Consider the following 57,671-nt stretch of genomic DNA (forward strand, 5'->3'; position numbering starts at 1 on the left):
CGGCAGTTTAATGGCGAGAGGAAGCAACGGGGTGAACTCGCAGATCTACACCGGCACGGTCTGGCACGCCCGGCACCAGCCGGTGAAGCACGAATTCACGTTCCCGGGCTACTGGTATGCGCTGGACCTGGACGACCTGCCGGAGCTCGACCGGCAGATCCCGTTCTTCGGCTACAACCGGCGGCGGCTGGTCTCCCTCCGCGACACGGACTATCTCGACGCGGGCCCCGGCACGATTCGCGAGAAGCTGATGCGCCGGCTCGAGGCCAAGGGGTGCGCCGACGGGATCGAGCGGGTCATCCTCGTCACGTCCGCCCGGCTGCTGGGCTACGTGTTCAATCCCGTGAGTTTTTACTACGCCCTTCGTGCCGACGGGAGTCTCCGCTGCGCCGTGGCGGAGGTGAACAACACGTTTGGCGACCGGCATTTGTACATCCTGGCGCATCCGGACGCGGCTCGCGAGACGCTCGCCCTCCAGCAGGACGAAATCTGGCCGGTGGGCTACACGCATCCCAAGGAATTCCACGTCTCGCCGTTCAACGACATCAGCGGCCGGTATCGCTTCTCCTTCGCGGACATCCGGACGGCGCTGAATATTCAGGTGGACCTGGAGAACGAGGCCGGGCAGCCCGTGCTCCAGGCGCGGATGCAGGGCGAGGGGATGCCGCTGGACCGCGCCAGCCTGAAACGGGTTCTTTTAAAGTATCCGCTCAACGTATTTCTCGTCATGCCCCGGATCGTGTGGGAGGCGGCGAAACTGTATTACCGGAAGAATCTCAAGGTGCATCACCGGCCCGAGCCGTCGCACCCGATGACCATCCTGCGCGCGGCGCCGACGCGGATGGAACGCTGGTACGAGCGGTTGGCCATCCGTTTCTTCTCGCAGGTGCGCAAGGGCCGCCTGGAGCTGGCGCTGCCGGACGGCAGGACCGTGACCGCGGGCGACCCGTCGGCGCCTCCCGCGGTGCTGCACATTCATTCCCGCGAGTTCTTCCGGCGGCTGATCCTGGACGGCGACATCGGGTTCGGCGAGTCGTTCATGGAGGGGGAGTGGACCACGCCCGACCTGCCGGGCCTGCTGCGCGTGCTCGCGGACAACCTCGCGTCCGTGGACGACCGGAAGATCGCGCTTTCCTGGATTGGACGCAGCGTCAACCGGGTCCGCCACGCCCTGCGGCGCAACACGGAGCGGTTAAGCCGGCGGAACATCCGCGACCACTACGACTTGAGCAACGACTTCTTCCGGCTGTGGCTGGACGAGACCATGATGTACTCGTGCGCGGTCTTCGAGTCACCGGATCAATCGCTGTACGACGCGCAGATGAACCGGCTACGTATTCTCATCCGCAAGGCCCGCATCCGCCCCGAGCACCATGTCCTGGAGATCGGCTCCGGTTGGGGCGCGTTCGCCATCGAGGCGGCGCGCGCGACGGGGTGCCGCGTGACCACGATCACGCTGTCGACGCAGCAACTGGAACTCGCCCGGCAGCGGGTCCGCGAGGCGGGGCTGGAGGACCGGGTCACGGTGGAATTGTGCGATTACCGGCACGTGAAGGGGCAATTCGACCGCATCGTCTCCATCGAGATGCTCGAGGCCGTGGGCCACGAGTATTTCGGCGCGTTCTTCGGCGCGTGCGACCGGCTCCTGAAACCGGACGGCCTGGTCGTACTGCAGGTGATCACGATCCCCGACCAGCGCTACGACATGTACCGCCGCGCGACGGACTGGACCCAGAAGCACATCTTCCCGGGCGGCGTCCTCCCGTCGCTGACCGCGCTGTCCCGCGCGATGACCCGGCATTCGCGGCTCGTCGTCGAGCACCTGGAGAACATCGGCCCGCAGTACGCGCGCACGCTGCGCGAGTGGCGTGTGCGATTTCTCGCCGCCCGGGAGCAGGTCCGGGCGCTGGGCTTCGACGAGGTCTTCCTCCGCAAGTGGGAATACTACCTGGCCTACTGCGAGGCCGGCTTCGCCGCGCGGGTGATCAACGACCTGCACCTCGTCCTGACCCGGCCGAACAACGCGGAGTTGGACGAACCGCGAGCCGTGGGCGGCGATCAGGCTTGACTGCCGGGCCGTTCCCTTTAGCGTGGCCGGGTATGGGCATGGCGCTTCTACTGCTCTGCGGCGGGGCGATCGTCTACACGTTGGCGGTGTTCCCGCTGGCGATCTGGGCCCTGGCCCGCTGGCGGGGCCGGCCGCCGAAGGCTTCCGCGGCGGGGGAGCCGCCGTTCGTCAGTGTCATCGTTCCCGTGTACAATGAGGCCGGGATCCTGCGGGAGAAGATCGCGAATTGCCTTGCCCTCGACTATCCCGCCGACCGCGTCGAGTTCCTCTTCGCGCTCGACGGGTGCACGGACGGCAGCGAATCCGTCTTCGCCGGGGTCCGGGACCCGCGCGTCCGGTGGCGCGTCTTCCCCGCCAACCGCGGCAAGGCGGCCGTGCTCAACGACGTCATCCCGGAGGCCCGCGGCGGGATCGTGGCCCTCACGGACGCCAGCGGGATGATCAATCCCGCCGGTTTGCGCGAGGTGGCCGCGCTGTTCGCCGACCCCGAGGTCGGCGGCGTCAGCGGCATCTACCAGGTCCGCCGCGAGGCCGGCACCGAGTTGGACTCGGCCGAGCATTCCTACCTGGGCCTCGAGATGAAACTGCGCTACTGGGAGGGCCTATACCGGACAAGCTTGAGCGGCACCGGCTCGCTGTTCGCGTTCCGCCAGGCCGATTTCCAGCCGTTCCCGGCGGGGCTGATCAACGACGATTTCGTGCTGCCGGCGAGCCTGGCCCTGCGCGGCCGCCGCATCGTGTACGCGCCGGGCGCGCGGGTCTCCGACCGGCTGTCCACCTCCCTGGGCCGCCTGTTCCGGCGGCGCGTGCGGATCGCCTACGGGAACTGGCAGCAACTCGGTCCGCTGCGAGGACTGCTCAACCCCGCGCGCGGCTACCTCTTCTGGGTGTTCCTTTCCCACAAGCTGATGCGGACGTGGCTGCCGTTCATTGTCGTCCTTTTCCTGGCGTCGAGCGTGGCCTTCGGCGCGGCGGTATTCGCCGGCGTCATGGGCGCCTTCCTGCTGCTCCTGCTGGCGGGCGCCCTGGGGCTCTGGCTGGACCGCCATTTCTCGCGCTGGAATCCCCTGGGGCTGCTGGCGCTGATCTTCATCAATTTTGCGGCCGTGTTCGTCGGGACGGCGAAATTCGTCGCCGGGCGGCGGGCGGCCTGGTAGGAGCGGCGATGCGCATCCGGGTCAACGAGAAGCAGGTCCGGCGGTTCGCGGAGTACTTCGCGGGAATCGGTCAGGTGTCCCCGTTTGATTTCTGCTCGGCGGCGGAGGGGACGCTCTTCCCGGCGCGCGGCGGGGCGGGCGTGATCGAGTACTTCTTCTTCGTCACCGCGCACCAGTTCGGGTTCTGGCATCTCGACGGCGGCCGGTACGGCGGGCCCATGATCGCGCCGGTGGACGGCGTTCCGCGCAAGGGCTCGGATTTCATCGTGGCCTGCGCCACCCGCGCCTGGAATCGCGATCCCCTGTTTTTCACCCGCGCGGGCCTGGGCCGCGTCGGGGAGGAGGGCTGGGCCGGCATCTTCCGGGACGACGCCGGCGGCAACCCGCTGCCCATGGGGCCGGAACACCGCGACATCATTGAGCGTTACGCCGGGTGGCTGCGGTCGGCCTCGCGCCCGCCCGTGGAACTCGTGGCGGCGGCCAACGCCGCCCCCGAATCGCTGAAGGCCTTTCTTGACGAAGCCGGGAAAATCCCCGGCTACGCCGAGGACCCGATGCGGAAAAAGCTGCAATTACTGGCGATCATCCTCGAGAACCGGCCGGAGCATTTTCTCCGCGTGAACGACCCGCAGCATCATCGCCCGATCATTGACTATCACCTCATGCGCAGCGCGTTGCGCACGGGGCTGGTGAACGTGGACGATCCCGGCGTTCTCGCGGACCTGGAGGCGCGCCGGCTGGTCTCCGCGGAGGTCGAAAAAGAAATCCGAACGGCCGTCTACGATGCCGTGGCGCGGCTGGTGGAGCAGTCGGGCGTGTCCGTGGCGGCCATTGATTACTTCTTCTTCATGAACCGGACGCGGTGCCCCGAGATGCGCGAGCCCGATTGCCCGGTCTGCCCGGTGCGGCATCTCTGTGCCCGCCGGACGAAGCTGTTCCAGCCGGTGTTTCGGACCACCGCCTATTGAATGGAGGGCGACGGGCCTCCGTCGCCGTTCCTGCGGCGGCCGGGGCCGGCCGCCCTCCAAAAAGGCATTTCGGAGATACTGGAGGGCGGTCGGCCTCGACCGCCGGGATTACGAGACAGGTTCTAGAGCGGTTTAAATGAAACTGTAGCCGCCGGCGTAAGCCGGTGGCACGGGAAATCCGAGGATAACGCGGCCACGCCGTTACCGGCGCGGCTACATACAAACTTAACGCGCTCTAATCGTTCCAGTCGGCTCTCCGCACGCAGCGAAAGCCCACCGAGCCGCCCTGCAGGGAAGGGGCAATGTGGCCGCGCGCCGCGCAGCGCAACGCCAGGGGATCGGACAGGCTGTACCCGCCTCGCAGCACCCGTTCCGAGCCGGACGCCGGGCCGGCCGGGTTCTCGCCCGGGGAAGCGGAATAGTAGGCGACGTCGTACCAGTCGCCGCACCATTCGTCCACGTTACCGGCCACGTCGCACAGCCCGAACCCGTTGGCCATGTCCTGCGCGGGGAGCCGGAAGAAGCCCTCCACGATCACCTGGCTTCCATTGTACCAGCCCGCGGGGGTGGTCCCCGCCTCGTACGCGTCGTCGCTGTCGAGGTAATTGGCATAGGTCCGCCGGATGCAATTCGTCGGCTGCGGGTCGCGCCCGGGCCAGGGATAGTGATGCTGCGCCAGGCCGCCGCGGGCCGCCTTTTCCCATTCCGCCTCCGTGGGCAGCCGGTAGCCGGACCGGCCGAAGTCCGTCCACACGGCGTCCACGCTGCCCGTCCGGTAGGGCTGGGTGAAACCGGCGTCGAGGAAGTAGACGGGGGCGAGGAACTCGGCTTCCGAGCGCGCGTTGCACCACTTGACGGCGTCGTACCAGGTCACGCCCGTCACGGGGTGATTGGACTCCGAGCGTTCGGTCCACAGGGTGAAGTCGTAGCCGGCGCCGCCGCCGGACAAGTCGGTGTATCCGCGCGCCACGGCCCAGTTCCGCACGCGGTCCCAATTCGCCTTCGTGACCTCGAACTTGTCCGCGTAGAACGGGTCGATCGAGACCGGGTGGACCGGGGTTTCGTCGCTGCCCGGCGCGTAGTCGCTGCCCATCAGGAAGGACCCGTCCTCCACGAAGGCCAGGCCGGGCGACGGGGGATTGGACACGAGGGCCACGGCGAACAGGCAGGGCGCTTCCACGCGGTTCGTGGTGGACGGCCCGAACTCCTCCAGCGAGCGCATCGGCTGCCCGCTTCTCGGCCACCGGTTGGAGGGGGCCGCCCAGAGCACGTGGTAGGACGCGTTGGTCAGCGCGTTGGTCCAGGTGATCGAGCCGGCGGAAACCTGCGAGGGATGGACGACTCCGGCCGGGGCCGGGAGGGCCAGGGCGGGCAGCGCGAGCAGGGAGAGGAAGAGCTTGTTCATGGCGTTTCTCCTCACGGATGGCGGACGCAGCGGAGGCCGATGAAGTCGTTGTGCGTATCCGGCGCGACGGCGAATCGTTGCGCGCAGCGCAGGTTGTAGGGCTTGTCGTACCAGGAGCCGCCCCGCGCGGTGCGTTCCAGGCCGGCGGCGGGCCCCCGGGGCTCGTCCCGGATCAGCGACGCGTAGTAATCCGCGGCGTACCAGTCCCAGCACCACTCGCGCACGTTGCCGGCCATGTCGTAGAGCCCGAGGGGATTCGACATGTCCGTCAGCTGCGGCAGGTCGAAGCCGGCCGCCGCGCCGCCCTGCTGGCTGCCGTTGAAGAAGCCGACCGGCGTCGCGGCCTGGTCGTACAGGTCCAGCGAGGTGTCGAAGTTGGCCCACGCGCCGAGGATATGGTTCGACCAGGCGCCGCCGAAACTGCGCCACGGGTAGTGGTGCCCCTTCAGCCCGCCGCGCGCGGCCTTCTCCCATTCCGCCTCCGTGGGCAGGCGGTACCCGTTCGCCAGCCAGTTGACGTGCCACTCGACGACATCCATCTGGCCGGTCCGGTACACCGTGGAGGGCGTCATGGACCGGCTCGTGTAGTAGCAGGGTTTCAGGCCTTCCAGTTCCGACCGCGCGTTGCACCATTTCACCGCGTCGTACCAGGTGATGTCCGTGACGGGCCAGTTGTACCCGCTCCCGAACGAGGAGCCGGCCGGGATGTCGACGTACCCGATGAACCCGCCCTGCTGCCAGACATCCTGCCAGCGAGCCAGCGAGACCTCGTAGCGGTCCATGTAAAAGGGGCCGGTCTGAACCTCGTGGGCGGGCCCTTCGTCGGGAAAGCCCTCCGCCCAGCCGTCGCCCATGACGAAGGCGCCTTCGTCGACCCACTCCATCCCGGCCGGCCGGGGATCCCGCGCCAGCCGGTAGAACCGCGGCACTTCCATGGAAATCACGCCCGCCGTCGGCGCGTCCACGAGATCCAGGCCCTGCCACGAGGCGTGCCAGGGGTGCCGGAGTTCATTCGCCCATTCGAGCCGGGCGAATCCGTTGGTCTCCAGCGGCTGCCAGTCGGCGCGCCCCCCGCGGTAGCTCCGGAGCACGGACCCGGTGGCGGCGGCGATGCTGGCCAGCGATACGTGCGCGACGTCCATCAGGCTGATATCGCTCCACGCCTGCACGTCTATCGTGCAGGCATCGGAGCTTCCGGCCGGCGGGGTGATGGAGACGGTGATGTTCGTGGACTCCGAGGCGCCGATCCAGACGACGGCCGGGTCCACGACGGCGGCATAGCCGGGGCATATGTTGTCCACGACGAAACTGACACTGGTCCCGCCGCCGGTCTGGTTGTAGACGCGGAGCGGGAAGATGGCCGTTTCACCGGGCGGTCCGCCCCGGAAGCTGATCTCGGGCCAGATGAAGATGCCGCCGGCGAGGCTGGAAGCGGCGGGCAGATACAGCAGCGCCTGCACCATGAGGCGGCAGAAGCGTTTCATTTTCCGTCCTCCTTGACGTGGTTGAAAGGAATGAAGGTACGTGAACGTGGGCCGACGCGGATGTCTTGAATCTTGCAGACCGTTATCCGCTCATGCCTCACGGCGGTGGCCATGGCACAACGTCGCATGGGAAAACCTCCGGGCCCGCCATCCGTATGTCCAATAAATAGCTTGGCCGTTTAAGGCCTTCTTGTACAGGATTAAGTAGGAAGCCGTCTTTTGCCTGTGCCAGTCAGGGCAGCCGTTCCGTCCCCGCCCGGCGGAGGCGCAGGATGTAGTAGCGTTGCCCCTGCGGATCCTCGCCGCGGAAATCCAGTTCCACGAGCAGCCCCGTGATGGCGCCGCGCCAGCCGGGCGCGGCCGGGGCGGACTCGGCATCCGTGTAGCAGACAAAAGTGTGCCGGCCGGCGACGTGCCGGAACTGCTGGCGCGGACGGCCGACCTCGTCGGTCTCTGATTTCTCGAAGACGGCCTCCAGGTTGGCGGGCCGGTCAATGAGGGGGCGCACCACTTCGCGGAATACGGCCTCCGGGCTCCGGGCCAGGTCGAGGTGCTGGAGGATTTCCTCCCAGGTCACGGTCTGCGATGGCGCCTGGGCCTGCGCGGCAGGGGCAAGCCACGCCGACGCGGCCGCGGCCAACACGATGAACGCTCGTTTCACAGTTCGATTTCCTTCATGGCGCGGGCTCGCGGGAACTCGCCCCTCCAGGGTGCCTTTGGAGGGCGGAGCTCCGCGACGCCGCCGGGAGGCCCTGCCGGTGCTTATCACTGGACGTTGGCTTCCAGGATCGGGTCGGTGAACATGACATGCCCGTAGGTCGGCCCCCAGCCGCCGCCGGCCTGGAGATCCTGGCTGACGTCCACGGTGTAAAGCAGCGTGTCCGCGTTGCGCTTGCCGGCGACCTGGGCCGCCAGGCTGCGCGTGGTGCGGTGGCGCAGGGCCGTCTGCGTCGTGTCGGTCCACTCGAGCACGCTCTCCTGCTTCCAGTCCGGGCTGATGATCGCCGTTTTCAGCACGCGCGCGCCGGGCTGGGCGCGCAGGACGAACTGCTCGGCGGATTTCTTCAGGGCCGCCGCGTCGCCGCCGGCGTAGGCGTCCGGCGCCATGCGCGTCTCGGCGACGCGGGCCGCGCGCAGCCGGGCGTCGGCCCGCTTGAGGCCCTCGATCCGCCGGTTCAGCGCGTTGATCCGCTGGTCGCCGGTCTTCATCAGGCCGGCGGCGCGGTCCACGATCGACTGCGCGTTGCCGATCAGGTCGCGCTCGGGGAACAGGAATGCTTCCTTCGCGGCCATCCGGGTGTCCTGCTCGCGGATGAACTGCTCCAGGTGGCCGATCGCCGCGTCGGCGTCCCGCAGGTCCTGGTCGGCGTACTGGCGGCAGGAGGATTGGAACTGGACCAGGGCGTTATCCAGCATGGCGGCCGCCTGCTTCAGTTCGTCGGTGGCGAGCGCGCCGAGGTTGGCCTTCTTGTATTCCTCCAGCGCCGCCGCGGCCTCACCGTAGATCCCCAGCCGCTTGCGCATGTCCGCCTGGTCCTGCGTGGCGCTGGGCACGAGGTACTTGTCGGGATCATAGCCCGCCTGGCCGAGGCCGATGACGTACGGCCGCAACCGGGCCAGCCAGGGCACGGAGGCGGCGCCGGCCTCGGCGGCCTGCTGTTCCTCGGCCGCCTGCGCCTGCTGCATCGCGTCCGCCCGCCCGCCGGCCGCGGCCTCCAGCTTCGCGATCCGGTCCTGCATGGCGACGATGTCGGGATGCGCGGGGGAGTACTGGCCGGCGTACCGCTGCTCGATCTCGGCCATCTTTCCGCGCGCCTCCTCCGCGGCGGCCTTCGCGGTCTCGACCTTCCATTCCTCCGACGCCACCGAGTTGGACTCCAGCGCGCGCTCGGCCCGGGCGAGGATGCGGTCCGCTTCCTTCAGCCGGAACGCGACGTTGCTCGGCAACTTGTCCTGCGCCGCCGCGATCATGACCCCGAGGCCCAGGAAACATATCGTTGCGATTCTTCGGATGTGCATGGCCGGTTCCTTGTTTTCTCCACTCTATCCGAAGGGGACCGGCGGGCAAGTTCTATCGGCTCCGCTTAACCGTTTTGGAGGCGGCGGGTACTGTGAAAAGCCGGGGCGCGGTATGCGAAAAGCCATGTTTCTTGCGGCGGTCGGAGTCTGGGCCTGCACCGGGAGCCCGGTCCGGGCGGCCACGCGCTACGTCGCGGCGTCCGGCAGCCACGAGTCCCCGTACACCAACTGGGCCACGGCCGCGCACGACATCCAGTCGGCTGTGGACGCCGCCTCCGCCGGCGAGTCGATTCTTGTCACGAATGGGACGTACGACACGGGTGGCCGCGCCGTGGACAGCGGCATGACCAACCGTGTGGTGATCAACAAGGCCGTGACGGTCGTCGGGGTCAACGGTCCGGACTTCACGTTCATCGTCGGCCGGCCGTGCCCGACCAACGACGCGAACGGGAGCGGGGCGGTCCGCGGAGTCTACTTGAGCGGCGGCGCCGCGCTGGCGGGATTCACGGTGACCAACGGACATACGCTGGCCCTGGAGGACAGCGGCAGCGCGAAGACCAGCGGGGGCGGGGTGTACGTTTCCGGGGACGGGCTGGTCTCCAACTGCGTGCTGACGGGCAACGCGGCCTACTACTACGGGGGCGGCGCGGCCGAGGCGCTGGTCCATCGTTCCGTTCTCGACGGCAATCGCGCCCGCATGGGCGGCGGCGGGGCCGACGAGAGCGACCTCTATAATTGCATCCTCCGCGGCAACACGGCCTACGGCGGCGGCGGAGCGAACTACAGCAGGCTCTACAACTGCACCCTGATCGGGAACACGGCCTCCAACCGCGGGGGCGGGGTGGCCTACAGCTATTGTTGCAGCAGCATCCTGGCGGACAACAGCGCGCCGGCGGGCACGCACACGTATTTCTGGTCCTACACCAACTGCTGCCTCTATCCGGCCGCCACGGCCAGCCGGGACAGTATCACCAATGAGCCCGGGTTCGTGGACTACGCGGGCGGCGACTACCGCCTGTCGCCCACGTCCGCCTGCATCAACGCCGGGGCGGTCATGCCCTGGATGAGCGGCGCCCGGGATTTCGACCTGAACACGCGCGTCGTGGGCGTCAGCGTGGACATCGGCGCCTTCGAGTACCAGGTCCTCATCGATCCGCTCGCGGTGGAAATCGCCGCCGAGGATTTCCAGGCGGTGGCCGGGCACGCCGTTCCGCTGGCCGGCCGGATCGTCGGCAACGCGCAGGGCTTCGTCTGGCGGTTCGGCGACGGCCGCGGCGCGACGAACCGGCTCTTTGTCACCAACACCTACGCCGCGGCGGGGCTCTACGAGGTCACGCTGACGGCCTCGAACCTCGCCGGCACCGTCGCGGCCACGGCGACCGTGGAGATCGTCAGCGCGGACTACGCATACTACGTGGCGACGAACGGCGACGATGCGGCCGCCGGCACGAACTGGGCCACAGCCAAGGCGACGATCCAGGCCGCGGCCGACGCGGCCGGCATTGGCTGTACGATCTGGGTCACCAACGGCGTCTACGACCGGGGCGGGCGCGTCGTCTACGGCAGCCTGACCAACCGCGTGGCGCTCGACAAGCCGCTCTTCCTCCGGAGCGTCAACGGGCCGGCCGTCACGATCATCGCGGGCGCCTCGAACTCGGCGGAGAGCCCGGACGGCGACGCCGCCGTGCGCGGCGTGTACATGGCCAGCAACACGGTCCTCGACGGCTTCACGGTGACCAACGGCCACACGCGGACGGACGGGGACACGACGCGGGAGCAGTTTGCCGGCGGAGTTTATGCCGGTACCACGAACGTGGTCATCACCAACTGCGTGATCTCGGGCTGCACGGCCCACTTGAGCGCGGGCGGCTGCTACCGGGGCATGCTGTTCAACTGCCGGTTGGTGGGCAACGCGGCCACGAACATGGGCGGAGGCGCGTATTCCGCCGTCCTGTTCGGATGCCTCGTCGCGGACAACGCCGCGCTGAACGGGGGCGGCCTCGCCTATGCCCCGGTCCGGAACTGCGTCGCGCGCGGCAACCGCGCCGCGCAATATGGCGGGGGGTTCTACGTGGCCTCCGGCGTGGCGGAGAACTGCACGGTGGCCGGCAACAGCGCGGGGACCAGCGGCGGCGGGGCGTACCGCGGCTCGTTCCTGAATTCCATCGTCTACTACAACAACGCGCCCACCGGCCCCGATTTCTTCGAGGGCGACTTCACGAACTGCTGCGCCGCCTCCATGCCCGCGGGCGCCAACAACATCACCAATCCGCCCGGGATCGTCAGCACGCTCGACCCGCGCCTGATGCCGGGCGCCGCCGTCATCGGGCGGGGCACGAACCAGGCGTGGATGGCGGGCGCCGTGGACTGGGAGGGCGCGCCGCGGATCGCGGGCGCCTCGGTGGACATCGGGGCCTTTGAGTTTGCCTCGGAACTGGAATGCACCGGCGCGCTGGTCGCGGCGATTTCCTGCGCCTACACGCAGGCCCCCGCCGGCTTCACGGTGCCGTTCGAGGTGCTGGTTACCGGCCGCGCGCAGGGCTACGAGTGGGATTTCGGGGACGGCGTCCGCGCGACGGGCGGCTGCGTGGTCGGCCACGCCTTCGCGGCGGCGGGAATCTTCCCCGTCGTGCTGACAGTCTCAAACCTGTCCGGCTCGGTCGCGGCCACCGCGTCGGTCACCATCGTCGAGGCGGATTGCGAGCTGTTTGTCCGGCCGGGCGGCAGCGATGCCGCGGCGGGGACGAACTGGGCGACCGCGTTCGCGACGATCCAGGCGGCCGTGGACGCCGCGGGCCTCGGCTGCACGATCTGGGTGAGCAACGGCGTCTATGCTTCCGGCGGCCGCGCGGTCGAGGCCGGGTTGACCAACCGCGTCGCCGTAGACAAGGTCGTCACCGTCCGCAGCATGAACGGGCCGGCCTTCACGGCCATCGTGGGCGCGGGCGGTACGGGCGGCGGCGTCGGTACCGGCGCCGTACGCTGCGTGTGGCTCGCGGGCGGGGCGCGGCTGGACGGGTTCACGCTGACCAACGGCTTCACGCTCGCGTCGGGCTCCTCCGAGAAGCAGGGCGGCGGCGTCTGGGCCGAGGGCGAACTGGCGGTGATCACCAATTGCCTGGTCGCCGGCTGCGCCGCGGCCGGGAGCGGCGGGGGCGTGTACGGCGGAACCCTTTACAGCGTCCTGCTGGACGGCAACGCGGCCGCGCGCGGCGGCGGGGTCAGCGCGGCCGAACTCGCGGGTTGCACGGTCACCAACAACCGCGCGGGCCATGGCGGCGGGGCCGAGAACTGCACGCTGACGGACTGCCGGATCAGCCGCAATAGCGCGACCAATGGCGATGGAGGTGGCGTGTATGGCGGGACGCTGACGGCCTGCCTGCTCTCCGGCAACACGGCTTGGAATGCCGGCGGCGGCGCGTACGAGGCCGGGTTGAGCGATTGCGTTTTGTGGAGCAACCGGGTCCTCACCGGTTCCTCCGGCGAGGGCGGCGGCGCGTACGGGGGCGTGCTCGTGGATTGCTCGTTGGTCATGAATTCCGTGACCAGTTCCTTGTCCTTCGGCGGCGGCGCGTCGTCCGCCGCGCTGTCGGGCTGCACGCTGACGAGCAACCGGGCTGACTACGGCGGCGGGGTCTTCGGCGGAAGCCTCTCGAACTGCGCGGCGGGCTGGAACAGCGCGGACTACGGGGGTGGCGCGTACGACAGCCTGGTCTACGACTCGTCGCTGCACCACAACACGGCCTCCAATGGCGCCGGGGCCTTCTCGGGCACGGCGTACGATACCGTATGCTCCAACAACACCGCCGTCTCCGGCGGGGGCGGGGCCGCGGCGGCGACGTTGCACCGGTGCCGGCTGCTGGACAACATCGCGGACGAGGGCGGTGGGGCGGCCGCCGGCGTGCTCTACAACTGCGTGGTCAGGGGCAATACGGCCGACATGGGCGGCGGCGTGTCGTCGGCCGAGAGCTACAACTGCACCATCGTCGGCAACGACGCGACCTCGTTCGGCGGCGGCACGTTCTGGGGCACGCCGCGCAACTGCATCGTCTACTACAACACCGCCTTCGCCTCCGTGAACGCCTACTTCGGCTGGCTCACCAACTGCTGCAGCTCGCCGATGCCGGACGGGACGGACAACTTCACCGCCGCGCCGAAGATGATGGACTACGCCGCCGGCGACGCGCGGCTCTTGAGCAACTCGCCGTGCATCAATGCCGGGACCAACCAGGACTGGATGGCCGGCGCCCGCGACGCGGGCGGGAGCCACCGGATCATTCTCAACGTCGTGGACGTCGGCGCGTACGAGTACGATTACCCGGGCGTGGACCACGACGGCGACGGCATCGAGACCGCCTACGAAACCGGGACCGGCGTCTACGCCGGGCCGGACGACACGGGCACCGACCCGCTATCGGCCGACAGCGACGCAGACCGGGTCCGGGACGGTGACGAGCTGACGGCCGGGACCGACCCGACGGACGGCGAATCCTTCCTGGGGATGGTTCTTCCCGCCATGCAGGATGCGTCCGGATTCGTGATCTCCTGGTGGAGCGCGACGGGCAAGAGCTACCGCCTCGAGCGGTCCAGCAACCTGGTTTCAGGCTTCGATTACCTGGTGCAGACCAACATCTTGGCCACGCCCATTCTGAACACGGTCACCGACACCACCGCGATTGGCACAGGCCCCTTCTACTACCGCGCCGGCGTCGAGCCATGAACGGAGCAGAAGCGGTTTTTATAATTGCAGCGAAACCGCGAAAAGAGCAGCTTCTTTAGCAGGAGGTCAGTGAGCGCAGTCTTCACGGGAGGTGGCCATGAGGAAATGCATCTGGCTGGTGCTGCTCGGAGTCATGGTGCTGGCGGAGCCGGCGACCGCCGCGCAGAAGGTTCCCATTATTATTCCGCCGCCGCATCTCAATCCTTTGCTGTACCAGATCATTCAACGCCTCTGGCTCCGCCGGCTGCTGCACCTGGAGCAAACCCTTTATGAAGGCCCCGTCTGGTATTTCCCGGTCCTGAAACGGTATCCGGCGGAGAGGGCCAGGACCCTGCGGGTCTTCTGGTGGGGACGGTTGGGCGGCATCGTGGAGTCCGACGATAACTACTACTTTCCGAACCTCTGGACCAACAACGCCGATATTGCCTCCCTGATGGCGGACATTGGCGTGCCGACCACGCGCACCTATTCCAGCGCCGAAATGTGGAACCGGATGACCTGGGTCTGGTGGTGGATGTCCAGCCATACGAGCGACGAGGGTGAAAGCTACTCAACCGGCCCCGGCTTTCCCTCCATCGCCGACATGGCCTGGGCCTATGCGCAACAGGGCTTCATCCACCACGGCACTTGCATGAGCACGGCGCAACTGATGGCGACGCTCTTGGCCCGCGTCGGCATCCCCGTGAACCGGATCGCCCTGGGGCACGCGCATTATGGCGATACGGCTCAGCACGTGTTCGTGCTCCTGTTGATGGACGAGGGGTGGTACTACCTGGATCCCACCGATTGCCATAGTCACAATCAAGTGCCCGAGTATGAAGACCGGGCTTCCCGCGGGTGGCATCCGACCTGCGACTATACCCATCCGTTTGAGGTTAATATCCTGCCGAACTCGAATCTGAACTCCGTACCCTTATGCCTGGATGCGGAATAACCGGCTGGCGCAAGGAATCTCGAATCGAAGCTGGAACTTAAGCGACTCGGATTCGGCCTTCCGATGCTTCCGTGACCAGGCCGATGCGCGCGGCCTGCGCGAGCCCGGCCTTTCGCATGTCGGCCATCGCGGCATCCGCCCGGTCCGCCGGCAGGCCGATGAGCAGGCCGCCGGAGGTCTGGGCGTCGTAGAGCAGGGCGCGCAGAGGGGCAGGCACGTCGGCGGCGACCTCCGTGATCGAGGCGCTGTATTCCGCGTTGCGCTCGTTGGCTCCGGAGAAGACGCCGGCCGCGGCGAGGTCGAGCACATCCGGGAGCAGGGGCAGCGCGCCGGCATGAAGCTCCGCCGTGACGCCGCTTTCCTTGACCATGCGCGCGAGGTGGCCGAGAAGCCCGAACCCGGTGACATCCGTGCAGGCATGGGCGCCGTGGCGGACCATGATCTCGGCCGCGGACTTATTGAGCGTGGTCATGCTCGCCGACGCCGCGGCGCGCGCGGCGTCGGAGGCCCGACCGAGCTGGGTGGCCAGGGTGATGATCCCCGTGCCCAGCGGCTTGGTCAGGATCAGCGCGTCGCCCGGCCGCGCCCCGCTGTTGGCGGCGAGTTGCTCGCGCGCGACAAGCCCGGTCACAGCGAAACCCGCCTTGATCTCCTCGTCGTCCAGGCTGTGCCCGCCCAGCAGCGCCGCGCCGGCTTCCTGCAAAACGCTCATGCCGCCGCGCAGGATTTCCGAGAGCGCCTCGCCGGGCAGCACGTGGATGGGAAAGCCGACAATCGACAACGCCGTCAGCGGCCGCCCGCCCATGGCATAGACATCGCTCAAGGAATTGCAGGCCGCGATCCGGCCGAAGGTGAACGGATCGTCCACGACGGGCGTGAAGACGTCCACGGTCTGCACGAGCAGCAGGTCGGGCGTCAGCTCGTAAACCCCCGCATCGTCGCCCGTGGAAAGCCCCACGAGCACGCGCGGGTCCTCGATCTTCGGCAGGCGGGAGAGGACCGCGTGCAGATCCTTCTGGCTGATCTTCCCCGAGCAGCCGGCGCTCCGGACGTAATCGGTCAGGCGCACCGCCGGGGCCGCCGGGCCGGCGGGCACGTGCTCGCCCGCGCACAGGCAGGTGTCCTTCTCTTTGAAGGTCGGGCAGGGGCAGGGGAGCTTGGGATTGCATACGCAATGCCCCAGCTTGATCGAGCGGCCCATCACCTGCCGGCGCTTCTCCAGGTTGATGTCGGTGCGCGTCATGTCGCTTTTTTACCACAGAGGGCACAGAGGACACGGAGAAAAGCGGATACAATAGCTCTTCGAAGCCCTCCGTGATCCTCTGTGTCCTCCGTGGTTCATCCGGGTTTCCTGGCCAGGATGCGCTCGTCGCCGATCCGCCGGGTCAGGCCCTTGCGATCCCACCATTCCAGGATCGCGATGGAGTATTTCTTCGACGTGCCGAGCACTTCCTTGAATTTCACCGCGTCCACGCGCTCGTGCTGCGCCAGGTACTCCACCAGCTTGCGGCGCGACGCCTCCAGGTGCTCCGGGTGCAGGATGACCTTTTCGGAGAGCCGGACCAACTCCCCGGCCTGGAGCAGCGGCTTGAGCGCGGACTCCGCGCGGGCCGCGGGCCACCCCAAGCGCGCGGGCAATTCGTCCGGGCGAGGCGACTGGAAGCCCGTCTCCCGGTACACCGCGAGAAGGGCGGCGCCCGATTCGTCCACGACGGTCCGGCCGGCCTCGCTGACCAATTCGCCGCGAACCCGGATGCGGCCGGCCTCGGCAAGGGAATTCAGCGCCCGCGCCACAAGTTCCTCGTCCGCCGCCAGGCCGCGCCGCAGTTCCGCCCGGGTGAACCCCGCCTGTTTTGGTTGTGTGTCGTGCAGTCTTTTCAGTGCGGCAGCCAAATCGTCGGCCAGTTTTCGGAATGCGTCCGCGGCGGCGTAGCGGTCCCCGATACGCACCGCGTCTCCGGTTACCGTGAGCCGTTCCAGCTCCGCCCGCGCGGCCTGCTCCGTCATGAGCGCGCGATGCGCGGCCTCCTCCGCTTTCAGGGCGGCCGGCCCGGCCGCGCGGAGGGCGTGGAGCACGGCGGCGGAGGGATCGCGGAGGGCCTGTTCCTCCTCCTCGCGCGAGTCGATCCAGTCGCCTCGCGAGCGGCGAATCTTCTGCTCGTCCACGCCAACGAGGGTGCCCCCGCCCAGGGTCCGGGCCGGGCTCAAGGCGCGCGCGACGAACGGGTCGCCGGGCGCGGCGATGACCGGTTCGGCGAGTTGGATTTGGACGAAACACTCCGCGCCGGGCGGCAGCGGGTCGAGCGTCGGGAGGACCAGGTGGCCGGGGACATCCGACGTGCCCGTGTGGAATCGGATCGCCGCGCGCGGCTTCAGCGCGGCCCCGGCGTCCGGGAGATGATGGAACTTCACGTTGAAGAAGCGGGCCGGCTGGAAATAGCCGGGCGTCGCCAGCACGCGTCCGCGTCCCGCCTCCTCGCGGTCGAGGTCCGAGAGCCGCAGCGCGACGCACTCGCCCGCGCGGGCTTCGTCCGCGTTCGCGCCGTAGACTTGCATGGCGCGGACTTTCTTCCGGCGGCCGGCCGGCAGCAGTTCCAGTTCCTCGCCGACCCGCACGCTGCCGGACCGGGGGATCCCGGAGACGATCACGCCGAGCCCCTTCAGGACGAACGCGCGCTCGATGTTCATGCGGAAGGGCCCGTCGGCCCGGTGCTCCGCCGTCGCGGCGACGACGGCCGCGAAGGCGTCGTAGAAGGCGTCGAACCCCGCGCCGGTCTTGGCCGACACGGGCAGGATTTCCGCGCGTTCGAGGAAGCTGCCCGCGACCAGAGCGCGGATCTGTTCGCCGACCTCGGCCAGGCGACCGGGTTCCACGAGGTCGGACTTGGTGATCGCCACGAGGCCGCGCCGGATCCCGAGGAGCCGGACGATATGGAAATGCTCGACGGTCTGCGGCATCACGCCGTCGTCCGCGGCCACGACGAGCAGGACGACGTCGATGCCCGTCGCGCCCGCGACCATGTTATGGATGAACCGTTCGTGGCCCGGCACGTCCACGATCCCGACCCGTCGCCCGTCCGGCATCGCGCAGGTCGCGAAGCCGAGGTCGATGGTCATGCCGCGCGCCTTTTCCTCGGGCAGGCGGTCCGTGTCGCAGCCCGTCAGCATTTTTACGAGCGCGGTCTTGCCGTGGTCGATGTGCCCGGCCGTGCCGACGGTGACGTGGATGACGGACGCGGAGGTCACGGGAGAATGGACTCGACGGCCCGCACGACATCGGCGGATTCGCCGGGCAGGATGGTGCGGACGTCCAGCAGCACGCGGTCGTCGCGGATGCGGCCGATCACCGGCGGGTCGGCGCGGCGCAGGGCGCGGGCCAATTGCTCGGCGGACAGGCCGGGGGCTTGCAAGGCCACGGCGAAGGTGGGCAGGGGAGAGGTCGGCAGCGCGCCGCCGCCGAGCTTGGATTCGTCCTCGACCACGGCGGCCTGCCAGTCCGGTTGGCGCTTGACGATCCCGTCCCGCAATTCCTCCGCCGCTCGCCGGAGTTCGTCCGGTTTCCGGGCCAGCATGAAGTAGGTCGGGTGCCGCTCCTCGAGGCGGTCCGGTTCCAGGAACAGGCGCAGGGCGTATTCCAGGGCGGCCAGCCGCAGCTTGTCCACGCGGAACGCGCGGTAGAGCGGGTGCTTGCGCACGGCGGTGACGAGGTCCGCGCGGCCGACGATGGCGCCGCCCTGCGGGCCGCCGAGGAGCTTGTCCGTGCTGAACAGCACGAGGTCCGCGCCGTCGCGGAAGCCGTCCTGCACGGTCGGCTCGCCCTCTAGCCCGTATTTCCGGAGGTCCACGAGGTTGCCGCTGCCGAGGTCGAAGACCACGGGCACGTTCCGCGCCCGGCCGAGGCCCGCGATCTCGCGCAGGGCGGTTTCGGCGACGAAGCCCTCCACGCGGTAGTTGCTGGGATGGACCTTGAGCAGCAGGCCGGTGCGGGGACCGAGGGCGGCCTCGTAGTCGCGGAGGTGGGTCTTGTTCGTCGTGCCGACCTCGCGCATCACCGCGCCGCTCTCGGCCATGATGTCGGGCAGGCGGAACGAACCGCCGATCTCGATCAGCTCGCCGCGCGAGACGATCGCCTCGCGCCCGCGCGCGAGCGCGGCGAGAACGAGCAGGGTCGCGGCGGCGTTATTGTTGACCACGGCGGCGTCCTCGGCGCCGGTGACGCGCCGGAAGAGGTCGAGCACCACGGCCTCGCGGCGCGTCCGCTCGCCGGTCTCGAGGTCCATCTGGACGTTGCAGTTGCCGACGGCCTCGGCGAGGGCGGCGAGCGTGTCGCCGGGCAGCACGGCGCGGCCGAGGCCGGTATGGAGGACGATGCCGGTGGCGTTGACGACGCGCTTCAGGTTCGGCCGATCCGCCGCGAGCAGGCTGGCCGCGGCTTCCGCCAGGCTGTCCGTGTCGAAATGGGCGGAAAGGCCGCCACGGATCGCCTGGCGTGTAGCCTCGACGGCGGCGCGGACAGCGCCGGCCACCCGCGCGCGGCCGTGCTGCTCCGCCAGGGCGCGCGCCCGGTCCGTGTTCAGCACGGCCTCCACCGAGGGAAGGGCGCGAAGGGGCGAACCGTCGCGGGCATCCTTGTTCATAGGCCCAAGCTGCCAAAAGCGCCGCCGGGAGGGCAACCTAATTCCGGCTTCGCTTTCATGCCCGGGCATGGCAGGATGTCCGCGCGGGATCGGGAGGATGGGATGAAAGACGTTTTATTGTGCCTGGCGGCCTTCCTGCTGCTGACGTGGGTGATCTACCTCAAGGCGGAGATCGTCAAGCTGCTGCAGCAGAACGAGAAGATGGCGGCGATGCTCAAACTGAAACTCGAGAAGGACAAGGCCGGCATGGAGGTCGGCGGCGACGGTCAGGTGATCGGGAAAAAACCGGTTTGGATGAAATAATCGGGGTTCGCCGGGTATATTCTTGTCATGCGATACGCCTTTCTTGGTTTCCTGGCCGCCGCGGCCGCGGCCGACACCACGGCGCCCGTGATTCTGACGTGGTCGGAGGATCCGCAGACCACGGTTACCGTTTTCTGGCAGCGGAACGATCCCGGCCGCGGCACGGTCCGGTACGGCCTGACCAGCCACTACACGGATTCCGTCTGCGACGCGGGCGGCGCGCGCCGGCACCGGATCACGCTGCAGGGCCTCGAACCGGGCACGGTCTATCACTACGAGGCGTCATCCACGGACGGTTTTGCCGCCGGCGACCGTACGTTCCGGACCGCGCCCGGGCCGACCGGCTCGCTGAATCTGGTCGTGTACGGCGACCTGCAGGGCGGCGCGGATGAGGGGGCGTGCCGCGGCGTGGCGGCGCAGGTCGCGGCGTGGGCGCCGGACCTGGTGATCCACATGGGCGACTTGTCGGACGAGGAGTACGGGGGCGCCGGGTACGCGACCTGGTCTGCTTTGTTCAACACGGTGACCGATGTGTTCGACCGGGCCGTGTTCATGCCGGCGCCGGGCAACCACGATTATCCGGAAAGCGGAAGCTCGCTGTTCTGGCAGTTATTCAGCCTGCCCCATCGCGACGTCCCCGGGGGGCCGTATTCCTTCCGCGCGGGCCCCGTGCATTTCACGGTGCTGAACTCGGACGCGGACATGGCGGGGCAGACGAACTGGCTCATGCGCGACCTGCAGGCGGCGGCGTTCGACACGAACGTGACGTGGCTCGTGCCGTACTTTCACCGGCCGCCGTACTCGTGGGGCGAGCGCGAGGGCGACGAGGAGGTCAAGACCAACTGGTGCCGCCTGTTTGCGATGTACGGGGCGGACGTGGTCTTCAGCGGGCACAGCCACAACTACCAGCGCACCGTGCCCATCCGCGGCGTGACGTACGCGATCGTCGGGGGCGGCGGCGCCTCGCTCTACGATTCCGACTTCACGCCCGGCAGCCACGAGTACGCCACGACGTGCTACCACTTCGTGGACCTGCGGATCACCGGCTCGGTCATGCGCTACCGCGCGATTCGCAGTGACGGCCTGGTGTTCGAGGATCTTGCCTTCACCAACGCCCGGCGCAAGGTGCGCGTGGAGCCCGCCTTTCCCGAGCGGGGCGGGACGGCGAAGATCCTCTACGACGCCGCGCAGGGCCCGCTGTTCTACTCCTCGCCCGTGTGGATTCACCTCGGGGTGGACGCGTTCGGCAGCGCCCTCGTGGACACCTCGATGACCTGGAACGCGGCCAGCGGCCTCTGGGAGCACACGGTCACTGTGCCCGCCGCCACCTCGAACCGGATCGCCTTCGTGTTCCACGACGCGGCGGCCACGAACTGGGACAACAACTACGACTACAACTGGCAGGCGCTGCTGGACGACATGCCGTACGAGGCGCCGACCTCCCCGCCGCCGCGGATCGTCGCGGCCGGAACCCCCGCGATCACCGGCGATCCCGCCGGGCAGAACAACATCGGGGATGCTTTCGACTTCGGCACGAACGGCGGGCCGCTGGAGGTTCGGGACGGTTCGGGGTTCGGCGACTTCGGGCGGCTCTATTTCAACCACGACAGCTCGAACCTGTACGTCGGCGGGATCGGCGCCGACCTGGGCGGGTCGAACAACGTGTTCGTCCTCTTCCTGGGCCTGGACACGCTGACGGACAACGCGGAGAACCTGTGGCACAAGGCCGGTCCGCCGCAGGCCCTCGACCAGATGCACAACGTCGGGTTCGTCGAGCCGATGGACCTGGCCATGGTCTTCGGAGATGAGTACGGCGACGGGCCGGCTTTCACGAATTTCACATACGGCGGCTATGATTTCGGACAGGGCCTTTACTACATCGGCACCAACACCGCCGCCTTTGTTCCCGTGCCCAACGCCCGGCTGTCGCAGTTCGACGGCACGGGCACGACGGCCTGCGTCAGCGCCGACGATGACGGGGACCGGCGCACGGATCGATGGGAGGCCTCGCTGCCCTGGTCGGCGCTCAACGCGTCCGGGGGGGCGACCTCGCTGACCTGGCTCCTGGTTTCGGGCGTGATCGCCTCCGGCTCCACCAACGGGAACAACCGCTACCTCTCCGCCTCCCACATCGCGGCGAGGGGCTACGGGACAGAGGATGAGTACGGGAACTTCGGCTATGGCTTTGTGACCCTGGAGCCGGTCAAGATCGCGCTGGAGCACGGCGACGAGGACGGCGACGGGATGAACAACCGCGCGGAATCCGTCGCCGGAACCCGGCTGGACGACGCCGCATCCCTGCTCCAGGCCCGGGCGGAGGAGGCCGCCGCGGACCGGCTCGTTCTCCGGTGGAGCAGCGAGTCGAACCGGACGTACGCCCTGCTCGGCGCCACGAACTTGCTTTCAGGCTTCAGCGAACTTACCAACAACCTCCCCGCCACGCCGCCCTCGAACTCGCACACGACAAACATCAGTTCCGCGCAAAGCGGGTTCTATCGGGTAGAAGTGAAGCATTGAGCATTTTGTCATCCTGATCGCAGCGAAGGATCTCTTGAGGCGCACGGTGGTCGGCATTGAAAGCCGGGTCGTGGGCGGCAGAGGAGATGCCTCGCTTCGCTCGGAATGACAGACGGGTAATGACCGGCTGGCCTACGGTTCCAGCCGGATCCGATAAAACCGGCCGGCGACCCCTTCGACGGCATCCGTGACGGTATTGAGCGGCGGATCCGCAGGGAGGTTGGTGAAGGGCGTATCCGTGAAGCCCTCGAACAGGTTGGTGGAGTGCTGGACGCGGTACCGTTGCCCGGTCGCGCTGGACCAGGACAGGAGGAACGCGCCCGGGGCCGGACCGTGGCGGGGCCCCGAGAGCCCGAGGTAGGAGCCGCCGTCGTTCGGGTTCGTGCCGGCAAGCAACTCGGACTCGTCCGGCATTCCGTCTTCGTCGGTGTCCCAGGCCGCGAGGACGGCCTCGTAGGCGCCCCGGTCCGCGACGAGGTGCAGGATGCGCGGCCGCCCGTCCAGTTCCAGCGCGCCTGCCATCCAGGCCCGGTTCGTCCCGGCGTCGATGCAGGGAGAGGCGTCGCCCAGCCGGAAAGCGCCCGAGGCGGCGTCCGCGAAAGCGGGATTCGACGCCCCGTTGCCGGCGCCGGCGACGGCGGGCCCCGTGGTGCAGTACCGAACGTCCTGGCCGGACCCGAACAGGACGATGTTCGAGCCCGAGGAGGCGCTGTTGGCCCAGGCGATGGAGTTGAGCAGGACTGCGCCGCCGTTGAGGTAGACGCCGCCGGCCTCCGCGCCCGAGTTCCTCGCGAACGTGCAGCTCTCGACGACCGGCGCCCCGGAGTCGGTGTAGGTGTACACGCCTCCGCCGCGCTCGCCGGCGCTGTTGCCGTAGGCCAGGCAGTTCCGGAGTTCGCCGCCGTTGATCAGCGCCGCGCCGCCTCCGCTCTTTTCCGTCGTGTTGCTGTGAAGAATGCAGTTCATCAGCACGCCGCCGCCTTCCAGGCGCGCGCCGCCGCCGCTGTTCCCGCCGCCAGCTCCCCGGCGAATCGTAAAGCCCTCGACCACCGCTTCCGCGTGCGTCACGTAGAGAACGCGCGTCGCGTTGCCGCCGTCCAGGATCGCGCCGGCCGGGCCGTTCGTGCTGCGGAGGGTCAGCGCCTTGGCGATGCTGACCTGCGCGGCCAGCGCATACGTCGCTTCGGTCACCAGCACGGTGGCCCCCGCGGGCGCGTAATCCACCGCGGCCTGGATGCTGGTGGCGGCTGTGCCCCACGTCGTGTACGGCGGCGTATGGCTGCCGGCCGGGGACACGTAGTACGCGGCCGGCGCATCCGCCGCGAACTGCGCGGTCAGCGACACGGGCGCGGCGACGGTCACGGAGATCGAAGTGGACAGCGACCCGCCCGCCGTGATCGCATTCGTGTCGCCGGCCCACTGCGCGAACCGGTACCCGTTGCTGGGCGAGGCCTGCAGCGCCACGACCGCGCCGGGCTCGGCCCAGCCGCCCTCCGGCTCGACCCGGCCACCGCCGCCCGACGTGACGGTCAGCATGTAATTCGTGGTCCAGCGCCAGGTGAGCGCGGCGTCGTTGGTCGCGGTCATCGTCATCCAGTTCGTGCCGCCGGCTTCCGGGCTGTGGCCGGTCATCACCCAGCCCGCGCAGGCGTAGCGCGCGCCGCCCTGGATGTCCGGCGTGGTGACGCTGTTGGTCATGATCTGGCCGGCGGCGACCAGGTGCGCCCCCGACGCCGGAGAGGCGGTCCCGTGGTCGGTCCGGATCGTTAACGTGAAGTTCGTCCCGCTGGACTCGTGGCTGCCGGGCGTGGGCGAGGCGGCGGACCAGCTTGCGGCGTCCGCACCCCACAGGGCGGGGGAGCCGCGCGTCAGCGACGAGCCACCGCCGTCCGCGCCCGCCGGCCACGGCGCGTCGTCGTCGTAGGCGATCACATCTTCGATCAGCATCGGATAGTACGTGGGCTCGCCCGGGGGCGGGTCGTCCGGCCGCATCAGCCGCACGTCCTCCCCGCCGTTGTCCAGCGCGCCCGAGTACGCGCCGGCGAGCGGGACGGACGTCGAGATCCCGTAGACCGCCCGGAAGTCCGCGAGCAGCGCGCTGTTCGAGGGCGCGGCCGGATTGAACGGCAGCACGACCAGGGCCGACTGGGCCCCGATGGCCGTGCCGGTCGGGAACGGGAACGTGACGCCTGTGTCGAGTTGCCAGCGGGTCAGGTCCACGACCTGGGACAGGGGATTGTAGATTTCCACGAACTCCAGGTGGTTGCTGCCGTTAGGCGGGTTGTACATGACCTCGCTGATCAGCAGCGGGCCGACGCGCGGGCCGCTGTTGGCCTCGCCGAGGGTCCGGCTGGCCATCGGGTACAGGCTGCCCGAACCGTTCGGCCAGCGCCCGAACGATTCCCCGTTGGCCGCCGCGCCGAACTCGGGGTGGTCCACGAACCGCTGCAGGTTCCCCGCGGCGTCCGCCTGCATCAGGTAGACGTCGTCCCCGTGCGCACCGTCCAGCGCGAAGTCGTTGGTGTCCACGCCGCCCGACGTGTTGAAGTGGTTGGTTTCGTCGAACGCGATGTACGCGCCCGCGGCCAGCACCGTGCCGTCCGGGATCTGGTACTTCGTGTACCGGTCGCTGGTGTCGGTCAGGTACCACCCGCCGATGTCGATCGCGCTCTCGGTCGTGTTGACCAGCTCGATCGCGTCGCACAGCGGCGGGTCGGTGTGGGTCAGCACCTCGTTGACGACGACCCGGTTGTCCGGCCCGAGCCCCGCCGCGCCCGGCGAGCCTCCGTACTCCGAGCTCGACCGCCAGTTGAACGGATCGTCGTAGCTCGCTGCCGGGTCGAGCACCTCCAGGCTGCTGCCCTTGCCGTCCGCGCGGCCCGGCCAGTCCCCGCTGTCGTCGTACGTGAAGGCCTTGAAGACCTGCCCGGCCGCGTTGAGCAGTTGCAGGGCCTCGCCCCCGTTGCTCAAGTTGCCGCTGTACTGGCCGATGACCTGGATGGCCGCGTTGGTGTAGCGGACGCGGAAGGAGTTGCTGTGCGACGTGATCACGGCGTACTCGCCCGCGCCCAGCGTGAAGGCCGGGAACGTGAACGTGATGCCGGCGGTGAACCGGTAGCCTTCGAGCGCCAGCGGAGTGCTGCCGGCGTTGTGCAATTCGAGGAATTCCAGGTTCTGGTCGTCGGTCACCCCCGCGGCGATCTCCACGGCGGTCCGGGCGTAGGGATTGTAGTTCAGCTCCGTGATGACGAGGGCCGCCGCGGCGTTGGTGACGGTCAGGGTCAGCGCGTAGTTCGTGCCGCCGAAGGGATGGAAGGTTGCTTGGCCCGTGTTGTCCGACGCCCGCAGGATATAGCGCAGCGAGCCGTTGGTCGTGAACGCGGGGAGCGCCGCGGACCACAGGTCCGCGCCCCGGTTCGTCAGCGCCGCCTCGTTGGTCGGCCCGCCGTTGAAAGAGTAAACGAACTGAACTGACGCCACCGCCACGTCGTCCGTCACGCGCGCCGAGACCGTGAAGGCGTCGTTGACGAACGGGGGATCGGGGTCCAAGGCGAAGCCGGAGATGATCGGCCCGATGTTTTGCAGGTCGAGCTGGGCCAGGGCGTTGGTCTGCCGGATGCCGATGAATTCCGTGATGCCGTAGTTGTTGGGCACGCCGGCGTAGGGCTGCGCATAGTCGAAAGAATAGAAAAAATGGTCGTAGGTCCAATAGGGCCAGTCCCCGGCGTACCGGTCGCGCTCGCGGTCCTTCATGTTGCTGACGCCGCCCGAGAGGATCGGCAGGGCCGCGACGAGGTTGGATCGCGTGGCATACAGCGCCGGGTTCAGGCGGGCGTTGGAGTACACGGAATCCAGCATCTGCTTCATGTAGAACGAGTAGCGGTTCCGGAACTCCGGCACGTCCATGATTTTGGCCGCCAGCGGCGCGCCGTTGGGATTGCCGTCGCCCCAGCCATAGGGCGAGCGGGATTCCCAGTCGAGATCAATCCAGTCGATGCCGAAGCTGTTGTCGAAATCGTAGGGGAGGAACTGCCAGCGGCCCGAGAGGGGGTCGTGGAAGAGATGGTAGTTGTTGGCGTTGGCCCAGTAGTTGTCCCAGTTGCCGCAGAGCACGTCGATCGCCATGCGCTTCAGGAAGCCGTCCACGTCGAACGCCTGCATGATCGCGTTGGGAAAGTCGTTGCTGGGCGTCTGGTCGATCAGCGCGATGAACTCCGCGAGGTCATCGTAAGATGAGTCGCCTCCGCCGTCGTGCTTCAGCTCGTAGGTCGTGCCGTCCCCGATATAGGAGCTGCCCGTCGGCCCGCGGTAGGAGAGGTTCGCCGGCCACTGGCGGTAGTTGCACTTGTAAAGGTTGCCCGCGCTGCTGCCGAAGCGCGACTTGACGAACACATCGTCCACCGCCTCGGTATTGTTGCGCAGCGCGTCGAAGAAGGCGCCGCCGGGATAGTAGGCGCCGCGATCCCAGTTCGGACCGTGCACCACGAGGGCCACGTGGTTCGCGTACGACGTCGGCAGGCCGGCCGTGTTGCCGAGGTCGTTCATGAGTTTCGGCCGGGCCGTGGACGGGTCGTTGGCGTCGGAGTTCCAGTACAGGCGCTCCATGCCGAACAGCCTCTGGCCGGGCACGAAGGCGTTGAGCGCGATGTTGAACGAGCGCGGCTGTTTCTCGCGGCTCGTGTTGCCGCGGCAGCGGATGCCGACGTTGCTGACCGTGACGTCGATGTCCCCGTGGCGGACGCGCAGCGTGATGGAGCGATAGGTTTCGTTCCACGGATCGTACATCAGCGTGTCCCAGTCCGACTGCGAGATCGTGATGTCCGCCCGCAGCGCCGAGTCGTCGCAGTAGAGCGGGTGGGGGCCCGGCCGGCAGGTGTTGGCCGCGCCGGGCGTGCGCCGGATCAGGTAGCCTGCGCGGCCCGCCCACAGCGAGGCGTTTGAGCCGGAGGTCTGCCAGCCGTAGGATACGTCCGGGTACTGGGAGGGGAAGGCTGGGGCGTACTGGCTGATCACGTTCGTGCCCGTCGCGTCCACGAGGGCCAGGTACTCGCCGTCCGCGGAGAGCCTGAAGCTCGTGTGCAGGTTCGGGCTCGTCCGGTCCTTCTCCGAGGCGAAGACCACGAGATAGGCCCCCGCCGCCAGATTGGTCGGGGGGAACGCCCACTTGGCCGGCTGGTTTGTATCGTCCGTCAGGGACCAGCCGCCGAGGTCCACGTCCGCCGGTCCGGAATTGTAAATCTCGATCCAGTCCGAGTAATCCCCGTCCTCGTCCAGGAGTGCCGCCTGGTTGTCCGCCATGAACTCGCTGATCCGCACGGCGGCGCGCGCCGGCAGCCGGGCCGCCAGCGTGAAGAGGCAAACGAAGGCGAGCGTAAGGCGCGCGGATAGCGGTTTCATATCGACAACATACGTGCGGGCCCTCGCCGGGTAAAGCCCTTTACCTGCCGTCGCCTCTGTTGTATACGTACGCGTGGGAGTGGTTCATCGTTGCGGACGGGAAAGGGGCTATGGGGTATGAAAAAATACGCAATTCTCGGTGTCACACTGGCCCTGCTTCTCGGGGAACCGGCAGGGGCCACTCTGATCGCCGGGGACATCGCCGTCATTGCCTATCGCTCGGACAATCCCGACGCTTTTGCCTGGGTGGCGCTGACGGATATCGCGGCCGGCACGGTCGTGAATTTCACCGATTCGTCCGTCAGCAATAACCTGTTCCGCTGGACCGAGCATCTGGACGGAGGCGGGCCTCTGACTTGGAGCCACGGCGATAACGTGGCCGCCGGGACGGTCATCAGTTTCCATACCAACACGTCCACGTGGAGCCTGGGAACCCTCGGGGGATCTCTGCTGGGGTTGAGCAACGACGGCGACCAGATCTTCGCGTACACGGGCGTCATCACGGACCTGGGTGGCGGCGATGCGCACCGCGGGGATCCCTCCGGTGCCGTGCTGTTGTACGGCCTAGATTTCGCCAACGGCGGCTGGCTGACCTCCGGGGCCAGCAGTGCGGGGGAGAGCTATGTGCCCGCCGGTATTTCGGGCGTGAGCGCGGTTTACATCGGCAACTTTGACAACGGATACTACAATGGCATCGTTGCAGGGACGCCGGACGCCCTGCGCGCCGCCATAGCGGATTCGGCGAACTGGGTGTTGAGCAATACCGCCCAGGATCCGGCGACTTGGAAGGCGGACGGCGCCACCTTCACCGTTATTCCCGAACCCGGCTCCCTGCCGTTGCTGGGCTTGGCTCTTCTGCTGATCCGCCGCCGTCTGCGGAGACATGCCCAATAAGGGTAAACGGGCCCGTCCAGTCCAGCGTCACCGGCGCGATGCGGCCCAGCCGGTCTCCGTCGCCCTCGAAGAACACGAGCTTGTTTTGCGGCGTGCGGCCGCGCCAGCGGCCGTTCTTCGCCTGCTCTTCCGCCAGGACTTCCACGGTCCGGCCCAGTAACGCGGCGTTTTTCTCCGCCTGGATTTCGGTCTGACGGTCCTCCAGCATTTGCCACCGCCGCTGCTTTTCCCCCGGCGGCACGTCGTCGTTCAGCGTCCGGGCCGCCGCGGTGCCCGGCCGCACGGAGTACTGCGCGATGTGCGCGACGTCCAGCCGCAGTTCGTCGAGCAGCCGGTACGAATCCATGAACTGCGCCTCGGTCTCGCCCGGGAATCCGACGATGATGTCCGTCAGCACGGCGGCGTCGGGGATCGTTTCGCGGATCCGGCCGACCAGCCGCCGGTAGTCGTCCGCCGTGTACCCGCGCTTCATCCGGGCGAGGATTTCGTCGTTGCCCGACTGGAAGGGCACCTCGATGTAAGGACAGACTTTTGGCAGGCGCGCCACGGCGTCGAGAAGCCGGTCGGTCAGCCAGTTGGGGTGGCTGGTCAGGAACCGCACGCGCAGGATCTCGGGGATCGCGCTGATCTGTTCCAGCAGGCCGGCGAGGTCCGGCTTCCCGTCCAGGTCGAGCCCGTACCGGTCCACGATCTGGCCGAGCAGCGTGATTTCCCGCACGCCCTGGTCCGCCAGGCGGCGCGCCTCCCGCAGGATGTCGGCGGGCGGGCGGCTCCGCTCGCGCCCGCGCCGGCCGGGGATGACGCAGAACGTGCAGCCGTGCGAGCAGCCGAGCACGGCGGGCACGTAGGCCGTGACCGCCCGCGCCTGCTGCGAAGCCGGCAGAACGGGCTCGCCGTCCTGCATCGCGTCGCGCTCCGCGCGGCGGGTCTTCCCGTGCGCGGCCTCGACGTGGTCGAGCAGGGGCGCGGCGTCCGACGGCGGGGCGAAGACGTCCACCCACGGGAAGCGCTGCTTCAGCTCGGGCAGTTCGCGGGGCGAAACCATGCAGCCCATGAGCGCGATGACCGTGTCGGGTTTTTTACGCTTGAGCGCCTTGAGCGGGTGGAGCCGACGCACGGCGCGGTCCTCCGCCTGCTGCCGGACCACGCAGGTGTTGAGCACGACGAGAGACGCCTCTTCCGCGTGCCGGGCGGGCGCGTAGCCGAGCGCCTCGAGCTGCGCGGCGACCTTGCGGGAGTCGGCCTCGTTCATCTGGCAGCCGATCGTCCAGATATGGTACGTGCGATCCATTATCGGAAACCACGGATGGCACGGATAACACGGATGGGAACGGGAATCAAACATCCGCGGAAGGCGTTGGTCTTCGCGGTCAAATGTCGAAATGGAGAGCGGCCGCGCGCTCGCTCTGTTCGTCCAGCCGGGCGAGCTCGCGGAGAGAAACGGAATCGAAAACCTCCGACATCGCGGTCTCCGCCCGGCCCCACAGGGTGGTCAGGACATCCCGGGTCGCCTCGGCGGATTTGCGCGGCGTGAACATCGGCCCCTCGAACAGGCGAATGATGTCCCCGGCGGAGATCTTGCCGGCCGGCCGGGCCAGGAGGTAGCCGCCTTCCTTCCCGCGCACCGACCGGGTGAAGCCGTTCTGCTTGAGGGTCAGCAGGATGGATTCCAGGAAACGGACGGGGATGTGCCGCGCCCGCGCGATCTCCGCGATCGTGGCCAGTCCCTTGCCCTCCTTCCGGGCCAGTTCCACCATGGCCCGGAGCGCGTACTGACAGCGATTAGATACCATGTTTTTCATTATACACTAAAACGGTCGATTATCCAGTCAGGCCGAACATGTAAAAAAACGGGGGGCCCGCGCTTGGCGCAGGTCCCCCGGGGTGGACGGACGGCTAGAACTTGTATTGCATCAGCAGGGCGTCGCCCATGCCCTTGTACACGGCACCGTCATAGGGCCCTTCCGAGCGGCCGGCGGTGTACAGCACATTCGCCCTGGCGGCTACGGCCTTGGGCTCGGACTTCCATTCGCTGTTCGCGAAGATATTGTCCCGCCACGAGAGCGCGCCGGCCGTTGTGTAGCTGATCAGGTACATGGACGGATGGCCAGAGAATCCGCCAATGGGAGGGATGTCCTTGGCGCCGATCATGAGGTTGCCGTTCAGCATGCAGATGGACGCGCCTTCGTTGTTCTCCTCGGATCCGAACAGCCGAGTCCACTGCCAGTCGAGGGCGGCGTTGTATTTCTGCGCGAATCCCTTGGTCTTCAGCATGGCGGGATTGTTCTGTCCGTCCCAGTTGAGCCCGCGCATGTAACCGGTGAGGTAGACGTTCTGGGCGCCGTCCAGGGCCAGGTCCGTCGCGATGGCATAGCCGGGGTCGGGCGCCGCGTGCACCACCGAGTCCAGCAGGGCGCCGGCCGGGCTGTACTTGCGGATGAAGACGGACTGGTCGAGCAGGGCGCCGGTCGGGCCCGCCAGCCACGTGTTGCCGGCGCCGTCCGCGACGATGGAGTAAGCCCGGTCGAAGTCCGGCGTGCCCCAGAAGCGTGTCCACTGCCAGGCGCCCGCCGGGTTGTACTTCATCACCACCATGTCCGCGTTGCCTTGGAACGGCTGGCCGTCGAAGGCGGCCTTGGCATCCCCGCCGATGTAGACGTTTCCGGCGTTGTCGCAGGCGATCTTGTTCCCGGCGTCCGCGTCGGCGCTGCCCCGGATGCGCGTCCACTTCCAGTTCCCGTTCGTGTCGTACTTGATCACGAAGATATCGCCGACGACCAGGGCTCCGTCCGGATTATTGTTCGGCTGGCCGTCCAGCTGCTCCTTGGTCATGCCCGTGACGTACACGTTGCCGGCGCCGTCCACGGCGAGGCCCCCGCCGAAGGTCCGGTCACTGCCCTTGGCCTTGGCCCACAGCAGATTCCCGTCGGCGTTGAACTTGCAAACCGCGATGGAGAAGAAGAGATTGACGCCGTCTGTCTTGCCGAGTTGGCACAAGGTGTACACGTTGCCGGCGGCGTCAAGGGCCATGTCCACGAACGTTTCATCGTTCACGCCCCCCGTGAGCTTGGTCCATTTCCACTTCGGATCGAGCGTCACCCAGACCTTGTCCTGGTAGAACTGCTTCGGCCCCTCGACCGTCAGCTTGATGCACCGCTGGTCCACGCGGGCGGCCGCCGGGCCCGCGAGAACGAAGTTCGGGCAGAGATCGCCGTTGGGCTGCGGCACGAGGCTGCTGTTGATCGGGTTCCAGGCCCCCGGGTTCTCGCCGTGGCCCCATTCCAGCCGCCATTTCGTCATCCCCGTGCAAAACGCCTTGCCCTTGAATTGAACGGCGTCGCCCGTCCGGATCCGGAAGTGCCGGTCCAGCGGCGTGCGGATGCGCGCGGCGCCGAATCCGTTGTACTTGACGAGGTTGTTGAGATTGATGCGCCCGTAACCCGTCCGGTAGGACCACGGCCCGCCGTCGGCGCCCTCGGCCGAGGCGCGCAGCAGGGACCGCACCACGTCCACCTCGTAATTCGGGTGCAGCCCGAGGATCAGCGCGGCGGCCCCGGACACGTACGGCGCGGAGGCGGACGTGCCCGCCATGCGGCAGTACTGGCCGCCGATCACGAAGGCGTTCAGGTCGGGCGAATGGACCGCCGAGAGCAGGGAGAGAATATTTTCGGGATTCCAGGGGTCCGGGTCGCCGCCGGGGGCGCAGACGTCCAGCCAGTAGCCCTTGTTGCTGAACTCGCAATGCAGGTCCGCCGGGTCGCTGGCGGCCACGCAGAGCGCGTCCACCTCGCTGCCCGGCGTGTGGTACTTGTCGCACGAATCGTTGCCGGCGGAGCAGACGGCCACCACCTTTTTCTGGTAGGCGACCGCCAGGGCCGAGGTGATGACCTTCAGCTTCTTGTAGTCCCCGACGCTCAAGTTGATTACGCGGGCGTTTTTGTCCACGGCGTAGACGATCGCGGCCGCGGCATCGCTGATCAGGCCCGCGCCCTCCGCGTCGGTGATCGTCAGCGGCAGGATCTTCGCCTGGGGCGCCACGCCGACGATACCGATCGCGTTGTTGCCCCGGGCGGCGATGATCCCCGCGCAGAAGGTCCCGTGCCCGTGGACGTCCATCGTGTCGTTGTTGCCCGCCCGGAAGTTCCAGCCATGGACGTCGTCCACGAACCCGTTGCCGTCGTCGTCCACGTTGTTGCCCGCGATCTCCGCCGCGTTCTGCCAGACCTGCCCGTTCAGTTCCGCGTGGTTGCGGTCCACGCCGGAATCCACGACCGCGACGAGGATGCCCGCGCCGAAGCCCAGGTTCCACGCCAGTTCGGCGTCCAGCTTGTCGCGCTTGAGCGCCCACAGGTCGTCGTAGAGCTGGCCCCAGGTTCCGGCGCTATGGAAGTAGAAGTCGTTGGGGAGCCACTCCGTACGGCACCAGGCGTCGGGCTCGACGGAGAGCACCCCGGCCGTGGCCTCCAGTTTTTCGACGTTCATGGAGGCCGCCGGGTTGGCCAGGCGGATGACGAACGTGTCGTACAGCGCTGCCCGTTCCGGGCTCGAGGCGCGGTCGGCCTTGGGATTGCGGAACGGCGCGCGCAGGCCCGTCGCGCGGATGGCCGCCAGGGCGTTGAGGAACGCCTGTTGTCCCGACCAGGCGGGCCGCGACAGGAGCGCTTTCACCCGTTCGTCAAACTCGGCGGGCGACAGCGCAGGAGTGATCATATCCTGGGCCGCCAGGGCGGCCAGGGCCGGGGACAGCTGAACGATGATACTGGGCGGCGGCTGATCCGTTCTCGGTTTATCGGCCTGCGCCGGGGGCGCGGCGAGCGGGCTACAGCACGAAACGAGCACAAGGATCTTCCAGCATGTTTTTGCGGTCATCATGGGTCCTCCGTTACCTTGTTTCCTTGGCGGCGTGTGGCTTAAACATTTGAGCTGCACTGCTGCATACTCAAGAATCCAAGTCGCGTAAGGGGAAGCTTTCTTCCTGCTGGGTGGAAAAAAAGCCGGGCCGGGTCAAGCCGGCACGACCACGCGCCGGGAGCCGGGCAGCGTAATCACTTCGAGGGCATGATGATAGGCCGTGGAAAGGACGCCCGCTGTGAGGACCTGTTCTGGCGTCCCGTCGGACGCGATGCGGCCCTGGTCGAGGAGGACCAGCCGGCGGCAGAACGCGGCGGCGAGGTTGAGATCGTGCGAGGAGAAAATCACGGTCGTGCCCCGCTCGCGGTTCAGCGCGCGGACCAGGTCCAGGAGCCGCCACGCGTGCGGGATGTCCAGGTGCGCGGTCGGCTCGTCGAGCAGCAGGATCTGCGGCTCCTGCGCCAGGGCGAGGGCCACGAGCGCCCGCTGCCGCTCGCCCGCGCTCAATTCGTCCACGAGTTGCTCGTCCATGCCGTCCAGGTCCGCCTGCCGGAGCGCCGCGCGGATGGCCTCGCGATCGCCGGCGGCGAGACGGCTCCACGCGGCCCCGTAGGGACGCCGGCCGAGCGCGACGAAGTCGTGGACGGTGAAGGCCACGGGGAGGTTCAGCGACTGCGGCACGAAAGCCAGCCGCCGCGCCAGGCTTCGCTTGTCCAGCCGGGACAGGTCGGACTCGCCGAGCCGCAGGTCGCCGCGCATCGCGGGGAGCTCGCCGCTCAACACCCGAAGCAACGTGGTCTTGCCCGCGCCGTTCGGGCCGATGAGCCCGACGAGTTCGCCGGGCGCCACCGACAGGGAAACGTCATGGAGGATTTCCTTCTCGCCGTATCCGGCGGCCAGGGCGCGCGCTTCGAGCTGGAGGGGCGTTATCACGACGAACAAACCGTCAGGTAGGGGCGTCGCGTGCGACGCCCGCGGGCGCCGGCCAGCGGCGCCCCTGCATCGCGTGGTGCAGGCGTCATCTCCACATCTCCTTCTGCTTCCGCCGCAGCAGCAACAGGAAAAACGGCGCGCCGACCAGGGAGGTGATCACCCCGATGGGAACCTCGACGGGATAGAACAACGTTCGCCCAAGCCCGTCGGCGACGACCAGGAACGCCGCGCCGAGCAGGGCCGAGGCGGGGACGAGGCGACGGTGATTGGGTCCGACCAGCGACCGCGCCGCGTGCGGCGCCGTGAGGCCGACGAAGCCGATCAGTCCGCTGACGCACACGGAGGCGGCCGTCAGCAGGGCGGCCAGGGCCAGGAAGACCTTTTTCGCCCGCTCGGCGTTCAACCCCACGTGGCCCGCCATCTCCTCGCCGAGCAACAGGACGTCCAGGTCCCGCGCCAGCAGGATGGCGACACCGAGGGCGGGCAGGATGAGCGCGGCGGACATCACGACCAGCCGCGCATCGAAGACCTGCAAGTCGCCCAGCAGCCACCATAGAACGGCGTGCAGGCCCTCGACGCTCGCCTGCGAAACGAGGAACATCAGGAGGCTTCCGCACAACGAGCCCCAGACCACGCCGGCGAGGATGAGGGTGTGCGGGCCCGTGACCCGTCCCGCCGAGGCCAGCCGCCAGACCACGACCAGGCTGACCAACCCGCCGCCGAAGCCGGCCGCCGGCAGCAACAGGCTGCTGAACGCGAGCCCGCCGAGCAGGATTCCCAGTGCGGTGGTGAGGCCGGAGCCCGCGGAGAGCCCCAGCACGTACGGCTCCGCGAGCGGATTTCGCAGGAGCGCCTGCAGGATCACGCCCGACACCGAGAGTGCCGCGCCCGTGATGGCCCCCAGCGCCACCCGCCAGAGCCGCGCCTCCAGGATGCCCCGCCGCGCCGGCTCGAAGAGGCTGGCCGGGTCGCTCCATCCATGGCCCAGAAAGATGCCCGCCGCCACCAGCAACGGACAGGCGGTCAGGAGAATCAGATAATGGCTTTGTCTTTTCATCCGTCCCAGAAATTCCCGCAGATCACGCGGATAACGCAGATAGGCCCTCTGCGAAAATCTGCGTCATCTGCGGGCCTCTTCCATGAGCCATTCCGCCAGGGCCTCCGCGCCGTCGAGCATACGCGGGCCCGGCCGCAGGAGCCAGTCCGGGTTGATGCCGGCGCACACGCGGCCCTCGCGGACGGCCCGGAGCCGGTTCCAGCCCGGCCGTTGCGCCAGCCGTTCCGCCGCCGCGTTCGTGGTCATGTAGGCGAGCACGATGACGTCCGGATCCTGCTTCAGGATCCATTCCGAGTTCGCGTTCGCGTACGACCGTTCCAGCGCCGCGCCGATATTCCTTCCTCCCGCCAGCGCGACCAGGTCATTCGCGAAGGACTCGCGGCCCGCGGTCATCGGCGGGTCGCTCCAGATTTCGAGGTATACGCGGGGCCTTTCTTTACCCGCCCAAAACGTGTTTACGCGCTGCTCGATCTCCGCACGGCGCGCCGCCATGGTTTCCGCCCATCGGATCCCTGCCTCCGGGTTCCCGAGTTCGCGGGCGATCGCCCGGCCCGCCTCCAGCAGGTCCGTCCAGTTCTCGCACGGCAGGACCAGCGCCCTGATACCTAGACCCTCTAGGTATCCACGGAGGCCCGGCTTTTCGAGGTCGGTGGCCAGCACCAGATCGGGGTGCGCGGCCAGCAGGGCCTCCTGGTTCGGCCGGCCGAAATCGCCCAGCACGGGAAGCGCCCGGGCTTCCGGCGGATAGTCGCAGGCCGAGGAGCGCCCGACGAGGTGATCGCCGAGCCCGAGCGCGAAGACCAGTTCCGTCAGGCTGGGCGCCAGGCTGACCGCCTTGGTCACCGGTGATCCCTCCGCCATGGCCTGACTACGCGTTAGCAGAAAAAGGAGGGCGAAGCAGGTCGCGCGCATGGGAGGTCACCCGTGCCGCGGGGCCTGGAGGAGTTCGTGGGGCCAGAGGCCGAGCTGGGTGAGGACGTTCTTGTGGGTCTCGTTCTCGCGGGCGAGGGCCATGACCGGCGCGGCGAAGTCGCGTTCGACGCGCTCCAGGTCCACCTTGAGCTCGGGCCGGTTCCCGGCGGCCGGGGCCAGCATGCGGCCGGTGGAGCGCAGGACAAACCACAGCAGGTGCAGGACGGCGTAGAGGTGCGCCCGGTGGTCGGCCGGGTCGTCCGGGCCGTCGGCCGTGCCGCGGGGCCCGCCGGGCGCGAACGTGACGGGCCGCGTGTAGAACCGCGCCTGCGTCTGGAGGAAATCGTCGCCGAGCCGGGCAAGGACGAGCCGGATCGAATCGCCGCCCTGCAGGTTCTGGGGCTTGAGCGCGTCGCCGGAGTAGGCGTCCTGGTAGTCCTTGCGCGCGCTTTTCCCCGAGTTGCGGGAGAGCCAGACCACGGCGTTCTGCGGATCGTCCAGCCACTTGCCGATGATCAGCGGGGCCTCGACGAACGGCCGGAGGGACGCCCAGGCGCGGGCGGACTGGTACTCGGTGAGCGCTTCGAACGCGTTCCGCGCCTGCCGCTGCATGACCTGGAGGAAGGGGGCGGGCGTGATCGCGTCGCGGCCCTTGGCGGAGGGCAGCGGCCCGACCAGGGAGGCCCAGCGGGGGAAGAGCCTGTCCAGCGCGTCGAAGGACTCGAGTTCCGCCCGGAACTGGAGCAGGAAGATTTCGCGCTGCTGGTTCAGCGCGGCGCGGTAGCGGAGGAGATCGAAACTGTGGTTCACGGCATGCCCCTGTCCTGTTGATGATTCCGCATCCTAGCGGCCGGCGCGGATTTGTTCGACTCTTTTGTTGACCTTTCGCTCGGAACGGCGAATATTTCCCCCCGTTTGTTCATCGAGGAATAACTATGAATCTGCGGAAAGTGATGTCCCCGGCCACGATCTCCGTGGCGCTGAAGAGCGACACGAAGGAGGGGATCATCGGGGAACTGATGGACCTGCTCATGGCGGCGGGAAAGATCCGGGACCTGAAGGCCCGGAAGGATGCCCTGGCCGTCGTGCTGGAGCGCGAGAAGAAAATGTCCACCGGCATGCAGAACGGCATCGCCATCCCCCACGGGAAGACGGACACGGTGGACTCGCTGGTCGCCGCCATCGGCTTGAAGAAGGAGGGCGTGGATTTCCAGGCCCTGGACGGGCAGCCCTCCCGGATTTTCATCATGACCCTGTCCCCCGACACGCGGACCGGTCCGCACATCCAGTTCCTCGCCGAGATCAGCCGCCAGTTGAGCGACGCCGGCACCCGGGAGCGCGTTCTGAAGGCCGCCACGCCGGAAGAAGTGCTTGACCTGCTCTCGGGCTGAAGGCGGCCATGATGCCGCTCCTCCCAGCCCTGGCCACGATCACCGCGGAGGCCGATCCCGGCGCCGGCATGGAAGGCGCCATGATGCGCCTGGTGCTGCAGTTGGCGGTGATCCTGATCGCCGCGCAGATCGTCGGCCTCTTCTTCCGGCGGGTGCTCCGGCTGCCGGGCGTTCTCGGCGAGCTGATCGCGGGCATGCTGATCGGGCCCTACGCGCTGGGCCAGCTGCCGATCCCCGGGTTCGGCCCGCTCTTTCCCGCCGCCGACACGCCGGTGGCTGTTTCGGTGCCCCTGTACGGCCTCGCGACCATTGCTTCGATCCTGCTGCTTTTCCTGTCCGGGCTGGAGACGGACCTCGCGCTGTTTCTCCGGTATTCGGTGGTGGGCACCGCGGTGGGGATCGGGGGCGTGGTCTTCTCCTTCGTCCTCGGCGCCCAGTGCGGCATCTGGTTCGGCCTGGCGAATTCCTTCATGGACCCGGTGGCCCTGTTCCTCGGCGCCATTTCCACGGCCACGTCGGTCGGGATCACGGCCCGTATCCTCTCGGAGAAAAAGAAAACCGACTCGCCGGAGGGCGTCACCATCCTCGCCGGCGCGGTGTTCGACGACGTGCTGGGCGTGGTGATGCTGGCCATCGTGGTGGGCCTGTCCAAGCTGACGGACCCGGGCGACAAGGCGCCCTGGGGCGACATCGCCCGGATCGCGGTGCACGCCATCGGCTACTGGCTCGGCTTCACGGCCATCGGCCTGCTCTCGGCCCGGCTGATCTCGCGCGTGCTCAAGAAGCTGCATTCGATGTCGAGCATTGTCTCGATCGCCTTCGGCCTGGCGCTGCTCTTCGCGGGCCTGCTGGAAATGGCGGGCCTGGCCATGATCATCGGCGCCTACGTCACGGGCCTGTCCCTGTCGCGCACGGACCTCGCCCACGGCATCCAGGAGCACCTCCGCGGCATGTACGAGGTGCTCGTCCCGGTGTTCTTCTGCGTGATGGGCATGCTGGTGGACTTCTCCGTGATGCGCGGGGTGCTGGTCTTCGGCCTCGTGTACGCGGCCCTCGCGATGGTGGCCAAGCTGGTGGGGTGCGGGCTGCCGGCGTGGCTGCTGTCCTTCAATCTCCGCGGCGCGACGCGCATCGGCATCGGCATGATCCCGCGCGGCGAGGTCGCCCTCGTCATCGCCGGGCTCGGGCTCTCGGCCCACGTGATCAACACCGAGGTCTTCGGCGCGGCGATCCTGATGACCATGCTGACCACGCTCATCGCCCCGCCGCTCTTGAGCGAGTCGTTCGCGGGCGGGTCGGGGCTCAAGGCCCGCATCCGCGCCGGGCAGGACGACACCATCCACACCGTGCCGCTGGAACTCCCGTCGGACGACCTGGCCGAGTTCGTGCTGTCGCGCCTCGTCCGCGGATTCCGGGCCGAGGAGTTCTTCGTCTACCGCCTGGGCGGCGAGATCCAGGCCTACCAGATCCGCAAGGACGACATGCACTTCACCCTGTCCCTGGAGGCCCACCGCGTGCTGCTGACCGCCCCGGCGCGGCATGAGCACGTCGCCCGCTTCATCGTGCTGGAGGAGATCCTGGAATTGCAGGACATGGCCCAGGCCTTCCAGAAACTGCAGGACATCGACACGATGAAAAGCAGCCTCCTCGAAGGCCTGTTCGACGGGGGAAGCTGACTTGGATACCCCGCCGACCCGGCACCGCCGGGGCGCGGATCACCCGTCGCCGATGCCGCCGGACCAGTCCTCGCCCGAGAAGGCCTCTTCCATCTGGACCTGGGTGTCGCGGCGGTACCACCGCTTGTACAGCTTGCCGATCCAGTAGAAGACCAGCAGGGGCAGGGCCACGACGGCCAGCAGGTAGTTCGTCAGCGAGACGAGGTAGTAGGCCGAGTCGCCGAATCCGCCGATCATCCCTTTCGCCCAGGGCATGGTGAAGACGGGCGTCGGCGCGAACACGTTGAGGTTCCACAGGATGATCGCGACCGAGATGTAGTTGACCATCTGGTTCGGGAACGGCGAGGCGGACGTGCACCACCGCAGGCCCATCGTCCGCTGCTTCGTGAACGGCGGGAACAGGTTCGAGCCGAGGTGCCCCGTCTGGTCCACCAGCACGTGGCTCCAGAAGGCGAGGATGGCGATCCAGAACGCCGTCACGGCGAAGCGGTTGGTGAAGAACGCCGGGAGGTCGCCGCGGAACAGGGCCGGCCAGTCCGCGAAGAGCGCGAACCCGATCGGGCCCATCAGCAGGCCGAGGGTCAGGCTATGCGTCCATCGGCGGTGCCACGGGATGAAATCCACGCGCACGCGCCCGTCCTTCTCCGGCACGAACTCGTAGTCGGGCCCGGAGAACACGCCGATCTCCGTGTCCATGTAATAGGTGTTGTTGATCTCGCTCTGGAACGAGGCGACGTGGCTGGTCGGGCCGGGCGGGATCGTGTCGGGCAGGCACGGCAGGTCCCGGGCCAGCGACTCCATGAAGGCCGCGGGGCCGTCCTCCTCGATCTTGCGCCGGCGCGTTGCCTCGCTGGGCAGGCGCTCGCCGCGGGCCATGGACTGGCTCATGGTCTTCAGCGGGCCGATGGTGCAGGTGACCGTCCTGTTCCGGTCGTCGATCTGGACGGCGTAGGCGCGGTAGTGGCTCGGGCCCACGCGGATCGTGTCGAGTTTCAGGCGGATGGGCCGCTTCTTCTCCGCGGCCTCGTCGATCGCCCGGGCGATGGCCTCGGCGGGGAGGCGCGGGTCCAGGTGGTCTTCGGAAAGCCGGATCTGGTGATCGATTTTCCAGAAATAGCGCGCGAACTTGAAATCCAGCGTGTCGCAGAGGATGCCGCAGACCCCGCCGAGCACCATGAGGTAGGCCTTGTCCTCGTACGCGGTGCGGATGGCGAGCGGGAAGCAGGAGGCCGCCGCCACCCCCGTCAGGAAATGCGTGATGCCTTTCATCGCCCTCGCTCCTCGTTCACCGGAACCCGAGCCATTGCGCGACGCGGTGGCCGACGCCGGCCATGTTGAGGCTCACCGGGACCATCAGCACCGCCAGCAGCGGCACGCGCCGCGTGTGCCAGAAATTGGGGACGAGCCCGAGCGCCGTGGAGACCGCCATCAGCACGAGCCCGCGCCAGCCCGTCACGAACCCGACCATGGCCACCAGCAGCAGCGCCGAGAAGCCCGAGATCCAGTGATAGTCCACGCGCCCGGTCGTCCGGGCGCAGAAGCGCGCGAAGCGCGGCAGCAGCCACAGGGTCGCCGCGCCGCTGACGGCGATCACGCCAGACACGGCCAGGTACTGCTCCACCGTCTCGGGCACGAAGAAGAGGCTGATGTTGATCGCCGCGCCGCCGCGGCGCATGTAGACGTCCGGCATGAAGAACAGCACCAGCGCGCCGATGTAGTAGAGGACGCGCGCCGCCCCGCCGCCGACGAGGAACTGCTTGTCGCCGGACGAGCAGGTCGCGTGGGCGCCGATCAGCAGGGCCGGGCCGGGCGTCAGGCCGGGCGTCAGGCTGGAGAAGAGGCCGGCGACCGTGCCGGTCAGCGCGCCGCGCGCCAGGTCGTGCGGCTCCGCGTCCACGCTGCGCGCGAAGTGCTGGGGCGGGATCCGGGTCCGCGTGATGACGGTCATGATCTGGCTCGGCAGCGCGAACAGGCCCATGAACACGGGCATCAGCGACTGGAACGCGCTCTCGACCGGGATGATCGTGTTGTAGAAGACGAACATCCCCAGCACGGCGGCCGCGACGAAGGTGAAGAAGCCCATGCCGAGCTGGACCCAGCCGTCCGCCAGGCGCTGCCGCACGGTCTGGCCCACGCCGTGGTCCTTGGGCCATTCGCCGATCAGGATGAACGCGCAGACCAGGCCGAGGATCCAGTAGACGTGCGGCCGGATCAGCTCGCGCACCAGCCCGATCGGCTTGGTCAGGAACGGGAAGAGCCCGGCGATCAGCACCAGGGCCGCCAGCGCGCCGAAGCCGCTCAAGATCACTGCCTCGTACCCGCGTCCCTCGTAGAGGAAGCGCTCGTGCGGCATGATCATCGAGCGGAAGCTGTCGTCGCACGGCTGGAAGAACTGGCTCGAGACCGTGAAGAGCACCGAGAACCCGACCACCATGCCCAGGATGAAACTCGTCGTCAGCATCGGGTCCAGGGCGTCGAAGAACTCGACGAACGCGAAGGCCAGCATCATCGTGAAGGCGATCACGTTGTAGATGTGCAGGCCGGGAATGAACGAAAAGACCGCGGCCACGGCCACGCCGAGGAGCGCCGTCGGGATGCACAGCAGGAGCGTGTTGAGTTCCATCGGTCAGTCTCCGCCCGTCCCGTCCGCGGGCTCGATGGCCCGGGGATCGCCCCGGGCCGTCTTGATCTCCCAGTAGCCCATCTTCTCGAAGTACACGAACTGCCCGCGCACGGACACTTTCTGCCCGGCCGCGAGCCGGTGGCCGTCGAACCCGAACACCAGGACCGTGTTGGTCTGGCCGGGCTCGCGGATCCGGACGATCGGGTGGGCCGCGGCGGCATCGGCCACCTCGGCCGCCGCCACGAAGATCCAGCGGTTGCTGAAGCGGCCGGGCTCGGCGAGCAACTCGGCGACCGTGGCGGGCAGGTCCTCCCGGGCCTCCCGCGTGCCGTCGGCCGGGCGCGACTTGATCTTGATCATCTGGGCGCTGTTGACGCTGACGAAGCGGTACGAGGAGCCCGCGAACAACGAGCCCGCGATCTCGATCACGTCCCCGCGCCGCGGCGGATCCTGCAGCGCCGCGAAATCGAGGGCCGCCTCGCCCTCCAGCCGTGCGGAAAGGCGTTGGCGGCCGGGCGTGTCCGCGGTCGCCAGGTCCTCCAGTTCAATCCGCACCAGGGGGGCGTTGTAGCGGTCCTGCGTGATGGAGACGTTGACGACCCGCCCGGCCAGGCGGACCCGTTCGAAGTTCATCTCGGCGGTCAGGTCGCGGAAGTCCGCCAGGCGGGGCCGGTAGGTCAGCGCCGCGGTGAAATGGATCGCCGCGATCGCGAGCAGGAGCAGCGCGCCCCGGCCGATCCAGGCCGTCGAGATCCGCGTCCGGAGCGAGGCCGCGCAGCAGCGGCAGACCGTGGCCTCCGCGGGGAGGGGCCGGCCGCAACTGGGGCAGGCGACCTGTTCAGGGTTCGGCATTATCGGCCTTCCATTGCGCTTCGTCCGCCGGCTGCAGGTCCTCCGGCCCGGCCAGCACCAGCTGCCAGGAGGATTGCTTCTGGCTCCGGTATCGCTGCAGGGCGCCGAAGCACGTGACGTATTGGCCCTTGCGCATGAGCTCCTGTGAGCGGTCCGCCGGCCCCGCGCCCCGGGCTTTCATGACATCCTGGGAAATATTCACCGCGAGCCGGTGGCCCCCGTCATCCTCGATCAGCCAGACCAGGTCGTACGAACTGGGGATGCGCGACTGGACGCGGCCGGTGACCTTCAGGCGCGCGCCCTCCTCGAGCCCCTCGCGGAACGCGCGCACGACCTTCCCGAGGGGGGTGGCCTTGTCGGGTCTCTCGCGGACGATCTCGAGGTCTTCCACGGCGCTCAAGATCATGATCTGGCGCCGGGCCTTGTACTGGTAGTTGCCGATCAGCGAGACGCGGTCGCCGAAGACGGGAATCTTGTCCGCCTTGAGCAGGTCCTCCGTCGTGTCGTCGTAGCAGCGGATCCGCATCAACCCGGAACCGTCGTCGACCTCGAACTCCAGGCTGCTGTTGCGCCCCTGGTCGTCGGCGGGGTGGTGGCGCAGGTCGCCGCTGAGGCGCCCCTCGAGGCGGCCCTGCGCGAAGTTCGTCTTGGGGCCCAGGCTGGCGATCCTGACGGTCGGCGAGCCGTACACGCGGCCGAGGTGCGAGAGCAGCACGAGGCCCGCGAGGGTCAGGAACGGCGTGCTGTACTTCAGGAAGCGCACGATCCGCCGCTTGGGGTTGAACTGGCGGCAGAAGGGACACCTCTCCCACGAGCCGATGAATCGCCCGCAGGCCCGGCACGTGGTTTCCGCCGGGTTCTGGCTCATCACCAGCCGGCTGATCTCGGGGTCCAGTTTGATGCCCGCAGCCTACATGCCCCGCGGGGTGCCGACAAGGTTAATCCGGCCATCCGCCCCGGGAGGCGAAAAGCGAAAACGTCATGGCCGTCGGATCCGTATTGTGCTACAGGTGGCCACGCGCAGGACCGATGCGCAGGTACTCATGAGCTGGAGGAAACGACAACGCGGCAGGCTGGAGGTCGGGCTCGTCCGGCTGGCGATGGCCCTCGTCAACCGGCTGCCGCGGTGCGTCATCCTGGGCCTGGCGCGCTTCCTCGGCGCGGCCGGCTTCGTGCTCGCCCGGCCCCTGCGTCGCGTCGGCCTCGCGAACTTGGAGCTCGCCTACGGCGACGCGCTGACCGCCCGCGAAAAACGCCGGCTCCTCAAGCGGTCTTTCCAGGCGTTCGCGCTCGTCACGCTCGACGTCTTCTGGTTCTCGCGCCGCACCGAGGAGCGCATCCGCCGCTGGGTGTCTTTCGAACGGCCGCTTTCGGAGGTGCTGGGCCGCGGCGCGAACGTCTGCCTGACCGGCCACCTCGGCAACTGGGAAATCCTGGGCCTCGCCTGCGCCATCGAAGGGTACCCGCTCGCGAGCGTCGCCATGCCGCTGAAGAATCCCGAGGTGGACCTCCTTTTCAACCGGCTTCGCCAGTCCACCGGACAGACCATCATCCCCCGCGCGGGCGCGGTCCGCGCGCTGCTGCGCCTCCTGCGGGAGGGACGGAACGCGGCCCTGCTGCTCGACCAGAACACCCGGCCGGAGCACGGCGGGCTGTTCGTGGATTTCTTCGGGAGGCCGGCCACCGTGTCGGGCGCCGCCGTCTTCCTGGCCGCGCGCGCGGGCTGCGGGATCGTCTCGGGCTTCTGCCTGCCGGACGGGCGCGGCGGGTACCGCGTGCGCCTGCCCGACGGGCTGGGCGTCCCCCCGCCGCGGCCGGATGACCGGCAGGTCCTCGAATGGACCGCGCGCATCGCGCGCCTCTACGAGGACGAGGTTCGCCGCCGCCCGGAGTGCTGGCTCTGGACCTATAAGCGATGGCGGTTCGTCCGGCCGGGGGATGAGCCGGGCGCTTATCCGTACTACGCCTCGGGGCGGAAATAGCGGCGGCTGGTCGCTCTCCGGCGCCGAAACAGCGGCGAGTCTAGCGGTCCTGCAGCCGGCGCCATGGGCGGAGGGCAAACTGCCATAGCCCCGTCGATTCCGGCAGCCGCAGCGCCAGCGTCAGGATGAAATAGACGGCGACGGCCGCGGCCATCGCGGCGCCGAGCGCCATGATTTCACCGGGCAGCCCGGCGGGCAGGAGCGCGCGCAGCCGGTCGTGCACCGCGGCGGCGCTGAAGCCGCAGGCCGCGGCCGCGGCCGCGACGCCGGCCATGAACCCGATCCAGCCCGGGCTTCCCGGGTGAACCAGCCGGCGGAGATAGATGAACAACTGCGCCCCGTTGATGAACGCGAGCGCGGCCGTCGTGGTCGCCAGCCCCACGTGGCCCCAGCCCAGCACCTTGACCATCAGGAGGTTCAGCCCCAGGTTCACGCCGATGCCCAGCAGGCCCACGCGCAGCGGGATCCTCGGGCGGTCCAGCGCGTAGAAGCACGGCGCCAGCACCTTGATCGCCGCGTAGCCCGTCAGCCCGAACGCGTACGCCCGCAGCGCCAGGGCCGTGGCGGCCGTGTCCGCGGCGGAAAACCGGCCGTGCTGGTAGATGACCCGGATGATCGGCTCGGCCAGCGCGAACAGCCCCACCGCCGCCGGCAGCGTCAGGAACACCGCCAGGCGCAGCGACGAAGTCACGGTCGACCCGAACGCCGCCAGGTCGGACCGCGCGTGGTGCCGCGCCACGGCGGGCAGCGTCACCGTGGCGATGGCAACGCCGAAGACGCCGAGGGGGAACTGCATCAGCCGGAACGCGCAGTTCAGCCATGAGCGCGCCCCGTCGATTTCCGAGGCCAACATGCCGTTGACCAGCACGTTCACCTGCACCGCCGCGCCGGCGATCACGCTCGGCCACATCAGCCGCCAGACCGTGCGGAGCTTCTCGTTGCGGAAATCCAGCCGCCAGCGGAACCGGTAGCCCAGCCGCCAGAGGGCCGGCGCCTGGATCGCCATCTGCGCCACGCCGCCCAGCAGCACGCCCAGGCTCACGCCCCACAGGGCCCGCTCCCCGAAGTGCGGGTGCCGCCAGTCCGGCTGGGGGTCGAAGAGATAGGCCAGGCCGACACCGAGGACGATCGACACGATGTTGAAGACCGTCGAGGCCGACGCGGGCAGGCCGAAGATGTGCCTCGCGTTCAGCGCGCCCATGATCACCGCGGCGATCGACACGAAGAGGATGAACGGGAACAGCACCCGCGTCAACTGCACCGTCAACTCGAACTTGCCCGGGACCTGGTGGAACCCGAAGTTGGTCACGTGCACCAGCAGGGGGCTGGCCGCGATGCCGAGGATGCACACGCCGCCGAGGATCAGGATCACCGACGACAGCAGCAGGCTCAACAGGCCCCAGGCGGATTCGTCGCCCTCCTTCGCGTGGGTCTTGGTGAACGTCGTCGTGAAGGCGACCGACAGCGCGCCCTCGGCGAACAGGTCGCGCATCAGGTTGGGGATCTGGAAGGCCGCGAGGAAGGCGTCGAGGAATTTTCCCGCGCCGAACATCGCGGCAAAAACCAGCTCGCGGACCAGGCCGAAGACCCGCGAGCCGACCACCGCCAGGCCCACGATGCCCGCCGATTTCCGGGTGCCGGTCATGCCGGACCATAGCACGGCCGGAAAACCGCTTTCAATGCCGGCCTGGTCCGAAAACGAAACGCCCGCCGGCCCGGCGTGGCTCAAAGAGGGCGGGAAGATACGGGGGGCCCGGTCGACAGGAGCAGTTGTGCAACCGAGGGGAACAGCGATGAAAACATGTATGGTGGCCGCCCTGGTGAGCCTGGGATGCCTCGCCGCCGCGGCCGAGGATCTTGCCGTGAGAGACGCCGACGAGCTTGCGGCGGCCCTGGCCCGCGCCGAATCCGGCGACCGGGTCCTGGTGAGCCGAGGCCAATACGCGGGCAATTTCACGGTATCGCCGGGCGTTTCGCTGCTCGGGGAGCCCGAGTTCATGCCGGGTGGCGGGATCATGCCCGAGTTGTCCCCCTGGGGCGACACGCCCATTGTCGTGGCGCTGACCGATGCCGGCGAGAAGCACCCGACACAGGTGCGCGGGCTGTTCTTCACCGGCGCCAAGAGGTCCGCCGTCGAGGTGCGGGGCGACGGCGTCGGCTATGTCTGCCACAACATGTTCGAGCAGAACCGCGGCCCGCGGGGCGGCGCGATTTACTCCGAGGCCGACGGGACGATCTACATCCAGACGAACTATTTCAGTTCCAATACGGCGGAGACGGACGGCGGGGCCGTGTACATCGGCGGCACGGCCGGCGTTTCGCTGCGCATGAACGAGTTCCTGCGCAACGGGGCGGGCGCGAGCGGCGGCGGCTTCGCGGTGCGCGGGACCAACCTGGTGGCCTCGGACCGGGATTTCTTCATGGACAACACGGCCGCGCAGGATGGCGGGGGCGTGTCCGTGGTGCTGAATCCGAAACAGGTCATTCTGAATCGGGCCAGCTTGTTTGACGGCCGGGCCGGTCGCGACGGCGGGGCCGTGTCGGCGGACCGGGCCACCGTGATCATCCTCTATGGCTCGTCGAGCGGACACAGGGCCGGCCGGCATGGAGGCTTTCTCTCGGTGATCGGCGGCGCCGCCGGGGTCGGCTCGCACAGTGGCCATTCGGCCACGGCCGCGGAGTGCGGCGGCGGCGTCTACTCGGAGGCTTCCACGCTCTCGTGCCAGGGCAGCGAGTGGATGTCCTGCGCGGCGCGGTTTGGCGGCGGCATGGCGATACGGACGATGCCGGCGGCAGGCACTCCGCCGCTTGTCCAGCGCAACACCTTCAAGCAGAACCGGGCGGTCAAGGACGGCGGGGCGTTGTACCTGGCGGACCTGAAGGAGGCCCGGGTCGAGAACAACGTGCTCTTCATGAACACCGCGGGAATCGGGGACGGAATGGTGCTCGAGCCCGATGCGACGGCGCTCGTGGATCACAACACCATCGCCCACATCGAGTATCGTTCAGGCCAGCCCCTGCCGGTGGCCGAGGCCATACGCGTCCGCGGGGCGGGCAACACCACGCGCGTGGTGAACAACATCATCGCCGGGCACGCCCGCGGCGTCATCGGAGACGCCGGCGGCCGGGTCCAGGTCCTGGGCAACGATTTCTGGCTCACGCTGCTACCCTGGCGCGACGTGCCGAACCCGGCGGGCCTGCTCAACCGGCAGGGCATCAATCCCGTCTTCGTGCAGTTCGATCCGCGGCGGATGATCGGAGACCTGCACCTGCAGCCGAACTCGCCGTGCCGCAACGCGGGCGTCCTGCCGGTCCTCACGACCGTGGACCGCGACGGGCGGCGGCGCGACGCCCAGCCCGACCGCGGCGCCTACGAACTGCCGGCCCTCTGAACGGGGTGGCGGCCTGACTTCAGTTCGGCGCGGCCCCTGCCGCCTTGGGCGGCAGGGGAAGACGTTCATCAACTAACGCGCTACAGCCCCCGAACGTATTCACCCGCGGCGCAAGGCCGCGGGGTCTCCTTGAGCAAGTCAGCCTAAGTCCAAAGTTTCCAAACATTGGAAAAAAACGGCCTGAATTTTCCAATGATTGGAAAACCCGGCCGCGCCGTTTCCAGGCAGGGGAAGACCGGGCCGCGGAGCGGGTCTCGGCGTCTTAGATTTCGGGCTCGCAGGAGCTCGCCCCTCCATGATTCCTGCCACTGGAGGGCGGAGTTCCCGCCTTCGCGCAAGGGCTACGGCGGGCAAGCTTGCGACGCCGTTCGTACCGCCTCTCACCCGTACCTGGTATCACCCGCGGCGCAAGGCCGCGGGGTCTCCTTGAGCAAGTCAGCCCAAGTCCAAAGTTTCCAAACATTGGAAAAAAACGGCCTGAATTTTCCAATGATTGGAAAACCCGGCCGCGCCGTTTCCAGGCAGGGGAAGACCGGGCCGCGGAGCGGGTCTCGACGTCTTCTCCGACCGGAGGTCGCGGGAGGGCGGAACCGTTCCTCCAGCAGCGGCCGACGCGCCGCGTCTTTGCCGACACGCGGCTATGGAATGTATCCTGAATGATGGCTACGTCATGTTCGCGATTCCTTTCATGGCACGGACCGCTCCGTGTCCGGTCCCGGATGTGGCGGCGCGGACGATGAAAAGGCGAAGCGGTGTCCAAGAATAGAAAGGAAGACAGGCGTTCTCATTCCACGAAAAAAGAGGAGAATCTGAAACGGCTTCCGGGCCAAGCGATTGTGACCCCGGCGAAGGTGGCCGGCCGGAAAATGTGACGGAAGAGCTTGACCCGGTATGTATGGAAAATAAAGTAATAGACCGCCTTAATGGGGAACAGGGAGTTTTCAGGAGGAACTCCGGGGTGGGCGGCACGGGAGGTTTTTTCAGGAGGCAAGGGGGCGGAGCGTGTTTGTATTGGGGAGGGCGGGATTGAAGGCGTCGGGGGTGGCGTTGGCGATGCTCGCCGGCTGGGCGGGCATTGTTCACGCGGGTCGCGTGTTCTTCCAGGACTTCACTAATTCCACGGACTGGGCCGCGTATCGCGGCGCGGGATCGAACTGCTTCAACGCCTTCATCGTCAGCAGCGGCGGGAATCCGAGCAACCAGTACCGGATCGTGGACGAGGCGCTGGAGGCCGCGCGCACCAACTACGTCTCCTGGTCGCTATGCCGGCTGACGGACCTGAACGTCAACGGCTACGCGCAGTACGAGATCGAGATGAATATCGTGACGGTCGAACAGGCCGGCGCGGGCGTGATGCACTTTTACTTCGGCGACGGGCTGCACAGCAACGCGAACTCCGAGGTGACCAGCGTGCTGGCCATGAAGTTTTCGATCGAGACGCTGGACGGGAACCGGTTCCGCGCGTACTACGGGAACTGCAGTTCCCGGACGAATTCCGGGACCGTCAAGATGACGGTCATCGTCAATTCCTCGGACGAGCCCCGGGAGTACACCGATCCGCGGGGGCTGATCCAAACCGTCGGCGGCGGGAACGTCGATGCCTGGTGCGGCGACGAGCTGTGGGTGGACGAAATGGGCAAGATCAAGGCCGGCGTCCGGCCGCGGGAATTCAAGATCCATTCGCAGAGCGGTTTTGCGGTGACCCGTTTCCCGTCGTTCACGGTCTATAACCGGCCGCCCGGGGAAGAGGAGATCTACGTCTGGGCGGACAGCGCGGAGGACGGTCCCGGCGAGGAGTGGTCCAACGCCTTCCACACGATCCAGGCCGCGGTGGACGCCGCGCCGACAGGGGCGGTCATTGTCGTGACGAACGGCGTGTACAGCGAGGGCGGCAGGCCGGGCCCTGGCTCGGTCCTGACCAACCGGCTTTGTGCGACCAACGCGATCACCGTGCGCAGCGTCAACGGCGCGTCGAACACCGTCATCGTGGGCGCCGGCCCCTGCGGCCCGGGCGCGGTCCGGGGCGTGTACCTGGGAGGGCGGGCGGCGCTGATCGGCTTTACCGTCCGTGGCGGACACACGCTGACGAACGGGGATCCGGCGCTGGACCAGTCGGGCGGCGGCGTGCTGTGCGAAGCCGGGGCCGTCGTGGAGGATTGCATTCTCTTGGAGAACGCGGCCTGGCAGGACGGCGGGGGAGTCCGGGGCGGCGCGCTGGTAGGGTGCGAACTGACGGGGAATACGGCCGGCGGGACGGGCGGGGGAAGCTATGGCGTGAGCTTGAAGAACTCCGTTCTGCAGTTCAACGAGGCGAAGAACTGGTCCGGGGGCGGCGGCGCGGCGGAAAGCCAACTGACGAATTGTATCGTGCGCGAGAACATTGCCTCCTCGGGCAAGGCGGGCGGGGCCTGGCGCTGCACGCTGGCCGGCTGCGTGGTCAGCGGCAATACCGCCGCCGTCCACGGCGGGGGTGCGAGCGAAAGCGCGCTGCGGAATTGCCTGGTGATCCGGAACCAGGCGGATGAGCGGGGCGGCGGCGCGGCGGCCGGCGACCTGTATTCGTGCATGATCACCGGGAACCTGGCGCTGGTCGGCGGCGGGGCTTGGAACTGCAGCCTGACCAACAGCACGGTCTCCGGCAACGAGGCGGACTATGGCGGCGGTGTGGCCGAATGTTTCGGACTGGGCGCCTGCGTGTTGGCGGGCAATCGCGCGACCTGCGGCGGCGGGGCCTGGAACAGTATACTGACCGACTGCGAATTGGTCGCGAATGCGGTGAGCAACGGCGCCGGCGGCGGGGCGCACGAGAGCGTGCTGAACGCCTGCCGGCTGGACGGCAATCGTTCGGATGGCGCCGGCGGGGGCGCGTACAATTCCTCGCTGGCGGCCTGCGTGCTGAACAGCAACATGGCCGCGTGCGGGGGCGGGGCCGCCACGGGCACGCTTTCCGGGTGCACGATCGTCGGGAATGAGGCGGAGCAGGGAGGAGGGACCTGGTGGGCGAACCTGACCGCCTGCCTTGTGGCGAGCAACTCCGCGGCGGACGGCGGCGGGGTGTACGAGGGTTTGCTGAACGGCTGCCGGGTGGAGCACAACGAGGCGGAAAACGGGGGCGGGGCCTGTCATGGCGTCCTGTTCAACTGCCTGCTGGTGGGCAACCGGGCCACGGGCAGCGGCGGGGGCGGCTGTCACAGCGAGCTTCACAGTTGCACGGTGGTGGGCAACGAGTCGGCCATTGGGGCGGGGCTTTACAACGGCACCGCCGTCAACACGATCCTGTATGTCAATATCTGTCCCGGCGGGCAGGACCATACGAATAGCGTGTTGAGTTACTGCCGGGCCACGCCGCCGGCGGACGGACCCGGCAACATGACGAATGACCCCTGCTTCCTGGCGGCCGCCACCGGCGACTACCGGCTGGCGGCGACGTCCTGCTGCATCGGCAGCGGCGTCGAGGAGAGCTGGATGACCGAGCCGGGTTGCCGCGACATGGCCGGCCTGCCGCGCGTCGTCGGGGAGACGGCGGACCTGGGTGCCCATGAATATCCCTACACCGCTTCCGGCATTTATGCGCCGTGGCTGGAGCAATTCGGGTTGCCGCTGGACGGCTCCGTCGACGGCCAGGATCCGGATGGGGACGGTTATTCCACGTGGCAGGAATGGCGGGCCGGAACCGTGCCCACGAACGGGCTTTCATATTTCCGGTTCGCTTGGAGCGGCGGCGGGCCATCGGACGGCCGCGTGTTGCGCTGGCCCAGCCTGCCCGGCCGCACCTACGCAGTGGAGCGTACGCAGAACTTGATGATCCCCGGGATGGAGCTCATCGCCTCCGGCCTGCCGGGCCTCGAGGGGTTCACGACCTATACGGACACCACGGCGAACGCTGCGCAGCCGTCTTTTTACCGCGTGCAGGTCGAGGAGTAGTCCGGGCGGCGCCCCTTTCTCCTTGCATTCCCCACGGGCGTTGGGGATAAAAATGCCGTGGCCGCATTGACGCCATGAACTGTCCCGCGTGCAAAGCATCCATGGCCATCCTGGAGTACAACGGGGTGGAACTGGATTTCTGTTTTTCCTGCAAGGGCTGCTGGCTGGACGCCGGCGAACTGGGGCTGATCCTCAACGGCACGCCCGACCGGCCCGACGACCTGAAACTGGAGAGCGCTGCCCGCGGGAAGCGGCGCTGCCCGCGTTGCGGGTCGCGCATGCTTGTCGGCCTGGCGCCCGCGACCGGCGTCGAGGTGGATGCCTGCCCAGCCGGGCACGGCGTATGGCTGGACGCCGGCGAACTGGAGCAGGTGGCCCGGTCGCGGGAACCTTCGGAGCGGACCGCGGCCGTGGCCGCGTTCTGCGCGGATGTTTTCGGAAAAGCGAAATAGAAAAGGAGAACACCATGGGCCTCTGGATTGTCATCGGCGTGCTCGTACTGCTGGTCCTCGCGTACATCGGGATGTACAACAGCCTCGTCTCGCTGCGGAACCAGGTGAAGAACGCCTGGTCGCAGATCGACGTGCAGCTCAAGCGCCGCCACGACCTGATCCCCAACCTGATCGAGACGGTGAAGGGGTACGTCAAGCACGAGAAGGAAACGCTGGAGAATATCACCAAGGCCCGCACCAGCGCCATGCAGGCCAGCGGCGCGGCCGCGGCCGGCAAGGCGGAGGGCGAATTGAGCGGGGCCATCAGCAAGCTGATGCTCGTCGTCGAGAACTACCCCGAGCTCAAGGCCAACCAGAACTTCCTTGCCCTGCAGGAAGAGCTGTCCTCGACGGAGAACAAGGTGGGCTTCTCGCGGCAGTTCTATAACGACGCCGTCCTGCGCTTCAACACGAAGGTCGAGACCTTCCCGTCGAACATCGTCGCCAACATGTTCGGCTTCAAGCAGGCCGAGTTCTTCGAGATCCAGGTCGCCGCCGAGCGCGAGGCGCCCAAGGTGCAGTTCTAGGAACGGATCCGTAGGGGCGTCGCTTGCGACGCCCTCGGGCGCCGGCGAGCGGCGCCCCTGCAAAGCGTTCTGCCGCCATGTGGGAAACCATCCAGTCGAACAAGCGCAAGTCGGCGGTGCTGATCGTCCTGCTGGCGTCGGTCCTGATCTTCCTGGGCTACGCGATGGGCATGGCGATCGACCCGGCCGCCGGGGTCCTCGGCGCGCTGGGCGCGATGATCATCTGGGTGGTCCTGACGCTGGTCGCGTTTTCCGGGGGCGAGAAGGTCCTGCTCGCCTCGGCCGGCGCGCGGGAGGTGTCGCGGGAGCAGGCGCCGCAGCTCTACAACCTGGTCGAGGAGATGAAAATCGCCTCCGGCCTGCCCGCCATGCCGCGGATTTTCATCATGGACTCCGACGTGCCGAACGCCTTCGCCGTCGGGCTCAAGCCCGAGCGCGCGGCGGTGGCGGTGACGACGGGGCTCATGGCGCGGCTGAACCGGGACGAGCTGCAGGGCGTGATCGCGCACGAGATCGGCCACATCTCCAACCGCGACACCCTGTTCATGACCCTCGCCGGCGTCATGGTCGGCGCGATCGTCATCCTCGCGGACGTGTTCATGCGCAGCCTGTGGTTCCGCGGAGGGAGCCGCCGCTCCTCGTCGTCGAAGGGGGGCGGCCAGGCCCAGGCGATCCTGGCCATCGTGGCGATCATCGTCGCGATCCTCGCGCCGCTGCTGGCGCAGATCCTGTACTTCGCCTGTTCGCGCAAGCGCGAGTACCTGGCCGACGCGTCCGCCGCCCAGTTCACGCGCTATCCCGACGGCCTGGCCTCGGCGCTGGAGAAGATCTCGCAGTTCAAGCCCGGCGCGCTGAAGGTGAACAAGGCCGTTTCGCCGATGTTCATCATCAACCCGCTTGCCGCGGCGGGCGGCGGCGCGTCCCTGTTTAGCACGCACCCGCCGACGGCGGACCGCATCCGCGTCCTGCGCGGGATGGGCAAGAGCGCCTCGCTGGCGGCGTACGAGGAGGCCTTCCGCGCCGCGCACAAGGGCTCCGGCGTCATCGCGTCGCGCGACCTCGGCGCCTCGGTCGAGGCCGCGACCCGGGAGGCCGCGGCGGGGCCCGCGGCCGCCGACCCGGCCGCGCAGTGGCGGTCCGCTCGCGACGTGCTGCACCAGGTCAACCGCTTCCTGGTGCTGCCGTGCGCCTGCGGTCTGAAGATCAAGCTGCCGCCCGACTTCAAGGACGGTTCCGTCACCTGCCCGCGCTGCGGCACGAAGCACGAGGTGCCCGTCGCGGAGCTGGCCGCGGCCTCCATCGCCCTCGACGCGGCCGCCCGGAAATGACCGGCCCGCGCGCCATCCTCCTCCGCGGCGCGCGCCGCCTCGATCCCGTTCGCGGTCTGGATGAGACCGGCGATGTCTTTATCGTGGACGGACGCCTGGCCGAGGTTCCCGCCCAAACGCCGGACGGAACCGAAATCATCGAGGCCCGGGGCCTGGCCGTCGCGCCGGGGTTCATCGACCTGCACGTGCACCTGCGCGAGCCGGGCGGCGAGGACGCCGAGACGATCGAGACCGGCTGCCGCGCCGCCGCGCGCGGCGGGTTCACGGCCGTCGTCGCCATGCCGAACACCCGGCCGCCGCTCGATACGCCCGAACTCGTGGCCGCGCAGATCCGGCGCGCGGCGGAGGTCGGGCTGTGCCGGGTCCTCCCGTCGGCCTGCATTACGAGCGGCCGGGCGGGCGGCGCGCTCGCGCCGCTGGCCGAACTGGCCGCGGCGGGCGCCTGCGCGTTCACGGACGACGGCTCGACCGTGGCGGACGAAGACCTCATGCGCCGCGCGATGGAGCAGGCTGCCGCGCTGGCGCGCCCGATCCTGGACCATGCGCAGGATTCGGCCCGCGAGCAAGAGGGCGTCCTGCACGAGGGGGCCTGGTCCGCGCGCTGGGGGCTGCCGGGCATTCCGTCGGAAGCGGAAGTCGCGGTCGTCGAGCGGGACATCCGGCTCGCGTGGGAAACAGAGTGCCGCGTTCACATCCAGCACGTGTCCGCCGCCGGCAGCGTGGAGGCGCTGCGCCGCGCCCTCGCCGCGGGTTGGCCGGTCACCGGCGAAGCCACGCCGCACCACCTGGCCCTGGCCGACGCCGACGTGCGGCCGGACGACGCCTGTTGGAAGATGAATCCGCCGCTCCGGTCGGAATCGGACCGCGCCGCGCTGGTCCGGGCGGTGGAGGAGGGGACGCTGTCGGTCCTGGCGACCGACCACGCCCCGCATACGGCGGCCGCGAAGGCGCGCGGGTTTCTCGAGGCGCCGTTCGGCGTGATCGGGCTGGAGACGGCCGTCGGCGTGACGTACACCGAGTTGGTGATCCGGGGCCGGATGAGCGCGCTCGACTGGGTCCGCCGCTGGACGGTCGGCCCGGCGCGGGTGCTCGGCCTGGCGGAGCCGTCGCTCGCGCCCGGCGCGCCGGCGGACCTAGTCCTGCTGGATTTGGAATCGGAGTGGATCATCCGCGCGGAGGCGTTCGCCTCGAAGTCCCGGAACACGCCGTTCGAGGGCCGGCGGGTGCGGGGCCGCGCCGCGCGGACGTTCCTGGGCGGCCGGGTGGTTTCTCGGGCGTAACCGATCATCGAACGGCAGTCATTCTGCCATTGGCGCTTTCCTGCGCCCGAAGCACAGCGGGTTCGTAGCCCCCGCTGCACGTTCAACAGACGTCCACGGTACAGCAGGCGCTATGAGCCTGCTGTTCTGCCCGGAATGAGAATGGCCGATCGAACGGATGTCCGCGTTGACAGCCGGGGCATGGCGTGACATCATTCAAAAGCGTTGAAACCGGAGGGCACTTTTCATGGCCTCATTGATCGGCATGTCGGCAGAGGTAAAAGGGAAGGCGTTCCCGATCGACCGGGACGAGATCACGATCGGCCGCGCCAAGGACAACGTCGTGGCGATCGAGAGCCCGACCGTGTCCGGCCATCACTGCGCCATTCTCCGGGACGGGGTCCGGTACACGCTCAAAGACCTGGAATCCACGAACGGCACGCGCCTGAATTCGAAGGACGTGTCCGAGGCCAAGTTACGCCCGAAGGACATCGTGCAGATCGGCTCCGTCGAGTTCCTGTTCGACGCGGACCAGACGGAGGCCGTGGACACCCACAGCTATGCCGAGGCCCAGATCGAGGTGGCGCCCGGCCCGACGGCCGCGCCGGAGTCGTTCAGTTCCATCTCGCCGTTCGGCGCGCGCCGGACGGAGTCCTCCGGCATGGGCCTGGTGATCATCACGCTGGTCGGCATCCTGGCCCTCGTCATCGTCGGGCTCTTCGTGGTCAAGCTCATCTTCTCCGACTGACGGGCATGCGGCCTTTGCGACGGATGGCGCGTTCCGGTTTCACCCTCGTGGAGCTCCTGATCGCGATGGCGATCGCGGGCCTTCTCGTGGGCGTGGTCTACGCCCTGTACCACACCGTGATGACGGCCGTGTCCGGGCGGCGCGTCCGCGACGAGGAACTCGTCCGGGCCGGCCGCGCGATCGATGCCGTCAGCGCCGATCTCGCCGCCCTGTTCCCGGCGCCCGGCGAGGAGGGGCGGGTGCGGCTGGGCCTCGAGGAGCCGGGCGCCACGAACCGTTCGGATCTCGCGTTCTGCACCCTGCGCCTGTCCCCGGGCGAGGCCGATTCCCGCTGGCTGGAGGTCCGGCGGGTCCGTTACCGGCTGGACCCGGTCGGCGGGGAAGCGGGGCGGCTGCTCTGCGAGCATCGCCCCGTGTCCGGCCCGGGCGCGGAGGCGATGGCGACGAACGAGCTGTTCGTGGGCGCGGCGGCGTTCCGGGTCCGATTTTACGACGGGGCCGAGTGGCAGTCCGAGTGGGAGGGAACGGCCGAGCAGATGGCGCCCCGCGCGGCGCGCATCGAGCTGGATCTCCCGGGCGAAAACCGGAGCTTCCGGACCGAGGTGCTGGTGCACGCGGGCAGCGTGTTCACCAGCCGGCTGGCGCGGGCCCGGGCCGGGCCGTGAGCCGGGCCGGCGGCCGGTTCAGGTTTCGCCGGCCTCGTGAGCGAGGTCCAGGAACTCCTCGCGGGACACGTTCTCCAGGCGCTTGCCGCGCCGGCGCAGCTTCTCGTTGATCTTCATGCAGGTGCCGCGGAGGGTCTCGTGGGTTTCCTCGGAGCCCATGAGCACCGTGAAATTCGGGCCGCGCGTGATCCGCACGTGCCCGTCCTTCCGGTCGAGCCCGACGCCCAGCATGTGCGCTTTGGCTTGTGTTTCCGCCATGGGGCCTGCATCCTCGGTCCGGCGTTCATGGATATCCTACCCGGCCAGCCCCCGCGCGGCAAGGCCCGCCTCCGCGGGATCCTCGACCGGGCGTACCGCCGCTATCACCGCCCGGAATATATCGAGCCGGATCCCCTGCAACTCGTGCGCCGGTACGAGGACCCGCGCGACCAGGAGATCGCGGGCCTGGTCGCCGCGCTGCTGGCCTACGGCGGAGTGGGGGTGATCGTGCGGAATGCCGGGGCGGTGCTGGACGCGCTGGGGCCGTCGCCCGCCGCGGCCGTGGCGCGGGGCGATCC

The 57,671-nt window shown here is 68.4% G+C and carries 41 protein-coding genes (1 of these 41 running past the window's edge); 20 read left to right on the top strand and 21 right to left on the bottom strand.

The genetic code is table 11. The features are described 5' to 3' along the window. Positions 1-31: 31 nt before the first annotated feature. From KA248_04580 to KA248_04590, 3 genes are read left to right on the top strand one after another with little or no spacing between them, the layout of a single operon-like run. Complete coding sequence (locus KA248_04580) at positions 32-2,068, top strand: DUF1365 family protein (protein ID MBP7829174.1); 2,037 nt, start codon at positions 32-34, stop codon at positions 2,066-2,068. Between the two features lie 38 nt (positions 2,069-2,106). Then, complete coding sequence (locus KA248_04585; GenBank protein ID MBP7829175.1) at positions 2,107-3,225, top strand: glycosyltransferase family 2 protein; 1,119 nt, start codon at positions 2,107-2,109, stop codon at positions 3,223-3,225. Between the two features lie 8 nt (positions 3,226-3,233). Further along, on the top strand, positions 3,234-4,193 hold the full coding sequence (locus tag KA248_04590; GenBank protein MBP7829176.1) for a hypothetical protein: 960 nt from the start codon (positions 3,234-3,236) through the stop codon (positions 4,191-4,193). Between the two features lie 235 nt (positions 4,194-4,428). On the opposite strand, the gene KA248_04595 is transcribed toward KA248_04590, so the two are convergent. From KA248_04595 to KA248_04610, 4 genes are all read right to left on the bottom strand, one after another. Further along, positions 4,429-5,598 (bottom strand): SUMF1/EgtB/PvdO family nonheme iron enzyme, encoded by a 1,170-nt coding sequence (locus tag KA248_04595; protein MBP7829177.1) that lies wholly within the window; start codon positions 5,596-5,598, stop codon positions 4,429-4,431. 11 nt (positions 5,599-5,609) lie between these two features. Then, complete coding sequence (locus KA248_04600; GenBank protein MBP7829178.1) at positions 5,610-7,082, bottom strand: SUMF1/EgtB/PvdO family nonheme iron enzyme; 1,473 nt, start codon at positions 7,080-7,082, stop codon at positions 5,610-5,612. Positions 7,083-7,314: 232 nt separating this feature from the next. Beyond that, entirely contained in the window at positions 7,315-7,743 is a 429-nt protein-coding gene (locus tag KA248_04605; GenBank protein ID MBP7829179.1) for a hypothetical protein, read from the bottom strand. Between the two features lie 104 nt (positions 7,744-7,847). After that, a complete protein-coding gene (locus tag KA248_04610) occupies positions 7,848-9,101 on the bottom strand; it encodes a hypothetical protein (GenBank protein MBP7829180.1) in 1,254 nt (417 codons plus the stop codon). 124 nt (positions 9,102-9,225) lie between these two features. On the opposite strand from KA248_04610, the gene KA248_04615 reads away from it, so the two are divergent. Further along, complete coding sequence (locus KA248_04615) at positions 9,226-13,821, top strand: PKD domain-containing protein (GenBank protein MBP7829181.1); 4,596 nt, start codon at positions 9,226-9,228, stop codon at positions 13,819-13,821. 97 nt (positions 13,822-13,918) lie between these two features. Next, positions 13,919-14,755 carry a transglutaminase domain-containing protein gene (locus KA248_04620; protein MBP7829182.1) on the top strand — a complete coding sequence of 279 codons (837 nt, stop codon included), beginning with the start codon at positions 13,919-13,921 and terminating at the stop codon, positions 14,753-14,755. A 37-nt stretch (positions 14,756-14,792) separates the two neighbouring features. Here KA248_04620 and selD read toward each other — a convergent pair whose 3' ends face one another. From selD to KA248_04635, 3 genes are all read right to left on the bottom strand, one after another. Next, positions 14,793-15,956 (bottom strand): selenide, water dikinase SelD, encoded by a 1,164-nt coding sequence (gene selD, locus KA248_04625; GenBank protein ID MBP7829183.1) that lies wholly within the window; start codon positions 15,954-15,956, stop codon positions 14,793-14,795. Between the two features lie 137 nt (positions 15,957-16,093). Further along, positions 16,094-18,001 carry a selenocysteine-specific translation elongation factor gene (gene selB / locus KA248_04630; protein ID MBP7829184.1) on the bottom strand — a complete coding sequence of 636 codons (1,908 nt, stop codon included), beginning with the start codon at positions 17,999-18,001 and terminating at the stop codon, positions 16,094-16,096. Then, positions 17,998-19,392 carry an L-seryl-tRNA(Sec) selenium transferase gene (locus KA248_04635; protein MBP7829185.1) on the bottom strand — a complete coding sequence of 465 codons (1,395 nt, stop codon included), beginning with the start codon at positions 19,390-19,392 and terminating at the stop codon, positions 17,998-18,000. Before KA248_04635 ends, selB begins: the two co-directional genes overlap by 4 nt. Positions 19,393-19,494: 102 nt before the next feature. Here KA248_04635 and KA248_04640 point away from each other — a divergent pair, with 102 nt between their 5' ends. Both KA248_04640 and KA248_04645 read left to right on the top strand, forming a co-directional pair. Beyond that, the gene (locus KA248_04640) at positions 19,495-19,695 is read left to right on the top strand and encodes a hypothetical protein (GenBank protein ID MBP7829186.1); all 201 of its coding nucleotides are present in this window, start codon (positions 19,495-19,497) and stop codon (positions 19,693-19,695) included. Positions 19,696-19,722: 27 nt separating this feature from the next. Continuing rightward, the gene (locus KA248_04645) at positions 19,723-22,212 is read left to right on the top strand and encodes a metallophosphoesterase (protein MBP7829187.1); all 2,490 of its coding nucleotides are present in this window, start codon (positions 19,723-19,725) and stop codon (positions 22,210-22,212) included. 132 nt (positions 22,213-22,344) lie between these two features. Here the strand turns inward: KA248_04645 and KA248_04650 are convergent, their stop codons facing one another. Continuing rightward, the gene (locus tag KA248_04650) at positions 22,345-27,609 is read right to left on the bottom strand and encodes a lamin tail domain-containing protein (protein ID MBP7829188.1); all 5,265 of its coding nucleotides are present in this window, start codon (positions 27,607-27,609) and stop codon (positions 22,345-22,347) included. 117 nt (positions 27,610-27,726) lie between these two features. Here KA248_04650 and KA248_04655 point away from each other — a divergent pair, with 117 nt between their 5' ends. Continuing rightward, the gene (locus tag KA248_04655; GenBank protein MBP7829189.1) at positions 27,727-28,503 is read left to right on the top strand and encodes a hypothetical protein; all 777 of its coding nucleotides are present in this window, start codon (positions 27,727-27,729) and stop codon (positions 28,501-28,503) included. Here KA248_04655 and miaB read toward each other — a convergent pair. From miaB to KA248_04690, 7 genes are all read right to left on the bottom strand, one after another. Next, positions 28,421-29,794, bottom strand: coding sequence for a tRNA (N6-isopentenyl adenosine(37)-C2)-methylthiotransferase MiaB (gene miaB / locus KA248_04660; GenBank protein MBP7829190.1), 1,374 nt, complete (start codon positions 29,792-29,794; stop codon positions 28,421-28,423). The genes KA248_04655 and miaB overlap by 83 nt on opposite strands. A gap of 79 nt (positions 29,795-29,873) precedes the next feature. Then, positions 29,874-30,296 carry an Rrf2 family transcriptional regulator gene (locus KA248_04665; protein ID MBP7829191.1) on the bottom strand — a complete coding sequence of 141 codons (423 nt, stop codon included), beginning with the start codon at positions 30,294-30,296 and terminating at the stop codon, positions 29,874-29,876. 103 nt (positions 30,297-30,399) lie between these two features. Beyond that, complete coding sequence (locus KA248_04670) at positions 30,400-33,375, bottom strand: S8 family serine peptidase (GenBank protein MBP7829192.1); 2,976 nt, start codon at positions 33,373-33,375, stop codon at positions 30,400-30,402. 132 nt (positions 33,376-33,507) lie between these two features. Continuing rightward, positions 33,508-34,287: an ABC transporter ATP-binding protein gene (locus KA248_04675; GenBank protein MBP7829193.1), complete on the bottom strand. Its 780-nt coding sequence runs from the start codon at positions 34,285-34,287 to the stop codon at positions 33,508-33,510. 85 nt (positions 34,288-34,372) lie between these two features. Continuing rightward, positions 34,373-35,344 (bottom strand): iron ABC transporter permease, encoded by a 972-nt coding sequence (locus tag KA248_04680; GenBank protein MBP7829194.1) that lies wholly within the window; start codon positions 35,342-35,344, stop codon positions 34,373-34,375. Between the two features lie 63 nt (positions 35,345-35,407). Next, entirely contained in the window at positions 35,408-36,205 is a 798-nt protein-coding gene (locus KA248_04685; protein ID MBP7829195.1) for a cobalamin-binding protein, read from the bottom strand. A gap of 57 nt (positions 36,206-36,262) precedes the next feature. Beyond that, complete coding sequence (locus KA248_04690) at positions 36,263-37,066, bottom strand: hypothetical protein (protein MBP7829196.1); 804 nt, start codon at positions 37,064-37,066, stop codon at positions 36,263-36,265. Between the two features lie 125 nt (positions 37,067-37,191). Here KA248_04690 and KA248_04695 point away from each other — a divergent pair, with 125 nt between their 5' ends. Continuing rightward, the gene (locus KA248_04695) at positions 37,192-37,647 is read left to right on the top strand and encodes a PTS sugar transporter subunit IIA (protein MBP7829197.1); all 456 of its coding nucleotides are present in this window, start codon (positions 37,192-37,194) and stop codon (positions 37,645-37,647) included. 8 nt (positions 37,648-37,655) lie between these two features. Beyond that, a complete protein-coding gene (locus tag KA248_04700; GenBank protein ID MBP7829198.1) occupies positions 37,656-39,323 on the top strand; it encodes a cation:proton antiporter in 1,668 nt (555 codons plus the stop codon). A 39-nt stretch (positions 39,324-39,362) separates the two neighbouring features. On the opposite strand, the gene KA248_04705 is transcribed toward KA248_04700, so the two are convergent. From KA248_04705 to KA248_04720, 4 genes are read right to left on the bottom strand one after another with little or no spacing between them, the layout of a single operon-like run. Beyond that, positions 39,363-40,592 (bottom strand): metal-dependent hydrolase, encoded by a 1,230-nt coding sequence (locus tag KA248_04705; GenBank protein MBP7829199.1) that lies wholly within the window; start codon positions 40,590-40,592, stop codon positions 39,363-39,365. Between the two features lie 16 nt (positions 40,593-40,608). Next, positions 40,609-41,946: a tripartite tricarboxylate transporter permease gene (locus KA248_04710; GenBank protein MBP7829200.1), complete on the bottom strand. Its 1,338-nt coding sequence runs from the start codon at positions 41,944-41,946 to the stop codon at positions 40,609-40,611. Between the two features lie 3 nt (positions 41,947-41,949). After that, complete coding sequence (locus KA248_04715; protein ID MBP7829201.1) at positions 41,950-42,798, bottom strand: zinc ribbon domain-containing protein; 849 nt, start codon at positions 42,796-42,798, stop codon at positions 41,950-41,952. Next, complete coding sequence (locus KA248_04720) at positions 42,785-43,666, bottom strand: hypothetical protein (GenBank protein ID MBP7829202.1); 882 nt, start codon at positions 43,664-43,666, stop codon at positions 42,785-42,787. The genes KA248_04715 and KA248_04720 overlap by 14 nt, the downstream gene beginning before the upstream one ends. Positions 43,667-43,841: 175 nt before the next feature. Between KA248_04720 and KA248_04725 the strand changes: the two genes are divergently transcribed. Further along, the gene (locus tag KA248_04725; protein MBP7829203.1) at positions 43,842-44,780 is read left to right on the top strand and encodes a lysophospholipid acyltransferase family protein; all 939 of its coding nucleotides are present in this window, start codon (positions 43,842-43,844) and stop codon (positions 44,778-44,780) included. Positions 44,781-44,820: 40 nt separating this feature from the next. On the opposite strand, the gene murJ is transcribed toward KA248_04725, so the two are convergent. Then, a complete protein-coding gene (gene murJ, locus KA248_04730; GenBank protein ID MBP7829204.1) occupies positions 44,821-46,425 on the bottom strand; it encodes a murein biosynthesis integral membrane protein MurJ in 1,605 nt (534 codons plus the stop codon). 148 nt (positions 46,426-46,573) lie between these two features. Here murJ and KA248_04735 point away from each other — a divergent pair, with 148 nt between their 5' ends. From KA248_04735 to KA248_04770, 8 genes are all read left to right on the top strand, one after another. Then, a complete protein-coding gene (locus tag KA248_04735; GenBank protein MBP7829205.1) occupies positions 46,574-48,172 on the top strand; it encodes a hypothetical protein in 1,599 nt (532 codons plus the stop codon). Between the two features lie 1,026 nt (positions 48,173-49,198). Next, a complete protein-coding gene (locus KA248_04740; protein MBP7829206.1) occupies positions 49,199-52,096 on the top strand; it encodes a hypothetical protein in 2,898 nt (965 codons plus the stop codon). Between the two features lie 101 nt (positions 52,097-52,197). Beyond that, positions 52,198-52,548 (top strand): zf-TFIIB domain-containing protein, encoded by a 351-nt coding sequence (locus tag KA248_04745; GenBank protein ID MBP7829207.1) that lies wholly within the window; start codon positions 52,198-52,200, stop codon positions 52,546-52,548. A 14-nt stretch (positions 52,549-52,562) separates the two neighbouring features. Beyond that, positions 52,563-53,114: a LemA family protein gene (locus tag KA248_04750; protein ID MBP7829208.1), complete on the top strand. Its 552-nt coding sequence runs from the start codon at positions 52,563-52,565 to the stop codon at positions 53,112-53,114. A gap of 164 nt (positions 53,115-53,278) precedes the next feature. Then, complete coding sequence (locus tag KA248_04755) at positions 53,279-54,442, top strand: M48 family metalloprotease (protein MBP7829209.1); 1,164 nt, start codon at positions 53,279-53,281, stop codon at positions 54,440-54,442. Beyond that, positions 54,439-55,722, top strand: a complete 1,284-nt coding sequence (locus tag KA248_04760) for a dihydroorotase (protein MBP7829210.1) — start codon at positions 54,439-54,441, stop codon at positions 55,720-55,722. The genes KA248_04755 and KA248_04760 overlap by 4 nt, the downstream gene beginning before the upstream one ends. A gap of 226 nt (positions 55,723-55,948) precedes the next feature. Continuing rightward, positions 55,949-56,449: an FHA domain-containing protein gene (locus tag KA248_04765; protein ID MBP7829211.1), complete on the top strand. Its 501-nt coding sequence runs from the start codon at positions 55,949-55,951 to the stop codon at positions 56,447-56,449. A 23-nt stretch (positions 56,450-56,472) separates the two neighbouring features. Next, entirely contained in the window at positions 56,473-57,114 is a 642-nt protein-coding gene (locus KA248_04770; protein MBP7829212.1) for a prepilin-type N-terminal cleavage/methylation domain-containing protein, read from the top strand. 18 nt (positions 57,115-57,132) lie between these two features. Here the strand turns inward: KA248_04770 and KA248_04775 are convergent, their stop codons facing one another. Next, the gene (locus KA248_04775) at positions 57,133-57,372 is read right to left on the bottom strand and encodes a hypothetical protein (GenBank protein MBP7829213.1); all 240 of its coding nucleotides are present in this window, start codon (positions 57,370-57,372) and stop codon (positions 57,133-57,135) included. Between the two features lie 27 nt (positions 57,373-57,399). Here KA248_04775 and KA248_04780 point away from each other — a divergent pair, with 27 nt between their 5' ends. Continuing rightward, positions 57,400-57,671, top strand: the 5' portion of a protein-coding gene (locus KA248_04780) for a TIGR02757 family protein (GenBank protein MBP7829214.1). 553 nt of this gene lie beyond the right edge of the window; only the first 272 of its 825 coding nucleotides appear in the window; it begins with the start codon at positions 57,400-57,402; its stop codon lies off the right edge, out of view.

The sequence above is a fragment of the Kiritimatiellia bacterium genome (assembly GCA_018001225.1).
Lineage (GTDB): Bacteria > Verrucomicrobiota > Kiritimatiellia > CAIQIC01 > JAGNIJ01 > JAGNIJ01.

Excerpts from the sequence above, each read along its gene's own strand:
- KA248_04715 (MBP7829201.1), bottom strand. The coding sequence starts at position 42,798 with ATGCCGAACCCTGAACAGGTCGCCTGCCCCAGTTGCGGCCGGCCCCTC.
- KA248_04760 (MBP7829210.1), top strand. The coding sequence starts at position 54,439 with ATGACCGGCCCGCGCGCCATCCTCCTCCGCGGCGCGCGCCGCCTCGAT.
- KA248_04770 (MBP7829212.1), top strand. The coding sequence starts at position 56,473 with ATGGCGCGTTCCGGTTTCACCCTCGTGGAGCTCCTGATCGCGATGGCG.
- KA248_04620 (MBP7829182.1), top strand. The coding sequence starts at position 13,919 with ATGAGGAAATGCATCTGGCTGGTGCTGCTCGGAGTCATGGTGCTGGCG.
- KA248_04685 (MBP7829195.1), bottom strand. The coding sequence starts at position 36,205 with ATGGCGGAGGGATCACCGGTGACCAAGGCGGTCAGCCTGGCGCCCAGC.
- KA248_04640 (MBP7829186.1), top strand. The coding sequence starts at position 19,495 with ATGAAAGACGTTTTATTGTGCCTGGCGGCCTTCCTGCTGCTGACGTGG.
- KA248_04590 (MBP7829176.1), top strand. The coding sequence starts at position 3,234 with ATGCGCATCCGGGTCAACGAGAAGCAGGTCCGGCGGTTCGCGGAGTAC.
- KA248_04650 (MBP7829188.1), bottom strand. The coding sequence starts at position 27,609 with ATGAAACCGCTATCCGCGCGCCTTACGCTCGCCTTCGTTTGCCTCTTC.
- KA248_04775 (MBP7829213.1), bottom strand. The coding sequence starts at position 57,372 with ATGGCGGAAACACAAGCCAAAGCGCACATGCTGGGCGTCGGGCTCGAC.
- KA248_04765 (MBP7829211.1), top strand. The coding sequence starts at position 55,949 with ATGGCCTCATTGATCGGCATGTCGGCAGAGGTAAAAGGGAAGGCGTTC.
- KA248_04600 (MBP7829178.1), bottom strand. The coding sequence starts at position 7,082 with ATGAAACGCTTCTGCCGCCTCATGGTGCAGGCGCTGCTGTATCTGCCC.
- KA248_04745 (MBP7829207.1), top strand. The coding sequence starts at position 52,198 with ATGGCCATCCTGGAGTACAACGGGGTGGAACTGGATTTCTGTTTTTCC.
- KA248_04610 (MBP7829180.1), bottom strand. The coding sequence starts at position 9,101 with ATGCACATCCGAAGAATCGCAACGATATGTTTCCTGGGCCTCGGGGTC.
- KA248_04695 (MBP7829197.1), top strand. The coding sequence starts at position 37,192 with ATGAATCTGCGGAAAGTGATGTCCCCGGCCACGATCTCCGTGGCGCTG.
- selD (MBP7829183.1), bottom strand. The coding sequence starts at position 15,956 with ATGGGCCGCTCGATCAAGCTGGGGCATTGCGTATGCAATCCCAAGCTC.
- murJ (MBP7829204.1), bottom strand. The coding sequence starts at position 46,425 with ATGACCGGCACCCGGAAATCGGCGGGCATCGTGGGCCTGGCGGTGGTC.
- KA248_04680 (MBP7829194.1), bottom strand. The coding sequence starts at position 35,344 with ATGAAAAGACAAAGCCATTATCTGATTCTCCTGACCGCCTGTCCGTTG.
- KA248_04735 (MBP7829205.1), top strand. The coding sequence starts at position 46,574 with ATGAAAACATGTATGGTGGCCGCCCTGGTGAGCCTGGGATGCCTCGCC.
- KA248_04665 (MBP7829191.1), bottom strand. The coding sequence starts at position 30,296 with ATGGTATCTAATCGCTGTCAGTACGCGCTCCGGGCCATGGTGGAACTG.
- KA248_04725 (MBP7829203.1), top strand. The coding sequence starts at position 43,842 with ATGAGCTGGAGGAAACGACAACGCGGCAGGCTGGAGGTCGGGCTCGTC.
- KA248_04615 (MBP7829181.1), top strand. The coding sequence starts at position 9,226 with ATGTTTCTTGCGGCGGTCGGAGTCTGGGCCTGCACCGGGAGCCCGGTC.
- KA248_04655 (MBP7829189.1), top strand. The coding sequence starts at position 27,727 with ATGAAAAAATACGCAATTCTCGGTGTCACACTGGCCCTGCTTCTCGGG.
- KA248_04720 (MBP7829202.1), bottom strand. The coding sequence starts at position 43,666 with ATGAGCCAGAACCCGGCGGAAACCACGTGCCGGGCCTGCGGGCGATTC.
- KA248_04705 (MBP7829199.1), bottom strand. The coding sequence starts at position 40,592 with ATGAAAGGCATCACGCATTTCCTGACGGGGGTGGCGGCGGCCTCCTGC.
- KA248_04595 (MBP7829177.1), bottom strand. The coding sequence starts at position 5,598 with ATGAACAAGCTCTTCCTCTCCCTGCTCGCGCTGCCCGCCCTGGCCCTC.
- KA248_04750 (MBP7829208.1), top strand. The coding sequence starts at position 52,563 with ATGGGCCTCTGGATTGTCATCGGCGTGCTCGTACTGCTGGTCCTCGCG.
- KA248_04645 (MBP7829187.1), top strand. The coding sequence starts at position 19,723 with ATGCGATACGCCTTTCTTGGTTTCCTGGCCGCCGCGGCCGCGGCCGAC.
- KA248_04755 (MBP7829209.1), top strand. The coding sequence starts at position 53,279 with ATGGGCATGGCGATCGACCCGGCCGCCGGGGTCCTCGGCGCGCTGGGC.
- KA248_04670 (MBP7829192.1), bottom strand. The coding sequence starts at position 33,375 with ATGATGACCGCAAAAACATGCTGGAAGATCCTTGTGCTCGTTTCGTGC.
- miaB (MBP7829190.1), bottom strand. The coding sequence starts at position 29,794 with ATGGATCGCACGTACCATATCTGGACGATCGGCTGCCAGATGAACGAG.
- KA248_04700 (MBP7829198.1), top strand. The coding sequence starts at position 37,656 with ATGATGCCGCTCCTCCCAGCCCTGGCCACGATCACCGCGGAGGCCGAT.
- KA248_04635 (MBP7829185.1), bottom strand. The coding sequence starts at position 19,392 with ATGAACAAGGATGCCCGCGACGGTTCGCCCCTTCGCGCCCTTCCCTCG.
- KA248_04710 (MBP7829200.1), bottom strand. The coding sequence starts at position 41,946 with ATGGAACTCAACACGCTCCTGCTGTGCATCCCGACGGCGCTCCTCGGC.
- KA248_04585 (MBP7829175.1), top strand. The coding sequence starts at position 2,107 with ATGGCGCTTCTACTGCTCTGCGGCGGGGCGATCGTCTACACGTTGGCG.